At 60.5% G+C, this 42,068-nt stretch carries 40 protein-coding genes, 4 tRNA genes and 2 pseudogenes; 18 read left to right on the forward strand and 28 right to left on the reverse strand.

Annotation, left to right across the window (positions count from 1 at the left end; genetic code table 11):
- Positions 1 to 117 precede the first annotated feature (117 nt).
- From FJ320_07320 to FJ320_07370, 11 genes are all read right to left on the reverse strand, one after another.
- Positions 118 to 774, reverse strand: coding sequence for a PHP domain-containing protein (locus FJ320_07320; protein ID MBM3925786.1), 657 nt, complete (start codon positions 772 to 774; stop codon positions 118 to 120).
- A 1-nt stretch (position 775) separates the two neighbouring features.
- On the reverse strand, positions 776 to 1,036 hold the full coding sequence (gene xseB / locus FJ320_07325; protein ID MBM3925787.1) for an exodeoxyribonuclease VII small subunit: 261 nt from the start codon (positions 1,034 to 1,036) through the stop codon (positions 776 to 778).
- 8 nt (positions 1,037 to 1,044) lie between these two features.
- Positions 1,045 to 2,283: an exodeoxyribonuclease VII large subunit gene (xseA, locus tag FJ320_07330; GenBank protein ID MBM3925788.1), complete on the reverse strand. Its 1,239-nt coding sequence runs from the start codon at positions 2,281 to 2,283 to the stop codon at positions 1,045 to 1,047.
- The gene (gene efp / locus FJ320_07335) at positions 2,284 to 2,850 is read right to left on the reverse strand and encodes an elongation factor P (GenBank protein MBM3925789.1); all 567 of its coding nucleotides are present in this window, start codon (positions 2,848 to 2,850) and stop codon (positions 2,284 to 2,286) included.
- Between the two features lie 16 nt (positions 2,851 to 2,866).
- Complete coding sequence (locus FJ320_07340) at positions 2,867 to 3,934, reverse strand: aminopeptidase P family protein (GenBank protein ID MBM3925790.1); 1,068 nt, start codon at positions 3,932 to 3,934, stop codon at positions 2,867 to 2,869.
- Position 3,935: 1 nt separating this feature from the next.
- Positions 3,936 to 4,379, reverse strand: a complete 444-nt coding sequence (locus FJ320_07345; GenBank protein ID MBM3925791.1) for a 3-dehydroquinate dehydratase — start codon at positions 4,377 to 4,379, stop codon at positions 3,936 to 3,938.
- A gap of 332 nt (positions 4,380 to 4,711) precedes the next feature.
- Positions 4,712 to 5,608 (reverse strand): tyrosine recombinase, encoded by an 897-nt coding sequence (locus FJ320_07350; protein MBM3925792.1) that lies wholly within the window; start codon positions 5,606 to 5,608, stop codon positions 4,712 to 4,714.
- A 45-nt stretch (positions 5,609 to 5,653) separates the two neighbouring features.
- The gene (topA, locus tag FJ320_07355; protein MBM3925793.1) at positions 5,654 to 7,861 is read right to left on the reverse strand and encodes a type I DNA topoisomerase; all 2,208 of its coding nucleotides are present in this window, start codon (positions 7,859 to 7,861) and stop codon (positions 5,654 to 5,656) included.
- Complete coding sequence (gene dprA / locus FJ320_07360; protein ID MBM3925794.1) at positions 7,851 to 8,969, reverse strand: DNA-protecting protein DprA; 1,119 nt, start codon at positions 8,967 to 8,969, stop codon at positions 7,851 to 7,853. Before dprA ends, topA begins: the two co-directional genes overlap by 11 nt.
- Before the next feature lie 63 nt (positions 8,970 to 9,032).
- Positions 9,033 to 9,428, reverse strand: coding sequence for a VOC family protein (locus tag FJ320_07365; GenBank protein ID MBM3925795.1), 396 nt, complete (start codon positions 9,426 to 9,428; stop codon positions 9,033 to 9,035).
- Between the two features lie 2 nt (positions 9,429 to 9,430).
- Complete coding sequence (locus FJ320_07370; protein ID MBM3925796.1) at positions 9,431 to 9,892, reverse strand: DUF1801 domain-containing protein; 462 nt, start codon at positions 9,890 to 9,892, stop codon at positions 9,431 to 9,433.
- A gap of 183 nt (positions 9,893 to 10,075) precedes the next feature.
- Here FJ320_07370 and FJ320_07375 point away from each other — a divergent pair, with 183 nt between their 5' ends.
- Positions 10,076 to 10,816: a heme-binding protein gene (locus FJ320_07375; GenBank protein ID MBM3925797.1), complete on the forward strand. Its 741-nt coding sequence runs from the start codon at positions 10,076 to 10,078 to the stop codon at positions 10,814 to 10,816.
- 105 nt (positions 10,817 to 10,921) lie between these two features.
- Here FJ320_07375 and FJ320_07380 read toward each other — a convergent pair whose 3' ends face one another.
- From FJ320_07380 to FJ320_07420, 9 genes and pseudogenes are all read right to left on the reverse strand, one after another.
- The gene (locus FJ320_07380; protein ID MBM3925798.1) at positions 10,922 to 11,470 is read right to left on the reverse strand and encodes a DUF1697 domain-containing protein; all 549 of its coding nucleotides are present in this window, start codon (positions 11,468 to 11,470) and stop codon (positions 10,922 to 10,924) included.
- Positions 11,463 to 12,044, reverse strand: a pseudogene (locus tag FJ320_07385) (bacteriocin-protection protein, YdeI/OmpD-associated family). The gene FJ320_07380 and the pseudogene FJ320_07385 overlap by 8 nt, the downstream one beginning before the upstream one ends.
- 1 nt (position 12,045) lies before the next feature.
- Positions 12,046 to 12,327: a DUF1905 domain-containing protein gene (locus FJ320_07390; GenBank protein MBM3925799.1), complete on the reverse strand. Its 282-nt coding sequence runs from the start codon at positions 12,325 to 12,327 to the stop codon at positions 12,046 to 12,048.
- A 47-nt stretch (positions 12,328 to 12,374) separates the two neighbouring features.
- Positions 12,375 to 12,872, reverse strand: coding sequence for a VOC family protein (locus FJ320_07395; GenBank protein MBM3925800.1), 498 nt, complete (start codon positions 12,870 to 12,872; stop codon positions 12,375 to 12,377).
- A gap of 118 nt (positions 12,873 to 12,990) precedes the next feature.
- Positions 12,991 to 13,082, reverse strand: a tRNA-Ser gene (locus tag FJ320_07400).
- Positions 13,083 to 13,209: 127 nt separating this feature from the next.
- Positions 13,210 to 13,671, reverse strand: a complete 462-nt coding sequence (locus tag FJ320_07405; GenBank protein ID MBM3925801.1) for a hypothetical protein — start codon at positions 13,669 to 13,671, stop codon at positions 13,210 to 13,212.
- A gap of 10 nt (positions 13,672 to 13,681) precedes the next feature.
- On the reverse strand, positions 13,682 to 14,806 hold the full coding sequence (locus tag FJ320_07410; GenBank protein ID MBM3925802.1) for a PDZ domain-containing protein: 1,125 nt from the start codon (positions 14,804 to 14,806) through the stop codon (positions 13,682 to 13,684).
- 47 nt (positions 14,807 to 14,853) lie between these two features.
- Positions 14,854 to 15,624 carry an SDR family oxidoreductase gene (locus FJ320_07415; protein MBM3925803.1) on the reverse strand — a complete coding sequence of 257 codons (771 nt, stop codon included), beginning with the start codon at positions 15,622 to 15,624 and terminating at the stop codon, positions 14,854 to 14,856.
- A 10-nt stretch (positions 15,625 to 15,634) separates the two neighbouring features.
- A complete protein-coding gene (locus FJ320_07420) occupies positions 15,635 to 16,561 on the reverse strand; it encodes a N(4)-(beta-N-acetylglucosaminyl)-L-asparaginase (GenBank protein MBM3925804.1) in 927 nt (308 codons plus the stop codon).
- A gap of 210 nt (positions 16,562 to 16,771) precedes the next feature.
- Here FJ320_07420 and FJ320_07425 point away from each other — a divergent pair, with 210 nt between their 5' ends.
- The 4 genes and pseudogenes from FJ320_07425 (at position 16,772) to FJ320_07440 (ending at position 22,187) form a co-directional block, all read left to right on the forward strand.
- Positions 16,772 to 17,752, forward strand: coding sequence for a DUF72 domain-containing protein (locus FJ320_07425; GenBank protein MBM3925805.1), 981 nt, complete (start codon positions 16,772 to 16,774; stop codon positions 17,750 to 17,752).
- 180 nt (positions 17,753 to 17,932) lie between these two features.
- A complete protein-coding gene (locus FJ320_07430; protein ID MBM3925806.1) occupies positions 17,933 to 19,672 on the forward strand; it encodes a HEAT repeat domain-containing protein in 1,740 nt (579 codons plus the stop codon).
- Between the two features lie 113 nt (positions 19,673 to 19,785).
- Positions 19,786 to 21,840, forward strand: coding sequence for a glycosyltransferase (locus FJ320_07435; protein MBM3925807.1), 2,055 nt, complete (start codon positions 19,786 to 19,788; stop codon positions 21,838 to 21,840).
- 164 nt (positions 21,841 to 22,004) lie between these two features.
- Positions 22,005 to 22,187 (forward strand): annotated as a pseudogene (locus tag FJ320_07440) (hypothetical protein).
- An 82-nt stretch (positions 22,188 to 22,269) separates the two neighbouring features.
- Here the strand turns inward: FJ320_07440 and FJ320_07445 are convergent.
- The 5 genes from FJ320_07445 to FJ320_07465 all read right to left on the reverse strand — a co-directional run bounded on the left by FJ320_07445 (position 22,270) and on the right by FJ320_07465 (position 27,000).
- A tRNA-Ser gene (locus FJ320_07445) sits at positions 22,270 to 22,361 on the reverse strand.
- Between the two features lie 50 nt (positions 22,362 to 22,411).
- Entirely contained in the window at positions 22,412 to 23,599 is a 1,188-nt protein-coding gene (locus tag FJ320_07450; GenBank protein MBM3925808.1) for an HlyC/CorC family transporter, read from the reverse strand.
- A 28-nt stretch (positions 23,600 to 23,627) separates the two neighbouring features.
- On the reverse strand, positions 23,628 to 24,974 hold the full coding sequence (glmU, locus tag FJ320_07455) for a UDP-N-acetylglucosamine diphosphorylase/glucosamine-1-phosphate N-acetyltransferase (protein MBM3925809.1): 1,347 nt from the start codon (positions 24,972 to 24,974) through the stop codon (positions 23,628 to 23,630).
- A gap of 169 nt (positions 24,975 to 25,143) precedes the next feature.
- Positions 25,144 to 26,070 (reverse strand): sortase, encoded by a 927-nt coding sequence (locus FJ320_07460; GenBank protein MBM3925810.1) that lies wholly within the window; start codon positions 26,068 to 26,070, stop codon positions 25,144 to 25,146.
- Positions 26,071 to 26,091: 21 nt separating this feature from the next.
- Positions 26,092 to 27,000, reverse strand: a complete 909-nt coding sequence (locus FJ320_07465) for a high frequency lysogenization protein HflD (GenBank protein ID MBM3925811.1) — start codon at positions 26,998 to 27,000, stop codon at positions 26,092 to 26,094.
- 370 nt (positions 27,001 to 27,370) lie between these two features.
- Here FJ320_07465 and FJ320_07470 point away from each other — a divergent pair, with 370 nt between their 5' ends.
- Positions 27,371 to 27,574 (forward strand): hypothetical protein, encoded by a 204-nt coding sequence (locus tag FJ320_07470; protein ID MBM3925812.1) that lies wholly within the window; start codon positions 27,371 to 27,373, stop codon positions 27,572 to 27,574.
- A gap of 71 nt (positions 27,575 to 27,645) precedes the next feature.
- On the opposite strand, the gene FJ320_07475 is transcribed toward FJ320_07470, so the two are convergent.
- Together FJ320_07475 and FJ320_07480 are read right to left on the reverse strand one after the other, a co-directional pair.
- Entirely contained in the window at positions 27,646 to 28,992 is a 1,347-nt protein-coding gene (locus FJ320_07475) for a tetratricopeptide repeat protein (GenBank protein ID MBM3925813.1), read from the reverse strand.
- A 95-nt stretch (positions 28,993 to 29,087) separates the two neighbouring features.
- The gene (locus FJ320_07480; protein ID MBM3925814.1) at positions 29,088 to 30,590 is read right to left on the reverse strand and encodes a DUF4331 domain-containing protein; all 1,503 of its coding nucleotides are present in this window, start codon (positions 30,588 to 30,590) and stop codon (positions 29,088 to 29,090) included.
- 537 nt (positions 30,591 to 31,127) lie between these two features.
- Between FJ320_07480 and FJ320_07485 the strand changes: the two genes are divergently transcribed.
- From FJ320_07485 to FJ320_07525, 9 genes are all read left to right on the forward strand, one after another.
- A tRNA-Arg gene (locus FJ320_07485) sits at positions 31,128 to 31,202 on the forward strand.
- Positions 31,203 to 31,229: 27 nt separating this feature from the next.
- Positions 31,230 to 31,304 (forward strand) — tRNA-Pro (locus tag FJ320_07490).
- Positions 31,305 to 31,503: 199 nt separating this feature from the next.
- Positions 31,504 to 32,247: a hypothetical protein gene (locus tag FJ320_07495; protein ID MBM3925815.1), complete on the forward strand. Its 744-nt coding sequence runs from the start codon at positions 31,504 to 31,506 to the stop codon at positions 32,245 to 32,247.
- A gap of 93 nt (positions 32,248 to 32,340) precedes the next feature.
- Complete coding sequence (locus FJ320_07500; protein ID MBM3925816.1) at positions 32,341 to 33,561, forward strand: MFS transporter; 1,221 nt, start codon at positions 32,341 to 32,343, stop codon at positions 33,559 to 33,561.
- Between the two features lie 54 nt (positions 33,562 to 33,615).
- Positions 33,616 to 34,839 carry an MFS transporter gene (locus FJ320_07505; protein MBM3925817.1) on the forward strand — a complete coding sequence of 408 codons (1,224 nt, stop codon included), beginning with the start codon at positions 33,616 to 33,618 and terminating at the stop codon, positions 34,837 to 34,839.
- Between the two features lie 71 nt (positions 34,840 to 34,910).
- The gene (locus FJ320_07510) at positions 34,911 to 35,696 is read left to right on the forward strand and encodes an SDR family oxidoreductase (GenBank protein ID MBM3925818.1); all 786 of its coding nucleotides are present in this window, start codon (positions 34,911 to 34,913) and stop codon (positions 35,694 to 35,696) included.
- Positions 35,633 to 36,802, forward strand: a complete 1,170-nt coding sequence (locus FJ320_07515; GenBank protein ID MBM3925819.1) for an Ldh family oxidoreductase — start codon at positions 35,633 to 35,635, stop codon at positions 36,800 to 36,802. Before FJ320_07510 ends, FJ320_07515 begins: the two co-directional genes overlap by 64 nt.
- 100 nt (positions 36,803 to 36,902) lie before the next feature.
- Positions 36,903 to 37,568, forward strand: a complete 666-nt coding sequence (locus tag FJ320_07520; protein ID MBM3925820.1) for a hypothetical protein — start codon at positions 36,903 to 36,905, stop codon at positions 37,566 to 37,568.
- 92 nt (positions 37,569 to 37,660) lie between these two features.
- On the forward strand, positions 37,661 to 38,062 hold the full coding sequence (locus tag FJ320_07525) for a DUF3291 domain-containing protein (GenBank protein ID MBM3925821.1): 402 nt from the start codon (positions 37,661 to 37,663) through the stop codon (positions 38,060 to 38,062).
- On the opposite strand, the gene thrC is transcribed toward FJ320_07525, so the two are convergent.
- Complete coding sequence (gene thrC / locus FJ320_07530; protein MBM3925822.1) at positions 38,059 to 39,126, reverse strand: threonine synthase; 1,068 nt, start codon at positions 39,124 to 39,126, stop codon at positions 38,059 to 38,061. The two genes, FJ320_07525 and thrC, sit on opposite strands and share 4 nt — an antisense overlap.
- Before the next feature lie 105 nt (positions 39,127 to 39,231).
- Here thrC and FJ320_07535 point away from each other — a divergent pair, with 105 nt between their 5' ends.
- From FJ320_07535 to FJ320_07545, 3 genes are all read left to right on the forward strand, one after another.
- Positions 39,232 to 40,140 carry a polysaccharide deacetylase gene (locus FJ320_07535; protein ID MBM3925823.1) on the forward strand — a complete coding sequence of 303 codons (909 nt, stop codon included), beginning with the start codon at positions 39,232 to 39,234 and terminating at the stop codon, positions 40,138 to 40,140.
- Position 40,141: 1 nt separating this feature from the next.
- A complete protein-coding gene (locus tag FJ320_07540; GenBank protein MBM3925824.1) occupies positions 40,142 to 41,080 on the forward strand; it encodes a polysaccharide deacetylase in 939 nt (312 codons plus the stop codon).
- A 222-nt stretch (positions 41,081 to 41,302) separates the two neighbouring features.
- On the forward strand, positions 41,303 to 42,068 hold a 766-nt coding region (locus FJ320_07545), incomplete at its 3' end, for a hypothetical protein (protein ID MBM3925825.1).

A 42,068-nucleotide genomic window follows, 5' to 3' on the forward strand; every position in this document is an offset into this window, starting at 1 on the left:
TGAATACGAAGTCGATTTTGGCATCCAGTTCGCCTGTAGAGATGCGCTGCTGGACGAAGTCCAGCAGGCCGCGAGAGCCAGGGCCTCGGCCCGTCGAGAACCATCCCAAGGAGAGGGTCATATCCAGCGCAGCTTTTTGCGGATTTTGGCGTAGGTGGGGGCGAGACGCAGGACGATACGCGTTTTTTTATAGACCAGGGTTGATTGCTTGAGGGAGGCCATAAGGCCTTGGGGCGTGCCGTCGAAGTCAGGCATCTCCTGGTAGTTACGGCCCAGCTCGCGGGCGGTATGGGCGTCGCTGACGACGGCGGGGGTGAGGTTGTGCCGCTGGGAGGCCTCGGCGGCGCGGCGGTCGTCGGCGTGGAAGAGATTGCGGGCGTTGAACACCTCGATGATGTCGATGAAGGGCAGAAGCTCTTCGAAGGCCCTGGCGGTGAGGGCGGAAGGGCGGACATGGTCGAAAGGGTGGGGCGCTAGCACCAGGCCGCCCTGGGCTTTGATAGCTTCGGCGGTCTCTTTGGGGGTCAGGCGGGGCGGCACGGCAGCCTTGAGGAAGAGGCCAATGATGTCGCCGCCAGCGGAGCGGATTTCATCGCCGACGATGACCTTAAAGGGCGCAATTGTCTGAAACTCCAGGGCGCCTTCGATGGTGTTGTGGTCGGTGAGGGCGATGCAGTTGATGCCGGTGCGGTTGGCCCAGGCAATTAAGGACTGAAGGCTGGCGCCGGAGTCGTGGGAGTAGAGGCTGTGGACGTGGAGGTCGGCCCGCAGCACGCTACGCCTCTTCCTCCTCGTCGGGCTGGACGAAGGTTTGAGAGTTGCCGTTCTTAAGCTGGGTGATTTTCAATTCGGCCCTGGTCAGCAAGTCGTTGCAGACCTGGGCCAGCCTCATGCCCTGCTCGTAGAGGGTGGTGGCGTCGCTGAGGCTGAGGCTGCCCTGCTCCAGGGCCTGGGCGGTCTCCTCCAGCTTGCGAAAGGCTTCCTCGAAGGAGGAGAACTGGGGCTCCGGCGTCTTGTTGTTTTTGGATGGCGACATATCGTCACCTACTCGAATAGCCGCGCCCCGGCGGGGGCCGCCGATTTGCCGTTGGTTGCTTTCCTCACCGACGGGTTGGCGACGGCGGGGAAAGCGCCGTCGCTGAGGGTGACTTTAATCGAGTCGTTAGCCTTTAGTTGATGGATGCTGGATATGGCCTCGCCCGCCGGCTGTCGCTCGACGGCGGCGTAGCCTCGGCGGAGGGCGGACAGGGGGCTGAGGGCCTCCACCTGGCCGGAGAGGGCGGCGACGCGGTTTTTTAGGTCGACAACAAGGCGGCTGGTCGAGGTGTGGGTCTCCTGCAGCAGTTCGTCCACCTGTCGGCGCCAGAGGGCGATATCGGGGGCTGAACGATGGAGGCGGGCCAGGGTATCGTCCAGGCTGGCGCGGCATTTTTCGGACAGGCCGCGCAGCGCCGAGTTTGAACGCTCCACTAGAGAGGCGACACCAGCCATAAGCTCTCTTCGGTCCGGCGCTATCATTTCGGTAGCGGCGGAGGGTGTGGGAGCCCGGACGTCGGCGACAAAGTCGGCGATGGTGTAGTCGGTCTCGTGGCCGATGGCGCTGACCACAGGAATGGGGCAGGCGAAGATGGTACGCGCCACGGCCTCCTCGTTGAAGGCCCAAAGGTCTTCCAGGGAACCGCCGCCCCGGGCGAGGATGATGACTTCGGCGCGGCCGTCGGCGCAGATGGTCTGGACGGCGCTGATGATGCCGGGGACGGCTTCGGGGCCTTGCACCAGGGTGGGGGCCAGGAGGACTTGAGCCAGGGGATAACGGCGCGACAGGATTTTGAGGATGTCCTGAAGGGCCGCGCCAGTGGGCGAGGTGACGAGGCCGATGACCTTAGGGAACTGGGGCAAGGGGCGCTTGCGGGAAGGCTCAAAGAGACCTTCTTTCTCCAGCTTGGTCTTGAGCCGCTCGAACTCCAGGGATAGGGGGCCGGCGCCTTCAGCCATCACGATGTCGGCGACGAAGTCGAGGCTGCCGCGGGCCTCATACAGCGACACGCGGCCATGGGCCACAATGGCTGCGCCGTCGGCGATAAGCTCGATGCCGTTTCCCTTGCTGAACATGATGCATCTAAGCTGGGCCGAGGCATCTTTCAGGGTGAAATAGACGTGGCCGGTCTGGGAGGGACGGCCGTTGGAGACCTCGCCGCTGATCCACAGGTCGGATATCAGCGGGTCCTGGGCCAGGAGCTGCTTAATATAGTGGGAGACCTGGGTTACGGAATAGACGGCCACCTAGGTGACGCGCTCCACATATTCTCCTGTTCTAGTATCAACTTTTATTACCTGGCCCTCGCTGATAAAGAGGGGCACGTTGAGGGTGAGGCCTGTCTCCAGGGTGGCGGGCTTAGTACCGCCCTGGGCGGTGTCTCCCTTGAGGCCGGGCGGGCTGGTGGCGACTTTTAGCTCGACGAAGGTGGGCACTTTGACCGCGATGACCTGGCCCTTGTAGTAAACGACCTCGACGTTCATCTCCTCCTTGAGGAAGCTGAGGACATCGCCAATCTTATCCTTGGTGATGGGGAACTGGTCGTAGGTCTCCAGGTCCATGAGGTAATAGAATTCGCCGTCGGTGTAGAGGTACTGGCAGGGCTTGGTCTCCACGTCGGCCAGCTTGAAGGTGTTCTCAGAGCCAGGGAAGGACCGTTCCGACACCGCGCCGCTGAGGAGGTTGCGCACCTTGATCCGGGTTACGGGCGCGCGCTGCTGCATCCTCTGACGCGCGTACTCCACCACCTCGTAAGGCTGGCCGTCTATCTCCAAGGTGACGCCCCTGCGCAGGTCGCCGAAGCTGATGGTCATGTTAGTGCCGACACTCCTACTTTCTAGCTTTGCTTAATACCCGGGCGCCGCTGGATTCCAGGGCCACCAGGTCTTCGATGCGCACGCCGCCCCAGCCTGTGATGTATATGCCCGGCTCCACGCTGAAGACCATGTTCTCTTCCAGGACGTTGGCGGCGTTGGGACCGACCCAGGGAGACTCGTGGACCGCCAGCCCGATGCCGTGGCCCAGGCTGTGGCCGAAGGTCTCGCCGTGGCCGGCCTTGTCGATGACCTGGCGGGCCATGCCGTCGCCCTCGCCGCCGGTCATGCCGGGTTTGATGGTGGCGATGGCGGTAAGCTGAGCGCCGAGGACATAATCGTAAATCTTGCGGAACATCTCGTCAGGCTCGCCGACGCAGATAGTGCGGGTGATGTCGCTGCAGTAGCCGTTGAGGCGCGCGCCCATGTCTATAACCACTGGCTCGCCGGCCTGGACGGGGCGGTCCGAGGGGCGATGGTGGGGCATAGCGCCGTTGGGGCCGGCGGCGACGATGGTATCGAAGCTGGGAGCGTCGGCGCCGAACTCGCGCATGGCCTTCTCCAGCCGCCACGCGATCTCTCGCTCGGTCTCGCCAGGCTTGATGGTGGGCACGATGACCTTGAGGGCCTTGTCCGAAATATCGATGGCCCTTTGCAGCAGCATCAACTCGCCGGGCTCTTTGACGGCCCGCAGGGTCTCGATGACGCCGCTGGTGGCGATGAGGCTGGGCTTGTTGGCCTGGTCGGATGCCTGAAGGGCCTCAATGAGGGCGTTGTATGAAGATACGGTCACGTTCTGGCCCTCGAAGCCGACTTTGTTGAAGGCCATGGCCTGGGACTGCTCCAGGAACCAGTTCCAGTTTCGGCCCACTCGAATCACCTGAAAGTCCGGCGACTGGCCGGTAGCCTGCTCGATGTATCGGAAATCGGTGGCCAGGAGGGCTTGGGCCTGGGTCACCAGGAGGTAGCCGGCGGAGCCGGTGAAGCCGGAGACGTAGCGCCGGTTCTCGGGAGTGGATACCAGGAAAGCGTCCAGGTCTTTCTCCGCCATAACCTGCCGCAGTCGTCGCAGACGGTTGTTCACGCTACACCTCCTTTTTGTTGAGGGCCACCAGATATTCGAGGGCCGCCAGGTAGCCCACCCATCGCAGGCCGCTAACGGTGGCGTTGGCGACTCGCGAGAAGATAGAGTCGGCGCGCCACGCCTCTCGGCGGTGGATGTTGCTGAGGTGGACTTCCACCACCGGCAGGCCTGAATCGATGCAGGCGTCCAGCAGAGAGTAGCCCACGCGAGTCAGCCCTGCTGGGTTAATTATAATACCTTTGGCCTTGGGGGCGTTGAGGTGGATAAAGTTGACGAGTTCGCCCTCAAAGCTTGACTGGGTAAAGAGAACATCCACGCCTAGAGATTTGGCGCGTTCTTTGATCTTGGATTCCAGTTGTGAGAGGGTCATGGAGCCGTACTGGCCGGGGTCGCGTTTGCCCAGGGTGTTGAGGTTGGGGCCGTTGATGATTAGGTGGGTGTCCATAGCGCGCCCTCTACGTGGCAGAAACCATGTCCATAATAGTGGGCGACTTTAATGCGGTATGGAATACCATCCCCTGGCACCTTTCCCGACTGCATCGGGACTGAGTACAGCCTGCTGGAAGGGGAAGAGGAAGTAGGATCACCTCATCATCCCCCTTCGACAAGCTCAGGGCAGGCTCTAACCCCTTCTTCTCCTTTGCAATAGGAGAAGAAGGGGGACCGGAAGGGAGAATCCAACCCTTGTCTCGGAGAAATAGGGCTTGGCTGTCGCCGCATATCATGTAAGGCGGCAGGGCATCTCCGCGATCGCATTGATAGAGGGTAGAACCCATGTTACGGTTTATCGCTGTCAGGCCGGGGGGTGGCGCGGGGGTGGGTAGTCATGTAGACCTCTTTGGCCTGGGTCTTGGTGACGTGAGTGTATATCTGGGTGGTGGCGGGGCTGGCGTGGCCTAGGAGGGACTGGACGACTCGCAGGTCTGCGCCGCCTTCCAGGAGGTGGGTGGCGAAGGTGTGGCGGAGGGTGTGGGTGTGGACGCCGGGGCGGACGGCGGCCTGCGCGGCGGCGTCGGCAACGATTTTTTCGATGCTTCGGCGGGAGAGCCGCGCGCCGTATCGGTTGAGGAACAAGGCGGGAATGGGCCGCTGCTCCAACGACGGACGCGCGTCTTTGATGTAGCGCTCCAGCGCATGGGCGGCGGGCTGGCCGATGAGGACTACCCGCTCTTTGGAGCCTTTGCCCCGCACCTTGATCTCCCGTGCCGCCAGGTCTACCTCGTTGACGTCCATGGCGGCCAATTCCGAGAGGCGGACGCCGGAAGAGTAGAGGAGTTCAAGGAGAGCAAGGTCTCGCAATCCCAGTTCTTTGTCTGTGTCTGGCGTTGAGATAACCCGCTGGACTTCCGAGACGTCGAGGAACACCGGCAGGCGTTTTTCGACCTTCATGCGCAGGGCCCGGCCTTTGGGCACGGGGTTCTTATCGATGACGCCTTCCCCAGCGAGGAATTTGTAGAAGGAGCGCAGGACCACGAGTTTGCGGGCGACGCTCACGCGTGCGTAGGCGTGGCGGCCATTGTCGCCCATAGAAAGCCAGGAAAGGTATGCCCGTAAGGACTGTCGGTCCAGCTTTTCGGGCGGCAGCTTTTTCTCTTCCAAGAACTGTTGGAAGCTCTGCAAGTCCTCCAGGTAAACACGGACGGTGTTGGCGGAGCGGCCCCTGGAGCCGGCCATGTGCCGGCCATATCGATTTATGAGTTCTGGGAGGTCGGCCACAGCTTAGACCCCGGCAGGGACTTTGTCTTCCTGGGGCTGCTCTTCCTGGCCCTGAGGCTCGCCCTGCCAGGCGCACTTAGTGCACTTGGCGCGGTTCCGCCCCGCGGCTACCATTAAGCCGCCGCATTCCGGGCAGGCTTCGGGAAGGGGCCGCTGCACCACTGAGAAGTCGCATTTGGGATAGTTGGCGCAGCCATAGAAGAGACGGCCCTTGCCCCGGGAGCGGCGCTCCACCAGGTCGCCGCCGCACTTGGGACATGCGACGCCGGTGCGCTTGAGGATGGGCTTGGTGTTGCGGCACTCGGGGAAGCCGGAGCAGGCCATGAAGCGGCCAAACCTGCCGGTCTTGATGACCATGGGCTTGCCGCACTTATCGCACTTCTCATCGGTAGGCTCTTCGATTTTCACCCTGGGCATGGCCTCGTGGGCGGCGTCCAGGGTCTCTTTGAAGGGCTTGTAGAACTCCTCCAGCATGGGCACCCATTTCATCTCGCCGCGGGCGATTTCGTCCAGCTCATCCTCCAGGTGGGCGGTGAAGCCCACGTCCATAACGCGAGGGAAGAACTGGATGAGGAGGTCGCAGACGCTGGTTCCCAGGGCGGTAGGCTTGAGGCGGCCCTGCTCCTTCAGGACGTAGTTGCGGTCCGTGAGAGTGGAGAGGATGGGAGCGTAGGTGCTGGGCCGGCCGATGCCCTTCTCCTCCAGGAGCTTGATAAGGCTAGCCTCGGTGAACCGGGGGGGCGGCTCGGTGAAGTGCTGCGCGGTCTTGAGGCCGAGGAATCGGAGCAGGTCGCCGGCGGTCATCGACGGCAGGGCTGACCCGCCGTCCTCCGCGGTGTCGTCGGCGCCTTCCATGTACAGGATGACGAAGCCCGGGAATTTAGTCTGGGTGCCCGTGGCGCGGAAGACGTAGGTCTCCTTCTGCTGCGGCGCGTGGGCGTCGATGTTTACGGTGGTGGCGTCATAGACGCTGTCGGCCATCTGGCAGGCCACCATGCGCCGCCATATGAGATCGTAGAGGCGCTGCTGCTCGCGGTTGAGGTGGGCTTTGAGGGAGTCCGGAGTGCGCAGCGTGGAGGTGGGCCGGATAGCCTCGTGGGCTTCCTGGGCGGCCTTGGCCTTGGTCTTATACACCCGGGCGTGGGGCGGCACGTATTCGGCGCCGTACTTCTGACTTATGTAGCCGCGAGTCTCCTCAATGGCCGAGTGGGCCAGGTGGTTAGAGTCAGTGCGCATGTATGTGATGAGGCCAACCGATGCCCCGTCGCCCAGTGGCAGGCCTTCGTAAAGCTGCTGGGCGACTGCCATAGTCTTCTTGGCGGAGAACCGCAGCTTGCGCCAGGCCTCTTGCTGGAGGGTGCTGGTGGTAAAGGGCGGCGATGGGCGGCGGTGCTTTTCCTCGGTCTTGACGCTGTCGACTTTGTAGGCCGCGCCCTGGAGGTGCTTCTCCAAATCACGGGCGGCGGCCTCGTTGGGTATCTCGATTTTCTTCTTTTCGCCCTTGAGGGAGTGGAGGGCGGCGACGAAGGAGGCGTCGCCTTTGGCGAGGGTGGCCTCGATGCTCCAGTACTCACGTGGCACAAAGGCGTCGATTTCGCGCTCGCGCTCGACGACCAGGCGCAGGGCAACGGACTGAACGCGCCCCGCCGAAAGGCCCCGTTGCACCTTGCGCCACAGTAGAGGGCTAAGCTGGTATCCAACGAGACGGTCAAGAATGCGGCGGGCCTGCTGAGCGTCGATAAGGTCATGGTCCAGGTCACGGGGGTGCTTCAGGGCGTCCTTGATGGCCTGTTCGGTGATTTCGTGGAAGACAACACGCCGCAGGTCCTTGGAGTCCTTGTCCCAGCCGGCGGCCTTGACGATGTGCCAGGATATAGCCTCGCCCTCCCGGTCCGGGTCGGTGGCGAGATAGACGGCGGAGGCGTTCTGGCCCAGGTCCTTGAGCTCTTTGATAACCGAAGACTTGCCCTTGAGCACGGCGTACTGGGGCCGGAAGGCCTTTTCGATTTCGATGCCCAGCTTGCCCTCGGGGAGGTCGCGGACGTGGCCCAGGGAGGCGATGGTCTGGTATTCACGCCCCAGGATGCGTCCAATAGTCTTGGCCTTGGCCGGCGATTCCACCACCACCAGGTTCCTGCCGCCGTTTCGGGCGGCGCCGTTCTGGCTCTTTTTGGTTGTCGATTTTGTTGTAGTCTTTTTTCTAGTCGCCATATCTGGCTGCTGTCTCTCTAGTACGAATGTAGTTCATGCCGCCTACCTGCTTTACCAGGCCTTTAAGCTCCATAAGAGTAAGGGCGCTGCTGACCTGATGAACAGGCAGGCTGGCGCCCCGGCATATCGCGTCGATATGCACAGGTTCGATGCCGATGTGTTTTAGCAAGCCTTGCTCCTCGCCGTTGACGGCCAGGGGCGCGGCGGCCATCGGCATCTCTGTTTGGGAGGCTATGCTTGTAAGGTTCAACTCTTCCAGGATATCACGATAGTCTATAACCAGTTTGGCGCCTTCCTGAATAAGCAGGTTTGTGCCCCAACTGGCGGGGGAGAAGATGCTGCCCGGAACGCAGAAGACCTCCCGGTTCTGTTCCAGCGCGTGACGCACGGTCCATAGGGTGCCGCTGCCCTTGCCCGCCTCCACCACCAGAGTGCCCAGCGTCATGCCGCTCATGAGACGATTGCGGCGGGGGAAGAGCTGCGGGTTTGGGCGCTCGCCTAGAGGCTGCTCCGAAATGACGGCCCCTTTTTCAGCGATCTCCTTGAACAGGGGCGCGTTCTCGGGCGGGTAAATGATGTCCAGGCCGTTAGCGAGGACAGCAATGGTGCGGCCTCCGGCGTCCAGGGCGGCTTTGTGGGCCACCGAGTCTATTCCGCGGGCCATGCCGCTAACGATGGTGATGCTGTTCTTGGCCAGGTCTGAAGTCAGCTCGTGGGCGGCCTCGCGCCCATAGGCGGTGGCTTTTCGCGTGCCGACGACGGCAATGGAGCGTTCATCGATGGCTTCGATACGGCCTTTGACAAAGAGGACCGGCGGTGGGTCGGGTATCTCCTTGAGGCGCTTGGGGTAGGAATCATCGTGCCAGGTCAGGGCGTCGATGCCGGCTTTGGCCAGGGCGTCCATCTCGGCGTCGGGGTCGATTTGCCTTCGGTCGGTGGCGACTACCGAGGCGGCCTTGGGCTCCAGGCCGGCGCGTACCAAGTCGGCCTCGGACGCCTGCCAGGCCTCCTCCATGGAGGCGAAGGCGCGTTCCAGCAGGCGCAGGCGCGCTGTCCCCACGGGCCGCACCCGGGCAAAGGCCACTCGATATTTCAGGTCGGAAATCATGGAAGCGTAGGATAGCACACAAGGATGCGAAAGGGGCAAGGAGGAAACGAGACTAAAGGGCAGTTAACCGGTGAAAACGGTGGCCTGGTCGACAAAGCATAGCGGGTTGCCAAAGGGGTCCTTGCAGTAGAAGCTCCGCTCGCCCCAGGGCCGCTTGGCGATGGGGCCTAACTCGCGGCAGCCGGCCTCTTTAGCGCGGCGATGGACAGCCTCCAGGTCGTCGACAGACAGATAGACGTGGTCCGGGTTGGGACGGGTGTCGAAGTCGTCGCCGTCGGCGCGGGGATCGAAGCAGGCGAGGATGACGCCGCCGCAGTCGAAGTAGTGGCGGCCCGTGGAGACGCGCTGTCCCCGGACGCCTAGAAGGGTTGTGTAAAAGTTGCCCGCGCTCTCAATGTTGGAGACGGGGAGGATGACGCGGAAGAGTCGTGGGGCGTTGAGCTGGCGCGGCTTGGGCATGGTCACCGGCCAGCGCGAGTGTTTTTTCGAGAGGCTTCGTAGAGGCGGATAAACTCGTCTACCGGTGTATGAGCGACGGCCTCTCCGATGAGTCCCAGGGGCAGGTCCTCCAGCTTTTTGAATCGCAGGCAGGACTTGCCCATATCCAGCTTCTTGCCGCTGGCCTTGTAACGCTCCGCAAACCAGGCCTCGGTCTCTTTGTCGCAGTAGATATTCATCAGGTACACGGCCATGTAGTTCTTCTGGGAGGCAAGGGCGACGATGCCGAGAGGCTGGCCGTTGTAGGTCACGGGGTACCTCTTGAGCGGAATATAGTAGCCGATCATGCCGTACTGCATCCCCTCCTCGTAGCCCTTGGGGAGGTTGGCGAGGATGACCTTGCGGATGGCGCGGAGGGCCTTTTCGCGTTCCGGAGGAAGGGATGCCAGGTACTCTTCGACGGTGTTGGCGGCGCTTTTGACCACTAAAACTGCTCCCTGGTAGGTCTGGGCAGAGTGTAGCACCTCGTCCCATCATGACGTAAGACTTACACCGTACCGATATGGTCGTTTTAGCCTAGTGATAAGAGTGATTGACATAACGCAAGCCTGTAACATAGTCTCGCCCTCTGCGTTTGCCCGGAAAGGGCAGACTAAAGGGAGGTCCCCATGCGATGGACTCTAAGGGTGGTTGCAATTCTCATGGTGGTGGCGGGGCTTGCTGTCGTCGCTATGGCGGCGACATCGGCGGCTAGTTCTTCCAAGTGTAAGGACTTACCAAGCGAAGCGCAGCTAAAAGCGCACCTCCAGGCGGCGCCTGCCGCCGGCGGCTCGGCGGGAGGGCTGTTCGAGGGCGAGCGGATGTGGGGGGCTGTCGTCAATCGCGCCGGCGAGCTGTGCGCCTTCACCACCTCCACCGACGATCCGACCCAGGTGTGGCCCGGCAGCGAGGCCATCTCCAAGGCCAAGGCCTACACCGCCAACGCCTTCAGCCTGGACGACCTGGCGCTTTCGACGGCCATGCTATACACCTTCGTCCAGCCCGGCCATAGCCTTTTCGGCCTGAACAACTCCAACCCCTTCAACCCCGATTTTCTTGGGAAGTCCATGAATGAAGGGCAAAACAAGGTAGCCGGCGACGTTATCACCTTTGGCGGCGGCACTGCACTGTACAAGAACGGCAAGATCATCGGCGGCCTCGGTATCAGCGGCGACACCGCCTGCGCCGACCACGAGATCTCCAAGCGGGTCCGCAACCTGGCCGGCCTGAACCCACCGGGCGGCCCGCTGGCGGACGACATTGTGTACTCTCCCCCTGAACCGCCCAGCGTTTTTGCGCATCCTAAGTGCGTGAACACCTGGAAGAACGGCGTGTTCATCGGCAACGAGACGCTCGCGACGTACCCCTAGATGCGATAATTGGCGCTTGCTTTGCGGCCCAGCGAATTGACAGGGCGAAGAACCATGAGGGCTGCCAATTTGGCAGCCCTCATCTATTAGCGCGGGCAGGTTTCCCTATTTTGAGCTTTTTAGGATTGCAGCTATCGTATTCCAATTGCGAGTTGTCACTTTTTTACCAAATGTCTTGTCCAGCATACCCATCAAGTCGGTGCTCTTTGTGTTTGGCGTAAGGGTAAGAACGCTAAAGACCGCGCCGTTCGCTATTTGTAGAATTCGATAATGCTTTTCTGGGGATTCGACAGGAGTTTTTATGGCGGTTCCGGGTTTATCCGGCAGGAAGGTGACATAGAGCCTGGTCTGCGGGGTGACGGCGATGCCTTTGAAAGGGTCCAAATCGACTACGTCCTGGATTTCCGCGATGGAGCGAAGCGTCACGCCTACGTCAAATCCGAAGCTCTTTTTAAGCTGCGCCTGAATGGCGCCGGCCAGGGTGGCGGATGGCTTTTCGGTCTCGAAGATCACGTTGCCGCTGGCGAGGATGGTCTTTACGTTTTGGAGGCCAAGGGATTCGAAGGCCCTTCGCAAGTCTTCCATCTTTATTATCTTGTTGCCGCCGACGTTGATACCGCGGAGGAAGGCGACATAGGACTTTAGCTTAGCCATAAAGCTTCCTGCCTTCTGCCAGCATTGATAAGATATCGCGCATTCGCTTTGCCCTGGTCTCAGGTCTCTTGGCTGTCTGGAGCCGCCAGGCGATGGCGTAGGCGTTGGTCTTGTTCAAGACCTTGAACAAGACCAACGCCTACATATTTTGGGAAAGCGCTTTGAGGAAATCTTCCGGGATGGCCATCTTGCTCGGCGAGTCGTAGGCGGCGCTCCACCGTCCGTCGGCCTTCGCCGCCTCGACCTCCTTCAGCCCCGCCGGCCGCATTTTAGCGGCCCTGGTCAGCCGCTCGACGTGCTGGGTATTGATTTTCGACCAGACGCTTTTGGGACGACGCGGAGTGAATTTTTGCAGCCATGACCGTTCGTCATAGGTCTTCTTCTGGCCGTCAATCCACCCGTAGCAGAGGGCGCCGTCCAGCGCCTCAGGGTAGGTGATGGAGGCCTCACCCGACGCCTTTTTGAAGATGCGCAGCCAGAGGCCGCTGGCGACACTATGATTTTTCGCCAGCCAGTTTTCCCACTCGCCTGGAGATGGGAAGGAGACAACTGGCAGGTCGGCCTGAGACGCCATGCTACGCTTTTATCTTCACCGCAAAAGTGATGACGTCGCCGACCTTTATCCCCTCTCTGGCCCGAACATCGGCCTTCAGCGGCAGCAAGTACGCTCCGGACTCCCGGTCAGGGAATATAGAGGTATCCCAGGTCGTTTTTCCTATGGTGACCGCCACCGGGAGAGAACCCCAGCCTCTTTTGACTAAGTTGAACCGCGCTTTGATTTCAGATGACTGCTCTTTGGGAAGCGTGACAAAATGCCAGCCGCTTGGCCCTGCATAGAGCCAGACTTTGGCCCTCATCTTGTGTTGACGGGTCTGTGTATTATCCTTCGGGGGCATGAGTTAATTTATTTTTGCGCGTAGGCCTTCTTCAAACCATCGATATCGATTTTCTTCATCTGAAGCATCGCCTTCATAGCCCGTTCAGCCTTCTTGGGATCCTTGTCTTGCAGTATCTCGGTTAAAATTGTGGGAACAATCTGCCATGACAGGCCATACTTGTCTTTGACCCATCCGCATGGCCCTTCCTCTCCGCCCTCCGACAGCTTCTTCCAGAACTCGTCCACTTCCTCCTGGGTCTTGCAGTCCACGATGAACGATACGGCCTCGGTGAACTTGAACTGCGGCCCGCCGTTTAACGCCATGAACTCTTGCCCGTCGAGTTGGAAGGTCATGGTCATTACCGTTCCTTTTGGCATCCCTGAGACCTTGGCTCCTTCTTCGCCATAGCGAGCAACGTCTAAAACTTTTGAACTTCTGCCTCTGGCTGAAAAGACAGAGACATAAAAATTCACGGCTTCCTCCGCTTGATTATCGAACCACAGGCATGGCGTAATTTTTCGCATGTTATTTTCTTTCTTCGCAGCTTATTTTCGAGAAAGCCGATTGTTAGCCTATTAGGAATTCAAAAGCGATGGTCTTATATAACGCGAAATGGCAGGGAAGTTACAAAGCCAATGAAAGTGGCGGAGAGGGCGAGATTCGAACTCGCGAGGCCAGTTACCCAGCCTACACGCTTTCCAGGCGTGCCTATTAGTCCACTCTAGCACCTCTCCTGCAATGGGCAAAGCGGAGAAAACTTGCCCCAAATAGCTATTTTCCTATCACAGCACGCCTGTGTCAACGCATTCTGAAGCCTGGGAACACTCAAGAAATGGTCTAAACGCCGGCAGGCATTCCTGCTCACTTCAGCCAGCGTCTCAACAAGCCGGACATCTCCTCCACCGACCGCTGCGGCGTCATCATGGGGCTGACAAGATTCAGGCCGTCCGCGGGATGCAGACCAATGACGCGGCCGCTCTCGTCAAAGTCAGGAGTGTATACGTGGAAGGTCAGCCCGTTGGTAGCCAGGGCGGCTAGAGATAGGCGGGGATTCCGGGCGCGGGCCTCGGAGACGCCCAGGCGCAGGCCCGCGTTGGGGTCGCCCCAGCGCTGGTGCATATCACGCCGGTATTCGATGACCAGATTGTCGCACAGGCCGCAGGCGGGGCTGGCGGCCTGGGAGAAGGGGTTGGGAAGCTTTCTCCGCTCAAGGCCCGGCAGCGCGACGCAGAGGTCTGAGAACAAAGCCCACCATTCGCCAGGCGTAGCCGCGCCGCGCACTCGTTCTAGATAACGGGCCAGGCCCTCCTCAGCCGCTGCCATTAATAGGCGGCTAACGAGGCCGCTGAGCCAGAGTGACGTTGAACTTCATCCGCTGCGTTCCCCGCACCACCTCCACCTCCACAGTTGTGCCGGCCCGGTTTTCAATGAGGATGCGGTCCAGTTCCGCCACGTTATTGACGGGCCTGCCGGCTAAGGAAACGATGATGTCGCCGGCGCGAATCCCCGCGGCCTGGGCCGGCGCGTCCGCGGATACGGCGGTAACGGCGACGCCGCTCTTCACGCTCAGGTTGAAGTTGGCGGCCAGGCTGGGCGTCACAGTTACTATGGAAACGCCAAGGAAGCCGCGGTCAATGCTGCCTTTTTGAATAAGCTCCTGAATCAGCGGCTTCACAGGGTCAATGGCGATAGCGAAGCCGACGCCCTGGGCGTCCGGCAGGCGGGCGGTGTTGATGCCAATAAGCTGGCCCACGCTGTTTACCAGAGGGCCGCCGCTGTTGCCCGGGTTGATGGCGGCGTCTGTCTGTATGAGGTGCTGAATGGTGGTGTTCTGGTCGATATCTATGGAGCGGTCCAGGGCGCTGACAAGGCCGCCGGTGACGGTGGGGCCGCCGACCAAATTCAGGGCGTGTCCGATGGCGATGACCCTATCGCCGACTTGCATGGACGAGGACTGTCCGATAGGAATAGGGGTGAGGCCGCCGGCTTCGATTTTGAGCACCGCCAGGTCCAACTGCGCGTCGCCGCCGATAATTCTCGCCTCGAAGGGGCGGCCGTCGCTCAGGGTCACGATAACGCGCTGGGCGCCTTCCACGACGTGATTGTTGGTCAGAACGTGCCCGCTGGTATCCAGAATCTCGCCGGTGCCGACGCCGGCGGAGGGCACGGGCCGGTTTAATGAGTCGAGACGCACAGCCTCGGTCTGGATGTGCACCACGGAAGGCTTGAGCCGCTGAACAATTTCCGGCACACTAAGTTCCTGCGAGGACACGCTGACCGGAGCGGCGGCTGGAACAGTGGCGGTAGGTATTGGAGTGCCTTGAGAGGTGGCGGTAGAGCCTGGAGTGGGGGTTACGGTGTCGGTCTCAAAAGGACTTTTATCGCAGGCGGATAAGAGCAGAGCGAGAAGGAGGAGCATAAGAGGAAAAAACAGTATTTTCCTTGCCTTGATTGACATGGGACTTCCTTAATTTAAAACTTGGCCCTATTTATATAGTAAGACCATTAGCGTCCGCCGTTAACAGATAGGGTCTGGCCGGTTATCCAAGAGGAGTAATCAGACACCAGGAACATGACGGCGTTGGCGATGTCCTCAGGCTTGCCGGGCCGTTTTATGGCGAAGGCGTCCAGCAGCCGCTTTTGGCCTTCCGCGCCCATGGCCTCCCACTGGCGCTCGGTGGACGGGTTGGAGCGGATGAAGCCTGGGGCCACGCTATTGACGTTGATTCCAAAGGGGCCAAGCTCATGAGCGAACTGCCGCACCAGCCCAATCTGCCCCGCCTTGGCGGCGGCGTAGGCCTGGATGCCCGTAAGACTAACACCCAGGCCCGCTCCGCTGGATATGAATAGGATTTTGCCATAGCCGGCCTTCTTCATAGCGGGGGTCACGGCCTGAGCAAAGAGGAATGCTCCCTTTAGGTTGACATCGAAGATGGCCTGCCACTGGCTCTCCGTTACCTTCTCCAAAGGCTGCCCGGTCTGGCCGATCACCCCTCCCGCTACGTGGACCAGGATGTCCACTCGACCGGTAGACTTAGACGCTTCGGCGGCCAGGCGGTCTACCGCGGCCTTGCTGGTGACATCTGTGACCGAGGTATGTATTCTGGTCTTGGCCTTGGCACCGGCGGCGTCGCGGGCGCGCTCCAGGCCTGGTTTATCGATATCGCAGGCCCAAACTACGGCGCCGTGCTCGGCGAGGCCGTGGGTGATGGCCCGGCCAATGCCCTGGGCCGCGCCTGTAACAATAGCGGTCTTGCCCTGAAACTGGACTTCCATATCTCCTCCTTTATTGCAGCGGGACCACAGTGCGAAGTGTCTCTTTGTGCCTGTCCATATCCTCAGTCTGGTACACGTAGGCCGCGCCGGCGGTTCCGGTGAAGGCGGCGTGATTGCCGTCCTTGTCCATGCAGACGATGTTCATAAACGTGCCGAAGGGGTCAGTCAGGGGCTTGAGGTCATTCATGGCCTTCCTTCCCGCCTCTTTAATCGACAGGCCCATTTCTAGATACATGACAACTGAGCGGGCGGTGGCGGCCCGGACGGCCAGCTCGCCGCGGCCGGTGCAGGCTGCGGCGCCGAAGCGGTCGTCGGCGTAGTTGCCCGCGCCGATGATAGGCGAGTCGCCGACGCGGCCCGGGTACTTCCAGGCCAGGCCGCTGGTGGACACGGCGACGGCCATGTTCCCCTGCCTGTCGCGGGCGATGAAATTGACGGTGCCGCTGTGCTGCGGCAGGGGCGTTTTGTGGGAAAAGCGGCGCAGGGAGGCCAGGTATCTGCGTCGGTCATCGGCGCCTTCGGCCCGCTGGTCCAGGCCCTCGCGCCATCGGCGGCGGGTCTCGGCGGTCATTAGGTCGCGCTGCTTGAAGCCCATCTCCTTAGCGAATCGCGCCGCGCCCCGGTCGGCTAAAAGGACGTGAGGCAGCTCCTCCATAACCTTCCGAGCTATGGATATGGGATGCTCGTAGTTGCGAAGGGCCGCCACGGCCCCCGCCCGCCGCGTCGCGCCGTCCATAATCGAGGCGTCCAGCTCAATTTGGCCCAGGAGGTTCGGGAGGCCCGCCCGTCCTACCGAGTGGTCGTGGATGTTGCTTTCCACCTCGCGCGTACCTGCTTCAACGGCGTCCAGGGCTGAGCCGCCGCGTTGCAGCACGGCCATGCTGGCGCTCATGCCGACGCTACCGTTGGCGGAGGCTATGACGATAGGCTTGGACATACGCTTTTCCTCGCTGGTCTGTCTTAGCTTGAGTGTTAGACAGCTTATTAAACAGTAACCAGGCAGCCTGGTAAAGCTGATTTTGATTCTACGGCACAAAAATATAGAGATTGTGAAGTTAGTCCTTATGAGCGGGGAAGCGTGCAGCCACTGTACATAAAGTATTAATCAAGAGCCATCAAGCGCTTGACCTAATAGTGAAGAGTTAACGTGGCGAACACGTACATCGGCACCTGTTCATGGACGGACGCGAGCCTGCTGAAGGCTGCGACCTTTTATCCTGGCCGGGCCGCTACCGCAGATGAGAGACTTCGTTTTTACAGCGCGGTCTTTCCCATTGTGGAAGTAGACTCGTCATACTATGCCCTGCCCAGCGCGGCCAACGCTCGATTGTGGTCGGAACGCACGCCGCCGGGGTTTAAGTTCCATATTAAGGCCTTCAGGCTGTTTACTTTCCACTGGACGGAGGTCAAGTCGCTGCCCAAGGACCTCAAGTCCATCGCGCCGCTGGAGAAGGACAGGTTTTATTTCAGGGACGCTTCCAATGAGCTTAGGAACGAATTGATGAACAGGTTCAGCAGGGCAATCGCGCCGCTCTCCGAGACGGGAAAACTGGGGATAGTTTTGCTCCAGTTTCCCAAGTGGGTGACGCCTCGTCCAGATGCTTTCGACCACATACTGCGGATGCAGTCGGCGCTGCGGCCCCACCAGGTGGCGGTGGAGTTCCGAAACAAGGCCTGGCTAACGGAACAGCGAGGCAAGGAAACCTTGCGATGGCTGGAGGACAACAAGCTGGCCTTTGTGTGCGTCGATGAGCCGCAGGGCTTCGTGTCCAGCGTGCCGCCCGTGGCGGCGGCCACCACCGACATCGCCTACGCGCGGTTCCACGGCCGCAACCAGGGGAACTGGGAGAAGCCCGGGCAGTCGGTCATCGACCGCTTCGACTGGTATTACAAGGACGAGGAGCTGCGGGAATGGCTTCCTAAGATTCGCACGCTGCAGGAGGAAGCTCGGGAGGTCCACCTGCTGTTCAACACCAACAAGGGCGACCAGGGGCCGTTCAACGCCATTAAGCTAGGCCGAATGCTGGGTGAGGGACTTGGGGACGAAGAGGCGGTGAGGTCGGTGGAGCCGAGACTGGGGCTTGTGGGGGAGCAGTTGGAGTTGGGCGCCGGGGTTGGACGAGCCTAGCCGATGACGTTGGTTGAAACCAGCATGGCCGCTTAGGGTGCTAACTTAATCTGTAACCTCCATCCGCGGGTTCCACGCTATCCCCCATAAAAGGCTGTCGGGGTCCGAATAGAGCCTGTTGGCGGCCCCAGTTGAGAATCTGTGTTATAATGCCTTGTCCGTTGGCGCCTCTCCGAGCTAATGGGGAGCCCGGGCCACGGGAAGATAGCCAGTAGGGGTCGCATGCTCATGGTGTGGATTGTGGTGGTGGGGATCGCAAGCCTCCTCGCCGGCTTGGGGCTGGCCTTGGGAATCTGGCATTCTAGGAACCGTCAGAAACTTAACCTTACCCTGGACCAGATTGGCACTCTAGCCCGGTTGACTAAAGAGACCGGTGGCATCCGCTCAGAAGTAAAAGCCTTTCTCACTTCTTCCGCCGTCTTCCCTCGACTGTTGGAGATGCTCCAGTCCCGGCAGTTGTCCATCAAGTTGAACGCCATGAAGACCCTTAGCAGCATTGATGGTCCCGCGGTTGTGGAGCCGCTGCTCTCCCAACTGTTCCAGTCAGACCCGGCCATTAGAGATGCGGCGGTCGCGAGTCTGACCTCCTTGGAGGACCCGTCTGCCCTGGACCTGATTTTGTCGCGTTGGAGTGACTACCCCATGGATCTGGTGGCCGAGGCACTTTCGCGAAAGGGCCCGGGCGTCGTTCCCAAGGTCGGGCCTCTGGTTACCCATGCCTCAGCCAGTGTCCGGGCTTATTCGGTGGAGGTGCTCAGACGCATCAAGTCCACTGAATCGGCGCGGTTTATCGCAGACGCTCTGCGGGACCCTCAACCTGCGGTGAGGGCCAACGCTGCAGCTGCTCTAGGCGAAGCTCATGCTGGCTATGTGGGGCCGCTGGTGCAGTCACTCTTTTCGGACCCGGCGCCGGAGGTCCGATGCCAGGCGTCTCTGAGTTTGGGGAAACTCGGGAGTCCCGACGCCGCTCAAGCCCTTTCAAAAGCGTTTGTTGGCTTGGGTGATGTTTTCCTTCCGTGGGACTCGACTGTTCTTCTTTGGAAGGCTTATAAGAATAGCCTGGAGGAGATGGGAGCGCTGGACAGTACGTTGAGGTCTATCGCTGACCTCAAACCGGATGGACTGGACCGATGGTTCCGCATTGCCGTAACTGCCGGAGACATGGATGTTGTGTTCAGAGCTGTTGAAGCGGCCCCCCAAACCGCCGAAAAAGGAAGGGAGAGTCTGGTACAGGCCGTGCTCTTGCACGGCGAGGATTTCGTTTTCCAGCGCCTCGTGTCGGCGTTGAGCGGTCACCCTCCCCACTTGATGGGGGCTCGAACGGCAATGCAAGGCATGCGCTGGTCCAAGGCCAATGAGGACCGACTGGCCGCCGAGTTCAAGGGCGTTTTGGACGGTCCTGGCAGGCCTGTATGGGACAGTGGGACCGCTGTAACAAGGGAAAGGCAGGGTTCAGGATCCACGATCAATAACCCAGAAGTGAAAGCTAAGGCTGAGGCGCCAGTTACCGCGCCGTCACGGCCTGAAAACCTCGAATCGCTGAACCTCATCACCATGGGGCCTGTTCTCGTAATGGATGAGGAGCCGCGCCGCCGGCATATGACGCGAACTCAACTGGAACGGCAAGGCCTTGCCGTTCTGGGAGAGGCTGGAGATCCCCAAGAAGTCAATTCCATGTTAGAGAGTCTCCCGGCCCATACTGTTGTGATTTGCTCTGCCAGCTTTCCGGGCGCCCTCTGGATCTTAAGGGATTTGATGCTGATCTTTCCGGAGGTTGGCGTGGTGTTGGTCAGTAATAACAAAATAGACGTCAAACTTTTTCAATCGGCCCTTCCCCGGGAGCCGCGACTCATTTCTGATACGCAGGACAACCGCGTCGTCATGGAGGCAATCTCCGGTGTCACCCGCAGAAGCCTCTAGGCCCCCTTTTTTCGACATTATCTCCGCTTTTGACAAGGGCGGAGCCATATCTCTGAGGGCCACGGGATGCTGGGCGGCGATTTGTGACGATTAACAGACCGCGGTGTTCCTGAATGCCGACTGGCACCCTTGGTATCTGGGCGATGGTGATTAGTGTGGCCGTGGTGACTGGTGTAGCCGTGCTATCGCTTCGCCAAAAGTCAGGCAAAAGGGTCCGCTGGCTGTTGGCCGCGGTTGCTCTGGCCCTGGCGGCGAGATACCTAATATGGCGCGGCCTGTCCGGGCTCAATCTTTCGTCGCCCGACGTTTTCATCTCGTTGCCGCTTTTTGTCGCGGAGGTTTACTTCGGCATCCAATTGAGTCTTTTTGTACTTCAGGCTCTACGTGTCCCGCCCCGACGATCCGAACCCTTGCCGCCGGCCAAGTCGCCTTGGGTGGACGTTTTCATAGCGACCTATAACGAGCCTCTGGATATCATCCGTCGTACTGTTGTGGCCTGTTCCGAACTGGAGTACTCCAAGAAAACGATCTATCTGCTGGATGACGGCAACCGGCCCCAGGTGAAAGCCATGGCGGAGGCCCTGGGAATCCGCTATCTGACCAGGCCAGATAACCTAGGGGCTAAGGGGGGCAACATAAACGCCGCGTTAAATCGCACGGACGGTGAATTCGTAGTAATGTTTGATGCTGACCATATCCCAGTCCGTACCTTCCTGACGGAGACCCTAGGGTTCTTCAGTGACCCGAAGGTTGCCTTTGTTCAGACGGTCCAACATTTTTATAACTCCGATCCTTTTCAGCGCAACTTACGCCTTGGGGACAGGATCCCCCATGAACAGAGCCTGTTTTTCGACGTGATAATGCCGGGAAAAGATGCCTACGGTGCTGCATTCTGGACTGGGACTGGTGCAGTATTCCGCAGGGAGGCCCTGGAGGAGTTGGGTGGGGTGCTTAGCCCTACGGTCACCGAGGACTTCCACACCAGCCTTGAGCTTAATAGGCGCGGTTGGAGGTCGGTGCATCTCAACCGACCCCTGTCGGCGGGCCTAGCGCCCGAGAGCTTCGCGGGCTACTTGAGTCAGCGGCTCCGTTGGACCCATGGCATGTTTAGTGTGTGGTGGAAGTCTAATCCCCTGATCACTTCAGGACTCACACTGGGCCAACGACTCTGTCACGTGGCGGCCGTTTACTACTTTATGTATGGCCTGGCGAGGCTGCCGTTCCTGGCTGCTCCCCTGACCTTCCTGTTTTGGGGTCTAGAGCCTGTCGACGCCACCATAGGAGAGTTTCTGGCTTACTATGTCCCGGCATACGTTTCCTTATTTGTAATATTCCCCGTCATATCAAATGGGAAACGAATGACGCTGGCGTCGGAAGTTTACGAAACGGCCACGTGTCTGGTCCAGGCCCCTGCTGCGCTGATTGCTCTGGCCGTACCTCGTCGCCGCGCCTTCAAAGTAACACCTAAGGGCCTGGAGCATTCCAGTCCTCGACTTAACATATTGCTGGCAGCGCCCCAGGCGTGTGTCCTGGGACTTTGTGTGGCAGGTTTGTTGAAAGGAACCCTGGACTTGAGCAGAGGCCTACCGCAGCCGCAGATGGACGCCACCATTATTAATATGGTGTGGACTTTCTATAACGCCTTCCTGTGTCTGGCGGCCGTAGCCATAGCACGCGAACAGCCTCAGGCTAGAGGAGTTTTCTCACGAAAACTTCGATTAAACTGCCATTTCCAGCTGGATACTTCAGTCCTCTCTGGGGAGGTCGTGTCTATGAATACCCATGGCGCGACGCTCATGACCGTCTGGAGCGGCCCATTGCCGGGACTGTTCAGCCTGAAGATATTTGGCAAGGACGGAGAGACCATCGAGCTCACGGCCCAGCGTGTGGCAGCCCGGATGGTTGGGAATTCCGGGACTTCGCTTCAGAAGGTAGAAGTCCGGTTCCTGTTAGGCTCCGCATCGAAGTACACCGAAGTTGACAGGTTCCTGTTTCACAGCCCCTGGGCGTGGGAAGATGAGCCCACGCCAACCCGACAGGTCTGGCGTGGGCTGGCTGCACTGATGATGGCCCCGCTGATAGTGTGGATACCCCAAATCCGGAGGCCCAGAAAAGTTTCTATTGCTCGGCCGAGGGTCTCGCCTCGCCCCGCTATGGTCGACGGCTAGTCATGCCTTCCAAGGCCTTCTTCTCTCTCGGTTAGTCGGTTCCACACCATACCTTCGGGCCGCGTGTCACCCTCCCATTCGCTTCGGTTCTATTCGCTTCAGCGTGTTTACTTGCCTAAACCAAGCCTGAGGGCAGCCGCTATCACCCTCAAAAGAATAATACCCAAGGGGTTCATCCCAAAGTTGTCAGCGAACGTCTCGGTCATGCCAACATACAGATAACCCTCGATATCTACAGCCACGTTCTTCCTGGGATCCAAGAGGCTGCCGCCCTAAGGTTCGAGGAAGGCTTAATAGAAGCTCAAAGAACTAGCAGACCAGAACCCGCTCGGGCAGCGGCGGATTAGCAAAAGATTAGCAAAGTTGACATAACATAGGCCCCTGGCAACTTACCAGGGGCCTTAATTTTTGCCGATTTTGTATCTAAACTGGCGGAGAGGGCGGGATTCGAACCCGCGATCCCAGGAACCCAGGATACCGCTTTTCGAGAGCGGCGCTTTCAACCACTCAGCCACCTCTCCACACAAATAGCATAGGGCTACACAAAGGGGTTTTCAAGCCTGCTTGGAGCCTATTTGCTGACCGGCGCAGGCGGCTGGGGGATGACCCGCAGCTTGCCCAACCTGCGGCCCACGGTGGACAGCACGCGGATTCGCAGGCCGTTCAGCGAGATCTCGTCCCCCATTTGGGGTATCTTCCCCAGCTTGCTGTAGACCAGCCCGCCGATGGTGTCCACATCCATCTCGTCGGCGGAGAGGGGCAGGTACTCCTCAAGGTCGTAGAGGGAGACGCGGGCGTCGACGATGAGGTCGCCGTTATCGGCGCGCATGACGCGGGGCGTAGTGGCGGGGGAATATTCGTCTTCGATCTCGCCGACGATCTCCTCCAGCAGGTCCTCCAGCGTCACCAGGCCGGCGATACCGCCATGCTCATCCACCACCAGGGCCATCTGCACGCGCAGCTTCTGGAAGTCCGCCAGAAGCCGGTCCAGGCGTTTGGAGTCGGGCACAAAGTAAGCCTGACGCCATAGCTTCTCCAGGGGCGGCGCGGGAGTGGCGGATACTAGCAGAGACATCAGGTCTCGCGAGTGGACAATGCCAACGATGTTATCGATGGTCTCCTGGTACACGGGCAGGCGGCTGTGGCCTTTGTCCTGCATAAGCCTGGCCACGTCGGCGACGCTGTCACTGGCCTCCACCGCCACAATGTCGACGCGCGGCACCATGATGTCGCGGGCGGTATATTCGTCCAGCTCCAGGATGGATCGGATCATGGAGCGCTCCCGCTGGTCCAGTTCCACGGGCTGGTCGGCCACAATAACCAGGTCCTCTTCCTCATCGCCCACCTTGGGAGCGATTTCCTGGATTGGCGCCCGGATATCTGAGGTCTGCAAATCGCCGCCGTTGGCCTCCTGCTTGCGCTGGGCTGCCTGACGCCAGAAATAGGCCAGGGCCAGAGCCTTCCGGGGATAGCGATGGACAAACCTGCTCACGCCCAGATTCATAGCGGCGACCAGCGCCAAAATACCTACGAATAGCACCGACGCGACGGGCCATGACATCCAGTCGAAGGAGTAGAAGAACAAGGCGGCGGAAGCGGCAACCGCTATAAGAGCAGCAGTCTTGAGGGCGGCGGATAAATCGGCGTGGCGCGCCCTATCGCTCTTGCCGCCGGGAGCGGCCTCCACGAGTCTGGCGTAGGCCAGAACCAGGAGCGAAATAACAAGGGCTATGCCCGATGATAAACCGCTATCGTCCACTTCACCTGATCTCTGTGCTGAAGAAACACTAGGAGCTTTTCTCTAAGATTCTAGCAGGAACACCCACCGCTAGTCTATTCTTTGGCACGTCTTTAGTGACAACCGAGCCTGCGCCGGTGGACGCGCCGTCCCCCACTTTTACAGGCGCCACCAGCATAGTGTCGGAGCCGATGAAAGCGTTGTCGCCAATCTCGGTGCGGTGCTTGTCCACGCCGTCGTAGTTGCAGGTCACGAGGCCTGCCCCCAGGTTGGTGTTGGCGCCCACCGATGCGTCGCCGACGTAGCCGAAGTGACCCATCTTCACGCCCCGCTTCAGCCTGCTCTCCTTGACCTCTGCGAAGTTGCCGATGTGGACTTGGGATTCGATATGGGTGCGCTGGCGGAGGTGGCTGAAGGGGCCTACGTCCACGTCCGGCTCCAGGGTAGACTCCTCGATAAACGACGCGGTGACGCGGCACCTGTCGCCAATGGTTGAGGCGCGGACGAAGCTGTTGGGGCCGATGGTACAGTCTCGCCCGATGCGCGCCGCGCCCTGGATAATGGTGTTGGGCAGGATGACGGTGTCCTGTCCAATGACCGCCTCGGCGTCGATATAGGTGGCGGCCGGGTCCGTGATGGTGACGCCCTGGCGCATCCACTTCTCGCAGATGCGGCGTCGAAGGGCGGCCTCAGCCTGGGCTAGCTGTACACGGTCGTTAACGCCCATACCCTCGTTGGGGTCCTTTGAGACCATTGATTCCACGGTTTTTTTCTCCTTGACGGCCATAGATATAAGGTCGGTCAGGTAATACTCGCCCCGGGGGCTTTTCTTGAGCCGGGACAGGTTGGGCCAGAGCCATGAAGCGTCGAAGCAGTAGACGCCGACGTTGACCTCCATGGCCTCCTCATTCATGGCGGCGTCTGAGGCTTCGACAATGCCCGTTACGCGGCCACGGGCGTCGCGCCGTATGCGCCCCATGTCGGGTTGCAGAGCGCCGGTGGTGGTGAGGAGGGTAATGGCGGCGGACGACTGGATGTGCTTGGATACGAGGGCCTGAAGCGTTTCCGCGCGTATTAACGGCGAGTCGCCGCCCATGACGATAACGCGCTGGGCCTTGCCTTCCAGCGCCGTCGCGCACTGCAGCAGAGCGTGGCCGGTGCCCAGGGGTTCGGGTTGCTCCACATATCGGACGGTATCGCCCAGGAGGCCGCGAAGGCCCTGAGCGCCGCTGGGGGATACCACCAGGGTCACGTCGTCGATGCCGGACTGGCGCAAGGCCTCGACGGCGTAGGCGATCATGGGCTTGCCGCCCACGGGGTGCAGCACCTTGGGGACGCTGGACTTCATACGCTGGCCCTGGCCCGCGGCCAGTATCACGCCTGCCCAGTCTTTCATGGACACCTCCCGCCCGGCCAATGGCAGCCGGGGCTCCCGACTCCATGCTATTTTAACAGGGGCTTACATCCAAGGGTGAGTTCTATCTCTGGAGCGGAGGAGGTATGGGGTTCAAGGCTAACTATCTATGCGGACGAGTCGAGTAGTCCTAAGCGAAGACTTACTTTACCTATAACTCAGCCACGCCAATAAGCTCGGCGGTCATCAGAAATCGATGGGTGGGCTTGTTGGGCGGGACGCAGGTGACAAGGACTATCTCCGCCTTTGGGGCGTAAAGGTTCTTATGAAAGTACCCGCTGTCCATCTCAACGGACGTAAGGATCACAGGCTTGCCGTAAGCGCGGTATAAGTAGGCGCTGCCCCCAGCGAATAAGATCACGTCCACGGGCTCACCATTTGTTATCTTGTCCATTACAGAGGGAAGCTGCTCGAATTTTTCGTCGCTGGGGCCGGAACTGCGAATGTGCCCGAAGTACCAGCCTCGCGCGCCTTCGCCAGGGTTGCCGGCAGTCTCGATTCGGCCTATGGACCCCTTGGGCTGCTGGTAGTACAACTTGTTGTCCTCATCCTTAATGAGGTCGAGGGTATTCACCGGGGCGTCCACGTCTATGGAGGGAACAAGAATCCGTTCAGCAGGAGGCAGAGCGCCCAGGCTTGGCAGAGTGTCTTGGAGGGACTCGAAGATATAGGTTTTGCCAAAGGCGTTGACGCTTATCTTTTCTTTGGCAGGCGGTTTCGGGGTGGCGGTGGGAATGGGGGCAGGGGAGGTGTACGCCGGGTCAACGCGGGGTTCTGGCGACGGTGCCGGCTCTTGCGACGCGGCGATGGGAGTCCCAGGCGCTGCCGGGTTGGGAGGTGTCGGCAGGTCAATGGCGATGGAATCGTTTTCTGAGGGCAGCGGGAGGTAGGAGGGTGTGTCCTGGAGCGAGGCGACCTGGGCGGTAAGCTGGGTGAGGAACCGGTCTGCGCTCTGGTCCTGCCGCCAGTAGAAGAGTGGCATCCCCGCGGCCACGCCCAGGCCTGACAGGACCAGAAGCCAGGCGGCTATAACGGCGGCGCGTCTGGTCTTTAATCGAGCTGTCAACCTTTTGAGCATGTCGTGAGCCTCAAGCCGTTCTTAGAAGTTGGACGTGGCTTTTAGGATAATGATCAGGCCGGCTGCGGAAATCACGGCGGCGCTGCCCACAGGGAAAAACCTCATAGCTGCTTCTCCCACTTTTGACATTGCGCCATGCTGATGGCCGGTGAAGCGGAACAGCAGCTTTCGGCCATAGAGGAAGAGAAGGGCTACGGCGGTCAGCGTGCCCGCCAGCCCAAGGCTGAAGGCCACCACCAGAAAGAGGCCAAACCCGATGCGATGCAGGGCTATGGCGCTGAGCATGATAACGACGGCGGAGGGGCAAGGCAGAAGGCCGCCTGTCACGCCCACGGTCATCAGGCTCTTCCAGTTCACATCTCCACCGTGAGGGATGTGCTGATGGCTGTGCGGGTGATCGCGTTCAGCTTTGTCATCGGCGCGTTCATGGCCGTGGGAATGGGGGTGGTGGAGCCTGGATACGAGGCCAAAGGCGGGAAGCCGCGTCTTCAGCCACGAAGTGTCGCCCAGCAGCGCCCGCAGCCGCGACTGCAGGAGCCAAAGCCCCAGGCCAATCACTAGAATGCCGGAGGTAAGCTCAATCCAGGGGAACAGGTCTTCAGCCAGGATGTATTGAGACGCGAGAAGCGTTACCAGGCCCAGGGCGAAGACGGTGATGGTGTGAGTGACGGTCACAGGAATGCCGATGAGGAAGGCGTGTTTGAAGCTGGCCCTGGAACCCACCAGGTAGGCCGCTACGATGGTCTTGCCGTGGCCGGGCGAGAGGGCATGCAAAGCGCCCCATAGCATGGCCGCCAGGGCGGAGAAAAGCAGCACCGGCAGAGTCAGGCTTTCGGTGGTAATAAGGGAGGTGAAGCCTCCGCCCTTGTCGGTAGACGGAGAGGGCGCCGACGGGAGAAGCGCCGGCGGAGGCCGCGAGGGCGTCCGCAATCGTAAAGCCTAGCTCCACCCTGCGAGTCTCCAGCGGGCTTTGCAGCAGGTTCTCAGGATACGCGGTAAGCTCCTGGCTCAGGTCGGAGGAGGGGGCCGGGCCTTGTATCTCGACCCCCGGGGCCGGGCGCACCACTATCTCCTTCCAACCCAATCGATTGGGGTGGTTGCCATCGCTGTACGATATCTGATAAGCCCGGCCCTCAGTGTATGGAAACTGTGCCTCAAACCACGCCGCCAATCGAAGGGTCTGAAGTCCGGCCTCGCCTGGTGATTGGATAAACTCGGCGTTTTGAGGCGACGCCAGAAGATTAAGCTCCTCGCCTGCTACGGAGAGTTTGAGGTTCTTGGCTAGCTCGATAACTTCCTTTTGCAGATAGGCCCGGGACTCAGCCTGGTCCACCTGGCCGTCTTTATTGGCATCTATCTCCTGGGTCTCCTGGAAGGCTGGAATCTCAGCCATGTCTATGACGTATCTGACCCTGATTACGCCCGCGTATATCTCCATCCTGCTGTATTGGTTAATGGTAAAGTTTCCCAGTGGGTGGGCCTCAGCGTTGTTGGGCCGTATTAGGCCTGACAGTGCGCCTACGATAGCCAGGGCTACGACTAATAGTGCGACGCGGCGGCAGAAGATACGCCCGGTCATGGCTTAGGGGCACCGTTGGCAGATATCTCTCGCAGGATTTCCTCCGCCCGGCTTTTGTGGATGAGAGAGAAAAAGGGATTGATATCCAGGGCTTCGGTCAGAAGCGTCCGCGCTTCCTGTTCGAGGCCAAGGGAGTGGCTGATGGCGCCGGCGTGGAAGAGCATCAGCGCGTCCTTGGTGCCAAGCTTTAGGGCCTCGCGGGAGTAGCCCAACGCCTCCTGCGAGCGGCCGTTTTTGAAGAACGCCCAGGCCAGGGCGTCGGCGGCGTGGACGCTAGGGCGACGCTGGTATTCCAGTGTCGCTCTGTCCAGGGCCGAGGACGGGTTGTTTCCAAGGTCGGCGTCGAAAAGCACCATTTCCAAATCCGTGTTCACCCCGCTCTGCTGGTACAACCTTGTCTGGAGGTTCACCAGTTCCACGGCCCGCGACGCCTCCTCAAGGTTGCCGGCGGCGATGTGCGTCTCCGTCAGAAGGATGGCGTATTCAGGCGCGGGATACCGTTCTACAACCTTTTCATGGGCGGCGATGGCTTTTGGAAAGTCGCCGCTGGCCGCGTAGATTCGGGCCAGGGCGGCCTCGGCGGGGATATAGTCCGCGTATAAGTCCAGGGCCTTGAGGTACTCGAGTTGGGCGGCGGCAAGGTCGCCGGTCTTGAAATAGAGGTGGCCTAGCTGCACCAGCGTCCATGACGTGCCTTCGGAAGCGCGTCCCCCCGCTTCAACGGCCTGCCGCATGGCCTGTATGGCCCCCGGCATGTCGCCCTGGAGCTCGCGGGCGTAGGAGACTCTTGAGTAGGAGCTCAGGTCCGGCCTCAGGTCCACCATCCGCTGGAAGGTCTCCCAGGCCTGGCTGTACTGGCCCAACTCGAGATAAGCGTCGCCGATGACCCCTTGCGCGGCGCTGCTGTAGGGGTTGATGGATGCCGCCTGCCGCCCATAGTCGAGGGCTTCCTGGAACTGGTGGCGGGACAACGCCAGAGCGCCCAGGCCTATTAGCGCGTCGGCGTGGCGGGAGTCCAGGGCTAAGGATTTTTCGAAAGCCCTTTGGGCCATGGAATAGTAGCTGGGATTGCTGGTGTCCCTGGCCTTTTGCAAGTACGCGCCGCCCAGGCTGGCGTAGGCTTGAGGGCTCTCAGCGCCGGAAGAGAGCCTGTCCTGGAGCGTCTGTATGAGCCGGTCCGTGGACGCCGCGCCGCCCAGACCGGAAGGGGCGGTATTGGCAGGGGAGGCGTCGGGGGCTATGGCCTGCCTGATTACCAGCGTTACCGCGGCTGCCAGGAGGGCGACAAATAAGAGAGCAATGACGCTGTATCCGTTTTTCTTTGTTATGGCAGCTTGTCTCATTTGAACTCGCGCCTTGTAAGTCTTAGGACTGCTGGCGGTGGGTCCGAAAGGGCACAGACCCACCGCCTCAGGTTAAGCCTAGCTATGAGGGAGCCTTAAACAGCTACCTGCGTAACTCTTCTGGCGCGGTAGAGGACCAGGCCGCCAGCCGCGAAAGCGGCCAGGCCTGCTCCTACAAACCACCAGAGGGAGGTAGACTGGCTGCCGGTATCGGGTGCGCCAACCTTGCCGTGGGGAACACTCTGGAAGCCTTGCCACGGATGGGCCAGGTAGGGGAACTTGTCGTGGAACTCAGCATCGTTTTCATCCACGCCGTCGCCCAACTTAACGCCGGTAGCGTCCGGGGTAAAGTCTGGATGGAACAAGGGGTAGGCCGCGCCAGCCACAGCTCGCAGCGAGATGTCGGTAACGTCGTCGGCCAGGCGGCGGCCATTGGGATAGCCCGCCAAGTCCCCACCCAGGACTCCCATGGCGTTGGGGTCGTCGCTGGGCGGTACGGCCACGTTCAGCCTCAACTGCTCGGAGGGCACCACGTCCTTAGGCATGGTGAGGCCCTCAATGCCGGTGAGGAAGATGGCGATAAGGTCATCCCGCTGGTCCGCGCTGCCAAAGGCCCCCTGGGGCGGCGCCTCAATGCCATAGAGGGCCTTCAGGAGCTTGCCAAGCTCAGGGTCAGTGACGTAGTTGGCGAACTGAGCGTCATCGGCGGGCACGGAGGCGTTCCACTTGTCCTTATCACCCAAGGGAATGACAACCTCGTTCACTAGAGGAGCGCCCAGCCGGGACACCTGCACCCAGTCGCCGGAGGTTTCCGGCGTGTCGCCCATATCGGAAAGCACCTTGGTGGCCATTCGAGACGAAGTGCCCCAGACGCCAATGACGGCATTTTCGTCAGTGGGGTCGTCGGGCATGGCTCCGTCCTTGGTGAGGTGCTTTATGGGAACCTGGATAGCGATGGAGTGGACGTTGTAGCCTTGCAGTCCGTCCACGCCGCCGCCCTTGTTGCCTGGGAGCTTGCGAATGGTAAGGAGGTCGAATATGGCGCCCAGGTCGACGAAGAAGGCATCGTCAGTGGGGCCGGCAAAAACTTTGTATCCGTCGCCCACAGATCTGACGGCGGCCCATGCCAGGGCCTCATAGTCTGGGGTGGACTTGGGGCCGATGTTGGCCGGGGCCACGGGTAGATCGGAGGCCAGCACCGTGGAACTACTGCCCTTAACTCTGGTAACGCTATAGGTCTGGCGTATGTTCCAGTCCGTGTCTGTGAGGGAAGTAATGGGCCCAGTGTTGTAGAGGAAGGTGTCAGGGTTCATGATGTGAGTCTTGAACCTGAACTGGTAGGAGATGTCCTCAACAGCCGACCCGTCGTTGTCGATTTTGATCTCGTAGAGGACATCATCGCCAAAGTGGTGGAAGTTGGGACCTCCGGCGGGCTCCTCCATGGGATTGACGGACATGATCAAAGTCACGGTGTCCGGCTTGTCCGGGCTGACAAAGGCGTAGACGTCGGTGGTGTCAGCCTGAGGATCACTGGAGATTAGCGGGGCCTCCCTGTGGCTGGAGGCCGAGGTGATGAACGGGATCACTAAAAGGACCATGGATACTGCCGCCAGTATCACAATGGAAAGTTTGGTTCTCTGCATGGGACTCTCTCCTTGTAAGTAGTTATTGGGTCGCGCTTGCCCTTTTAGAGGCCTAACCAACACGCACTAATCCAGGTTATCTCGATTGAGTATTTTTCGGAATACATTCAAAGGGATTAGTCGTAAGCACCTGTGCTTAGTCCATATGATTACGTTATCCTCTCTAAACACTGCCTCATATTAATGATTGCGAAATAAAATCCTCCACGGATCACCGCCCTTTTGGAAGCGGGATTTTTAATGCAAAAAGCCGACAAAATTTCTTTGTGGGATAAACTTTGCGGACTAGTAAGCGCTAGCTCTACCTAACCATGAGCCGGCGTGGTACAGACTAGTCCCGTGGCTTCTTCTTTGACTCCGTGAACGCAGATCGCTCTTTGTTTGTCTGACCTCTTAAAACGTATCGCGTGCTGAGACCTCTGTTGAGCCGGGATAAAACGCCAGGGCGCAATTATTGAGAGGCGTGTCCTGGAAGGGTATACTTGGAAGGATGCCCCTGTAGCTCAGCGGATAGAGCACCGGCCTCCGGAGCCGGGTGCGGGTGTTCGATTCACCCCAGGGGCGCCACCTGTTTCCAGTACAGCTTTGTCGTATCGGGGCGTGGCGCAGCGGTAGCGCGCATGGTTTGGGACCATGAGGCCGTGGGTTCGATCCCCACCGCCCCGACCATCTTTTGCCGCCCGATTTTTTACCGGAGGAGTTAAGACCCTCATGACAGGCAGAGCCAACTGGTACTACAATCATCCCCCCACCTGCACCTGTGTCGATTGCAACGAGCGGCGGTTGGGACGCAAGAAGGATAAAGGCAAGAGTTCCTGGTTAAAGAAGTTATGGCCCTTCTCTAAGAACAAGGACTAGGAGGCGCGCGGTGGCTACGCAAGTCGTTTCTCAAAAAGAGCAAGATGTCCTGAAAATGCTGCGCTCCATACCACTGGGGCCGGTCATCGACGAGATGAACAAGATGGGCTACCACTGGATGTTGATGGAAGGCGTGCGCTCTCGAACGCCGGGGCGGCGGCTGGCGGGCCGGGCGGTGACCCTTCGATACCTGCCGCCTCGTCCCGATGTCCATCAGGAGGTTCGATACGGCACCAAGGACTCGCCCGAATACCGCGCCTACGAGCTGTGCGGCCCGGGCACGGTGCTGGTCATCGACGCCTATGGGCGCATCGACGAGCGTGGCATTGTGGGCGGGGACGTGAAGTTCCACCGCCTCAAGCGCCGCGGCTGCGAGGGCCTGGTGACCGACGGCTCGGTGCGGGACATCAACGAGATGCGGCCCTACGGCTTCGCCATTTTTACTCAGCAGACCTCCCTGGCCGCCGGCCCCACCATACCCTTCGCCTATGGCGTCAACGAAGTCGTTCAGTGCGGCGGCGTGCTGGTGAGGCCCGGCGACTACATCGTCGGCGAGGACGACGGCGTGGTGGTGATACCGGCGTCGATAATCGAGAAGGTGGTCGAAGAGGCCTCGGAGCACGACCGGCTGGAGAAGCTGCTGAAGGCGATGATGGACCAGGGCGACTTCTCGCCCGGCCAGTACTACCCCCTGAGCGAGGACAACCGGCGTCGGCTCAAGGAGGCGGCGGCCAAGAAGGGTATGAAAGCCTAAAGGATTTGTGTTAACCTTTCGTCCCGTCCAGATGACCGTTAGGCATCGGGGCGGGTCTTCTTTTGCCCTGGTGGCCGCAATAGCAAGGCTTCTTTGAAAAAACTCCACGAATACGCCGCCCTCCGTTCCCTCAAATACCCCGCCTTCCGATATCTGTGGCTATCCGTCTTCCTGTGGGCAGCGGCCAACTGGATGCAGCGGCTGGCGGTGAGCTGGCTTGTGCTGAAAGAGACTGAGAGTCCCATAGCCGTGTCCATGGTCTATGCCTTCAACTTCATGCCCAACCTGTTCCTGGGGCCTTTCGCCGGCGTTATCCTGGACAGGGTCAACCGCAAGCACATGCTGGTGGTCATCCAGTTAGCGGCGGGGCTGTCGTGTCTCGCCATCGCTGTCGCGGCGCTGATGGGCAGCGCCCACACGTGGTTTATTTTAACGATGTCCGGCGTTTTCGGCGTGTCAGTAGCTTTCAACATCCCGACGGTGCCCAGTATGGTCTTCGACATCGTCGAGCCGCAGGACGCGCTAAACGCCAACGCCCTGCGGACCATTGCCTTCCGCATCATGGGCATCATCGGCTCCGCCGTGGGTGGCGTACTGGTGGCGGTCATCGGCGTCGGTGGGACAGTGCTGACCTCCAGCGTCATCTTTGGCCTGGCGGCTTTTAACACCGCGCTGATCAGGTACCAGGGGCCGAAGCGGGAGGTCGCCAGAAAGTCGGTGATGCGGGAGATGTGGGAGGGATTTCGTTATTTCAGCCGCAACGGCGCTGTGGGGAGCATGATCGTCGCGGCCATGTTCGCCGAAGCCTTTGGCTTCGGAATGCTGGCCCTGGTGCCGTTCTTTGCCAACGAGGGGTTTTTGGACGTGGGGTCGGAGGGGCTGGGAGTGATGCAGGGCATGGTGGGCCTGGGCGGCGGCATCGCGGGCGTGTTCCTGGCCACGTATGGCAAGCAGGGGCGGCGAGGCTGGCTCCTAGTCATCGGCTTTGTTTTCTACAGCGTTTTCGTCGGCATCTTCGGCGCGTCCAACATATTCGCGCTGTCTATGGCGATGCTGCTGGGGTTTGGCCTGGCGGCGGGCCTTTTCGACATGACCATCGTGGTGCTATTGCAGGCCAACGTGCCCCAGGAGATGCGAGGACGCGTAATGGGGGCGTGGACGCTGGCCCTGGGCTTTGGGCCGGTGGGGGCGCTGCTGCTGGGCCTGTGGGGGGAGCTGTGGGGCGTCCGCGTGGCGCTGTACATCGGCTCGGCGATACTGGCGGCGGCGGCTGTGGCCCTAATCGCGACGCCCTGGGTGCGACGGCTGGCCTAGCTTTGGCTGTATAATCCAACCCATGCCTAAAAGACACCCTGGCCTGGACTAGCCGTGGCCCGCGGCCCCCGAATCCACGCCCTACGCTCCTTTCAGTACCCGGCTTTCCGTTACCTTTGGGTCTCAGCCTTCCTGTGGGCCGCCGCCAACTGGATGCAGCGGCTGGCAGTAAGCTGGCTGGTCTTGAAGGTCACAGGCAGCCCCTTTGCCGTCGCGTTGGTCTTCGCCCTGAACCACCTGCCCATCCTTCTGCTTGGCCCCTTTGTCGGCATCCTGATGGACCGGGTCAATCGAAAGCATCTGCTGATGGCCAACCAGGTAGCCGCGACGCTGACCTGCATAGTCATCGCCCTGGTAGCCTACTCCGACAACCCCCAGGTGTGGCTTGTCATGGTCCTGTCCTTTGTCTTCGGCGTGTCTATGGCCTTCAACGGCCCTCTTATCAACACCCTGATGTTCGACATCGTGGACGCCAAGGACGCTTTGAACGCCAACGCCCTGCGGTCCATAGGCCAGCGCTCCATGAGCATTGTCGGAGCGACGCTGGGCGGGGTGCTGACGGACGTGGTGGGCGTCGGCACCGCGGTGATGGTGTCGGCGGGAATACTGCTGGTGGCCCTGGGCAACACGGCGTTGATGAAATACCAGCGCCTCGTGGTGCAGTGGGCCAAGGCCGGGGTCTTTCGCCAGTTGGCGGAAGGCGTCCGGCACTTCAGGCACAACCCTCCTGTGAAAACCATGCTGCTGGGGACTATGGTGGCGGAGGGCTTCGGCTACGGCTCCCTGTCCCTGCTGCCCCTCTTCGCCGACGAAGGGGTCCTGGACGTCGGCTCCAAGGGCCTGGGCGTTATGCAGGGTGCCATAGGCATGGGCGGGGCTGTCGCAGGTTTTATCTGGGCCGGCTTCAGCCAGCACAAGCGTCGAGGCCTGGTGCTGGCCCTGGCCTTTGTGTGCTACGGCGTGGCGATGGCAGGCTTCTCCGTCTCCGACGTGTTTCTCCTGTCCCTGGCGGCGCTGTTGCTCTTCGGCATAGCCGCCGGCACCTATGACATGACCATTGTGGTGCTGCTGCAGGGGAACGTGCCGACGGAGATGCGGGGCCGAGTTATGGGGGCGTGGAGCTTCGCCATTGGCATCCAGCCGCTGGGGGCCATGGTGCTGGGCGCGCTGGCAGAGGCCTTCGGGGTCAGGGTTGCCATGGCGTCGGCGGCGGGCATACTGGTGGTCACATCCTTGTTTTCTATGCTGGCGGTACCTCACGTGCGCCGCCTGGCTTAACGGTTGCTCACGGGCCGTTCATGGGCTAGTCTATGGGCGCATTCACTTCAAATCTATAGGAGACCAACTCCATGCCCCAGGGAAAGTCCCGTCTTGAAGGTAAGGTAGCCATTGTCACCGGCGCCGGCGCGCGAGGCAGGGTCATGGGCAACGGCAAGGCCGCGGCCATACTCTTCGCCCGCGAAGGGGCAAAGGTGGTGGCTATGGACGTGTCCGAGGAGCGCCTGGCCGACACCATCGCCGTCATCCGAGAGGACGGCGGCGACGCCATACCCTTCGTCGGTGATGTCACCAAGTCCGGCGACTGCAAGGCGATGGTTAAGGCGGCGGTGTCCAAGTATGGGAAGTTGGACATCCTTCATAACAACGTCGGCATCAACGGCCCGGGCAGCGTGGTGGACGTCACCGAGGATGACTGGGACATGGTGATGTCCGTGAACCTGACGAGTATGGTATTGACGAGCAAATTCGCCATTCCCGAGATGATAAAGAGCGGCGGCGGCGCCATTGTCAACATTTCATCTATATCGGCCATACGCCCTCGTGGCATGACCTCATATACGGTGTCCAAAGCGGGCGTGGTGGCCCTGACCAAGGCCATGGCTCTGGACTACGCCCCGCAGAGGATTCGCGTCAACTGCCTGCTGCCCGGCCCGGCCTACACGTCCATGGTGGCGGGCGGTATGTCGGAGGAGATGCGGGACCTGCGGCGGCAGGCGTCGCCCCTGGGCATTGAGGGCAGCTCCTGGGACATCGCCTACGCTGCGTTGTATCTAGCCAGCGACGAGGCGCGATGGGTCACGGGGGCGGAGATTGTTGTCGACGGCGGCGTAAGCCTCGTCAATGCCAAGCGGTAGATTCGCAGAAGGAGGCGGACATGGTGGAGCAGTTTAAGCTCAAGCCGGAGGAGTCGGTGCGGGTCAGCGAGAAGGCCCTGCGTGCTACCGTCCAGGCCATGTTCCAGAAGGTGGGACTGGGGCGTGACGACGCCGCGCTGGCCACCGACGTGCTGGTCACTGCCGATCTGCGGGGCGTAGATACTCATGGCGTCTCCAACCTCCTCCGTCTATATCTAGAGCGATACCAGAATGGCAACATCAATGCCAAGCCCAACTGGCGCATTCTTCGCGAGTCCCCTACCACCGCAACCATTGATTCGGACACGGGCCACGGCATCATCATCACGCCCAAGGCTATGGAAATCGCCGTTGAGAAAGCTAGAAAGACCGGCGTGGGTATGGTGACCGTCACCAACGCGCGGCACCTGGCTATGGCGTCGTACCATGCCATGGTCGCGCTGAAGCACGACATGATCGGCGTATGCATGACCAGCAGCCCGCCGACGGTGGTGCCCACCTTCGCCGGCAAGCCTCTGCTGGGCACCAACCCCATCGCCTTCGCCGCGCCGGCGGACAAGGAGCCGCCCTTTGTTTTCGACGCAGCCACCAGCGTCATCCCCGACAACAAGGTGCACATCGCGCGTCGCCTGGGCATCCCGCTCCTACCCGGCTGGTTGGCCGACGACGAGGGCCGCCCCATCATGGAGCCGACGCCCGCGCCGGAGTTCGGCAAGCACAAGTTGGTCCCACTGGGCAGCGTGCGCGAGATGGGATCCCACAAAGGCTACGGCCTGGGCGCGATTGTCGACATCCTGTGCGCGGTGTTATCCAATAGCGGCTTCGGCGCTATGCGGCCTCGAATGACCTTCGCCCACTACGTTGCCGCCTACAACGTCGAAGCCTTTACCGACCTGCCGCGGTTCAAGTCGATGATGGATGAGTTCCTGCGCACCCTGAAGTCCACGCCGACCGCCCCGGGCCACGACCGTGTGCTGGTGGCGGGGCAGCTGGAGTGGGAGACTACGCAAGACCGTCTAAAGAACGGCATACCTCTCCATCAAGAGGTCATCGATTGGTTTAAGAAGGCCTGCGGCGATATGGGCATCGCGTATAACTTGACCTAGACCCGGGGCCCAAAGTATCGAGGCGTTTGCCTTTAGCCCCTAAGTCCGAGGGTGTAGAATGGTATGACGACTTTCGTAGCATAGGTATTAAGAAACAGCAATGCTGATTGAGCCAGCCAGTTCGGTTACAGACGCAGTCCTGGCGCTGGCGGCGCTGTTCGCGGCCTCCAGCCTGAGCGGCGAGGGGAAGACCTACACCCGCTGGCGCTGGGCCTTTGTGTTCATCGGCGCCGCCGCGCTCCTCGGGGCGGTCCATCACGGATTCCTGGAGGAAACGCCTTCCGTCGCGCGGCATACCTGGGCGGCCATTACCATCCTGGTCGCCATCAGCATATCCTTCGTGCTGTCGGCGACAATATCCACAGTCTTGGGCGAAGGCCGGGGGAAAATACTGCTGGCCGTGCGCACAGTGAGCCTGGCGGTCTTCATCGTTCTCGCCGTCATGGGACACGCCACCATGTCCACCCTGATGATCAGCGAGGGCGGCACTATGCTAATCATCCTGGGGCTGTGGGCCACGGCGCTGTGGAAGAGGACGCCTGTTGTGACGTTTATAATCGCTTCCATTGTTATAAGCGGGGCCGGAGGCGTTGTGCGGAGCCTGCCCGTTGGCGTGGACATAGGGGGCTGGCACTTCGGCGGGGCGGCCTGGTTCCATATCATGCAGACGTTAGGGATTGTCCTGCTATTCTTTGGTGTGGAGCGATGGGGATATAGACGGGTTGAAGCCAGAAAAATCAGGAGAGGCGGGACCTGGGTGACGTAGCCGAGTTTCGCGCCGCTGGACGCGCAGCGGACACAGATGCCCACCCCGGACTGGGCCGGCGACTAGCCTGGTCTAGGGTTTAGAGGCGCGACATGGCGGATATCAAGTGGAAGACGCTGACGGATATCAAGCCAGACCAGGAATACCTGGTCATGGCATCCTTCCTGCCATTGAGGGGTCTGTGGCGCGTGCCCAGGTTTCTTTTCTACACCGCGGACATACAAAAACAGCTTAACCAGACCAGGGGAGTCGTCGGATATGGGCTGAGGGCGCTTTTGCTCAAGCGTCGCTTTTACACGCTGTCGGCGTGGGAGAGCCAGGAGGCGCTAAGCGAGTTCAACAGGGCCATGCCCCATAGCGAGATTGCGATGCGTCTGAAGCGGCGCATGGGCAAGTCCAAGTTCGTGTTCTGGAAGGCCAAGGGGAGCGGACTGCCGCCGACATGGGATCAGGCTTTTAGCAGACTCGCGATGCCGAAGGAGCCTAAGGGTTAGCCCGCCGGTATCCTGTCCTTAAATCCAAACCCCGTCAGCGGCGCCAGCACCACCTCGTCCCGCCCAATGGCCCCCGCCCGCACCAGCGCCTCCAACCCCGCCAGCGCCGCCGCCGAAGTCGGCTCCGCCAGCAGACCTTCCTCGCTCGCTAGCAGCGATTGCCATAGCAGAATCGACTCCTCAGACACCGCCACCGCTTGGCCGCCGCTGTCGTTGATTACTTGAAGGCATTGTTGAAGCCTCGGCGGGCGTTCCACGGCGATGCCGCCCGCCACCGTAGCCACGCCCCCGCTGGGCCGCCACGCGTCGCCTCGATATGCCGACGCTAGCGGCTGGCAGGCTTCGGTCTGGACGGCGTGAAGCCTTGGCATGGACTTGGCCCTGCCATCCTTCATAGCCTCCACCCAACCCTTCCACGCGCCAATGAGCAGCGACCCGTTGCCGACAGGGAAGAGGACGTGTCGGGGCGGCGGGTCCATCTGGGTAATGACCTCTTGAGCAAAACTTTTAGTGCCCTCGATAAAGTAGGGACTGAGGTTATGAGAGGCATAGACTACGCCCTGCTCTCGGCAGTAGCGCTGGCAGGCCTCCGTCACCGCCTGCCGTCCGCCCTCGACCTTCACAATCTCGGCGCCGTAAAAGGCGATCTGCGACAGCTTCATGGCGGGCGCTGAGGCCGGGACAAAGATGGTGGCCTTGATGCCGGCGCGGGCTGAGTATGCAGCCATGGCCGCCCCGGCGTTCCCTGACGAGTCCTCGGCCACTCGCGATACGCCGTGGTCTTTGAGCATGGACACCAGCATGGCCGCGCCACGGTCCTTGAAAGAGCCAGTGGGGTTGCGGTACTCCAGCTTGGCGTAGAGGCGGCGCAGGCCCAGCCGCCGACCGATGGCGTCAAGTTGCACGACAGGGGTGTGACCCTCGCTCATGGTCACGGCCAGGGGGCTGGTGATAGGTGTGGAGGGGTCCACGTCCACGGGTGCGCCGCAGTCCTCGCAGGCCAGGAGGTTGGGCGAGGCCGGATGGGGCTTGTGGCACTGGGCGCAGACAAACTTTGTATCCATGGGGACACTATACTACCCTGCCGTGGGCCTTGCTAAGTATCACTGATAGCTATATCGTTGTCGGCTATTGCGCTCGGTTTGATTACTGAGCGAGGGTTGAAACTTATGGCGCTGCCGCCCTACCGAGTTGACTACAGTCCTATCATAGACCGGCCAAGGATCGTCTGGCCTGGCGGAGCTCGTGTGGCCCTGTGGGTGTCGCCCAACGTGGAGCATTACGAGTACCTGCCTGCCGCCAGGGACAGCCGGAACCCATGGCCTCGGACGCCCCACCCGGACGTGCAGCAGTATTCGTACAAAGACTACGGCAACCGGGTCGGCTTCTGGCGGATGCTGGAGGCGCTGGACGAGTTCAAGATTCGATGCACGCCGTCGCTGAACCTGGCGGTGCTGGACCACTACCCTCAGATTCGGGACGCCATGGTGGAGCGCGACTGGGACTACATGTCCCATGGCATCTACAACACCCAGTTCCTCAGCTCGTATACCGAGGAGCAGGAGCGCGAGTTTTATCAGGACTCCATTGAGACGCTGAAGCGGCACACGGGGAAGCGGCTCAAGGGGATGTTGGGGCCTGGAATTTCGGCCACGGAGCGCACGCCGGACCTTATGGCCGAGGCCGGGCTTATCTACCACGCCGACTGGTGGCACGACGACCAGCCCGTCCCCATCAAGGTCAAGAAGGGCCGACTCATATCCATGCCCTACACCATCGAGCTAAACGACGGCATCCTCTTTCGCAACCACTTTGAGGGCGAACACTTCATCGAGATATGCAAGGCCCAGTTCGACCAGCTCTACGAGGAAGGCGCCGAGAACGGCCGCGTCATGTGCATTGCCCTGCATCCCTTCGCCACCGGCCAGCCCCACCGGTCGCGATACCTGTACAAGGTCTTCGAGTACATCCTCAAGCACTCCGGCGTGTGGCAGACCACCGCCGACGAAATCGCGGAACACTACCTGGCCCGCTGCTACGACAACGCCGTCGAGTCTGCCCGGCGGACGAGCCGCTAGCATGAGCATCCGGTGCCGTCCCGGCATGGACCACCCCCACTACGACTACTCGCCGATCGTCGAAAGGCCGTCGCTGAAGTGGCCTGACGGCGCGCGGGTGGCGGTCATGGTTATCATCAATCTGGAACATATGGAGTGGCGACCCCCGGAGGGCAGCTACCAGCCGCCGTCCCTGACGGCGGGGATTGTGGGCGGCAGCGGCGGTACGCGGCCCTTCCCGGACTACAGCCGCTTCTCGCATCGAGAGTACGGCCACCGCGTTGGCGTCTTTCGGCTCCTGGCTATGCTTAAAAGACATAACATACCTGCCACCATCGCCATGGACGCCCTCACCGCCAAACACTATCCCTATCTGGTGCGGCATTGCCTGGAGCAGGGCTGCGAAATCATCGGCCACGGTATTTCGGCCAGCCGGATGATAACCAGCCGCATGTCGGAGGATGAGGAGCGCCGGTACATCAAAGAGTCGTTGGAGGCGCTAAAGAAGGCCGCAGGCCAGTCGCCAAATGGGTGGTTTGGCCCCGAGTACGGCGAGTCGCAACGCACGCCGTCGCTTCTGGCCGAGGCCGGTGTCCGGTACGTGTGCGACTGGGCCAACGACGAGCAGCCCTACGCCATGAAAGTATCCAAGGGCCAGCTTTATGCCCTGCCCATCGCCTTTGAACTGGACGATGTGAATGCCATGTTTGTGCGCACGGTGCCTATAACTCGCTACGTGAAAATGGTGAAGGACACCTTCGATGTCCTCTATAAGGACAGCGCGGCTAGCGGGCGGCTGCTGGTTATCAACCTACGCCCTTGGTTCAGCGGCCAGCCCTTCAGGGCGCGATTGTTAGACCAGGCCTTCGCCCACATCGCGTCGCGCCGCGGCGTTTGGGCGGCCACGGGGTCCAGGATAGTCGATTGGTTTAGAGGCCAGGACTCGTCCAGGCGCCGCTAGCGGTTGCGGGGCGGTGCGGGTCGACTAGGTCTTTGCGCTTAGTACGTTTAACAAAGCGGCAGAATCTCTTTGTGCGATATTTATCCAAAGGCAGAGGCCGTAGGATTATTACGGCTCGTTGGATGGCAGGAAGTCTTGCTATGTCAACCTAGTTGCGGCAGTCATAGGGCAAGAAAGGACGTTTTCAGCGTCTAAAATCTTCCAATGGGCTGAGGTGGCTCTATGCGCATCAGGGTTTTGACTTCGCGCGTGAGTGCCGGCGAGCGGGGCCAGATGGCTATAGCCATACTCCTGGCCATTCCTCTGGTGTTTATGTTTTTTGCCCTGGCTCTGGACGCTGGAATGTGGTTCTTCGACCATCGCAGGGCCCAGAACCAGGCCGACGCCGCCGCGCTGGCCGCCGTGCAGGAGCTTCCTTACGCCTCGACGGCGGTGGCTAGGGATGCGGCGCTGGACTGGCTTGAGAAGAACGGCGCGGCACGCGAATCAGTCTGCGACTCCGACAACTCCTCTGACGACTGGACGTTCTTTGACGGCGGCGTGGCCTTCCAAAATCGAGGCGGCGGCACGGGTTATTTCGACACCGTTCGCGTTTGCGTGAGGAGGGATTCTTTGATCCTTTTCAGCGCCCTGTCCGGCGTGGCAGGCATCAAAGTTAGCGCCGCGGGGGCGGCCGGCATCATCACTCAGAGCACATACTACGCTATCTTTGCCAATCGGGCCTGCGTCAATATTATACCTAGCCTAGATTTTCCTGGGTCCAACGCAACGGTCATAGGCGGAATGCATTCGAATTGCAACTTAAAGGTCGGCGGAAGCAACAATACCTTTGCCGGCCTCATGACCTATGCCCACGCTCTGGAAGTTTCCGGCTCTAACAACCACTGCAATGGCAGTCCCTGCATCTCTGACGCAGACAGCACACCTGTTATACCCATGCCCATCAATTACACATATGATGACGTTCCCTGCACTTACACCGGCGTAT

Source organism: SAR202 cluster bacterium (genome assembly GCA_016872285.1).
GTDB lineage: Bacteria > Chloroflexota > Dehalococcoidia > Lucifugimonadales.

What these genes read in the sequence shown, in the direction of transcription:
- xseB (MBM3925787.1), bottom strand. Translation starts at nt 1,036, where the DNA reads ATGTCGCCATCCAAAAACAACAAGACGCCGGAGCCCCAGTTCTCCTCC.
- efp (MBM3925789.1), bottom strand. Translation starts at nt 2,850, where the DNA reads ATGACCATCAGCTTCGGCGACCTGCGCAGGGGCGTCACCTTGGAGATA.
- FJ320_07345 (MBM3925791.1), bottom strand. Translation starts at nt 4,379, where the DNA reads ATGGACACCCACCTAATCATCAACGGCCCCAACCTCAACACCCTGGGC.
- FJ320_07350 (MBM3925792.1), bottom strand. Translation starts at nt 5,608, where the DNA reads ATGGCCGGCTCCAGGGGCCGCTCCGCCAACACCGTCCGTGTTTACCTG.
- topA (MBM3925793.1), bottom strand. Translation starts at nt 7,861, where the DNA reads ATGGCGACTAGAAAAAAGACTACAACAAAATCGACAACCAAAAAGAGC.
- dprA (MBM3925794.1), bottom strand. Translation starts at nt 8,969, where the DNA reads ATGATTTCCGACCTGAAATATCGAGTGGCCTTTGCCCGGGTGCGGCCC.
- FJ320_07365 (MBM3925795.1), bottom strand. Translation starts at nt 9,428, where the DNA reads ATGCCCAAGCCGCGCCAGCTCAACGCCCCACGACTCTTCCGCGTCATC.
- FJ320_07375 (MBM3925797.1), top strand. Translation starts at nt 10,076, where the DNA reads ATGCGATGGACTCTAAGGGTGGTTGCAATTCTCATGGTGGTGGCGGGG.
- FJ320_07380 (MBM3925798.1), bottom strand. Translation starts at nt 11,470, where the DNA reads ATGGCTAAGCTAAAGTCCTATGTCGCCTTCCTCCGCGGTATCAACGTC.
- FJ320_07390 (MBM3925799.1), bottom strand. Translation starts at nt 12,327, where the DNA reads ATGAGGGCCAAAGTCTGGCTCTATGCAGGGCCAAGCGGCTGGCATTTT.
- FJ320_07395 (MBM3925800.1), bottom strand. Translation starts at nt 12,872, where the DNA reads ATGCGAAAAATTACGCCATGCCTGTGGTTCGATAATCAAGCGGAGGAA.
- FJ320_07405 (MBM3925801.1), bottom strand. Translation starts at nt 13,671, where the DNA reads ATGGCAGCGGCTGAGGAGGGCCTGGCCCGTTATCTAGAACGAGTGCGC.
- FJ320_07410 (MBM3925802.1), bottom strand. Translation starts at nt 14,806, where the DNA reads ATGTCAATCAAGGCAAGGAAAATACTGTTTTTTCCTCTTATGCTCCTC.
- FJ320_07415 (MBM3925803.1), bottom strand. Translation starts at nt 15,624, where the DNA reads ATGGAAGTCCAGTTTCAGGGCAAGACCGCTATTGTTACAGGCGCGGCC.
- FJ320_07420 (MBM3925804.1), bottom strand. Translation starts at nt 16,561, where the DNA reads ATGTCCAAGCCTATCGTCATAGCCTCCGCCAACGGTAGCGTCGGCATG.
- FJ320_07430 (MBM3925806.1), top strand. Translation starts at nt 17,933, where the DNA reads ATGGGGAGCCCGGGCCACGGGAAGATAGCCAGTAGGGGTCGCATGCTC.
- FJ320_07435 (MBM3925807.1), top strand. Translation starts at nt 19,786, where the DNA reads ATGCCGACTGGCACCCTTGGTATCTGGGCGATGGTGATTAGTGTGGCC.
- glmU (MBM3925809.1), bottom strand. Translation starts at nt 24,974, where the DNA reads ATGAAAGACTGGGCAGGCGTGATACTGGCCGCGGGCCAGGGCCAGCGT.
- FJ320_07460 (MBM3925810.1), bottom strand. Translation starts at nt 26,070, where the DNA reads ATGCTCAAAAGGTTGACAGCTCGATTAAAGACCAGACGCGCCGCCGTT.
- FJ320_07475 (MBM3925813.1), bottom strand. Translation starts at nt 28,992, where the DNA reads ATGAGACAAGCTGCCATAACAAAGAAAAACGGATACAGCGTCATTGCT.
- FJ320_07480 (MBM3925814.1), bottom strand. Translation starts at nt 30,590, where the DNA reads ATGGTCCTTTTAGTGATCCCGTTCATCACCTCGGCCTCCAGCCACAGG.
- FJ320_07510 (MBM3925818.1), top strand. Translation starts at nt 34,911, where the DNA reads ATGCCCCAGGGAAAGTCCCGTCTTGAAGGTAAGGTAGCCATTGTCACC.
- FJ320_07515 (MBM3925819.1), top strand. Translation starts at nt 35,633, where the DNA reads ATGGGTCACGGGGGCGGAGATTGTTGTCGACGGCGGCGTAAGCCTCGT.
- FJ320_07520 (MBM3925820.1), top strand. Translation starts at nt 36,903, where the DNA reads ATGCTGATTGAGCCAGCCAGTTCGGTTACAGACGCAGTCCTGGCGCTG.
- FJ320_07525 (MBM3925821.1), top strand. Translation starts at nt 37,661, where the DNA reads ATGGCGGATATCAAGTGGAAGACGCTGACGGATATCAAGCCAGACCAG.
- thrC (MBM3925822.1), bottom strand. Translation starts at nt 39,126, where the DNA reads ATGGATACAAAGTTTGTCTGCGCCCAGTGCCACAAGCCCCATCCGGCC.
- FJ320_07535 (MBM3925823.1), top strand. Translation starts at nt 39,232, where the DNA reads ATGGCGCTGCCGCCCTACCGAGTTGACTACAGTCCTATCATAGACCGG.
- FJ320_07540 (MBM3925824.1), top strand. Translation starts at nt 40,142, where the DNA reads ATGAGCATCCGGTGCCGTCCCGGCATGGACCACCCCCACTACGACTAC.